Raw genomic sequence first — 57,671 nt, forward strand, 5'->3', positions numbered from 1 at the left:
CTCATTGGTGGGTTGTTTTATGCATATTCCTGTTCGGTTATACCCGGGCTTACACGCCTTTCTGATCTTCCTTTTCTACAGGCTATGCAATCCATTAATAGAGCGATTTTAAATCCTTTATTTTTTGTTTCTTTTATGGGTACATTGATCTTATTGCCCGTCAGCGTTTGGTTTTTTAAAGAACAGGGTACCATTTTTTATATACTTCTGGCTACTGCATTACTTTATTTCGGAGGCGTTTTTCTGGTAACGGTAATTGGAAATGTACCGTTAAATGATTTGCTTGATGGTGCAGATTTAACTAAATTGGATGATGAAGGATTAACCGCATTACGCCATAAATTTGAACCAGATTGGAACCTGTTTCATCGTATCAGGACTATTGCTTCGTTTATTTGTATTTTGCTGGTGGCCTACGCAGCAATATTGAGTAGAAATACTTAAGAGATTCGTCGCCCAGACTCGTTGTATCTACTTAATTGCGGAGTAATAACTGATGGAAACGGAGCTGAACTACTGTCCAGACTCCGAATCTATTAACGCTCTCGATCACTAATATATAGCGTTTTTTATGCTCCTGGTTATTCTTTACTGTTCATTTTTATCTCTTGCAAGGTGTTCATTCTTATAAAATTGCCAACATTTTTTTCGACCGGTTAAAAGAGATCGGCCATGTATCTGCGCTATTGCCTGAAGCTATTTCATAATATGTTTTTGCCTTTTTTTGATCACCATTAATCAGTTTAACATACGCATTCAATTCGAAAATAAAATTCTTCAATTTATGATCTATATCTTTTTCTGCAGTTAAATAATCAAAAATTTCTCCAGCGCCATTTATCCGTTTATCATTGATGTTTTCTATTTTGAATCCACCAGGCAATACAAACCAATATTGCCAAATCCCGCCATTGGCATGTTGATTATAACTGTCTTTAACCAGTTGAATGCCCACTTCCAATAGTATACCATTAAGGGTGCTGTCTTTTTTAACGGTATTTTTACCTAGCTCGAAATAGCGGTTTAATGTAGGTTGTAATCCTTTGGTGCCAATTTCATCTAAAATCATTTCTTTACGATACATGGCTTTGTCGCTTATCAAAAACTGTTCGTAGGCAAAACTGGTAGGGAACCTATCGCTTAACTTCTCTAACCTGTAACCCTTGGCCAGTTCTTCTTTTAAATCGATTACCCATGGATGTTCGAAATCGTGAAAATTGTAAACGGTAATGAGTTTACGCTTAAGATCGTAAATGTTGGAATAAATGGTTGATAATTTTCCTTCCTGGCGGGTACGACTTAAAATATCGCGGAAAAAAGGAACATTTAAGACTTCAGCTTTTTTTAAGGCCTCATCCGAAATATCGTATCGTCTGCACGAATAGTTTTTGGTTGCTAGTTTGCTGATATCGAAATTGGTGTTGATCTGATATGCACCCGATTTAGTTAATTTTGTTCCGGCATTGATGATGACCGAATTTCCGAGTGCATCGGCGATTAATACCTGGGCGCTTATCGCATAGTCATATTTCTCCAGAAAAACCATTGCTTCTTTTACCGTTTTACATTTCCCTAATATTTCAAAAAAAAAGTCTCCCTGGTAAATGTTTTTCGGGTGGAACTGAGCAGGGTCTATATTTTGCGCTGTAAAATCATAAAATAGTCCATATTCATTCATGGCCGCTTGTGCTTGCAGGTCTGGCAGTCCGAAACATACCGATCCATAGCGGTCAGCCGTTTTTGGGTTGAACCATACCCTTGCAAAACCCATATAATCATCCTCATTGGCTGCTGAATATACCTCGCCTTTTAGCGCATACGAAATGACGGTACAGGCATAAATATTTTGAGATAGCAGGGAACAAACCATCAGTGCAAATAATAGTAACTTCTTCATTTTTGTGTTTTACAGCTCCAATGGCGAACACTGTGCCAAGAGATAATACGGTCGTTTGGATGGTCTGTGCGTGATTTTTTAGCAATAAGTATTTAAATATGTTCGTAAGTGAACGCTTTTCGTTCGGTAATGAACATATAGGCTCAGGGTTAAAAATTCTTTTAAATCTACGGTCTTTTCTGTGTGATCAGCGGGCAAAAATGCGATAGGTTTTCCCGCAGATTTAAAAAGATAAACGCAGCTGTTTTGGGTTGATAACAATTTTTTCGAGAAAGATCTCCCCGTTACGGTCGAGATGACAGCCGCGTAGGTGATCTGTGTATCCGTGGCTAACCATTAAACTGAAAAAAGTTCTTCATTACGTTCGCTGAAAAGCTTCTTAAAAATGACGACATTTTTTATAAACGCTGATTTATAGGTCATTAAAGCACATGCCTTTAAAACTATACCATTTGTCAATGGTGACGCAGTGAAGAATCTCTGGAATGAAACACAATCCTAAAGAATTACTTAATAAACATGTAATTTCTATAGTAAAAGATTCTTCACTGCGTTCAGAATGACAATAATCATAAAATAAGGTTACGTTATTTCTTCAACAGCGTATCAATCTCGGTATTAAATTCCTTTACAAATTCATCGTAAAACTTTGCGGTTGCGGGGCCATTAAAACCGGTGTGGATCTGTGCTACATTACCTTGTTTATCAATGATAATCGTGGTTGGGAAAGATAAAAACGAATCTAATGCTGGTAATGATTCAGATACTACTTGTTTATCGGCTGTGCCTGCCAATACCTGATCGTATTCAATGCCAAAACGCTCACGAAAACGGTTCATTACTTTTTTTGCATATTCAGGCTCAGTTGAGCGTTCATAATGTAAAGCAATAATTTCTACACCACGTTTTTTGTTTGCTTTGTACCAGGGTGCAATAAAAGTGGCTTCATCTACACAGTTTGGGCACCAGCTTCCGGTAATGGTTAAAATCACAACCTTATTTTTGTACTTCTCATCTTTCAACGAAATCTTTTTACCATTTACATCAGGGAAACTGAAATCGAGAGTTTTGTAGCCTGTTTTCAGGTAAGTAAGTTTGTAAGGATCGGGAAGGGCTGCATTTTTATTTTTGGTTCCGGTAAAAGGCTGACTTCCCCTTGCACCTAAAATTTCGCCTGTTAAAGTGCCATCAGACTGAAAGGTGCCTTTGTAATAAGCAGGAGAGGAGCCGATGAAACTCGAAAGCTGAAATTCATTTCCCTCTACTACACCTTCAAGGTAACGCGAATCGCCGGTTACACGTAAAAAAGTACCGGTAAGTTTGTTACCCGTTTGTTTAAATAAACCCACGGTTTTTTCGTCCTTACCATTTGGCGATTTGAAAACTACATCGTAACTGCCGGAGTAATCTGCTGCGGCCGGTTTGTTTGTTGTTTCGAAACGGTAATTTTTCCGCTCAGCCACAATAGTTAATGGTCTGCCTGCTTTATCCTGTTTTCTTAAAGTGCCGGTTAAATGATCACCCTCAATGGCAAAAGCCAATTCGTTATCAAACTGATCCAATTTTACAAAAAGTGAATCTGCTGTCTGTTTGACCAGGCCGCCTTCAAATCTTTCTTCCGCATTACGGAAATATAATTTCTGTTGTCCGCTTTTTTCGTTGATTTCGAAGTTAAAAGGGATCTCCAAACCTTCTTTTACTTTGGCAATGCCACGCCAGGTACCCAGCGCAACAAATGCCCTCGGCTTTATTTTATGAAGTTTTACCACTTGATTTGCTAAAGTAGTATTTTGTTGTGCAAAGGTTAAGGAGGTTGATATGGCCAGTGCGGCTGTTAATAAGGATTTTATGTTCATCGGGGTGTGTTTTAATCGACTAAATTGGTCGACAAATATAGCGACGAAATAACCAAAGAAAAAATATTTCAATAAAAATCTATAAAAACTATAGGATAAATGGAATAAGTTATACCTTTGCCCCAGTTATTTTAAAATACTTATCAAGAAAGGCGGAGGGAATGGCCCTGTGAAGCCTTAGCAACCATCTAATATTTAGAAATGGTGCTAATTCCATCCCGGATGAATCCGGGGTAGTTAAGTCAGTTGTTTGCATAATCCTTATCAAAAATATATGGAGCACTTCTGATTTAAGGGGTGCTTTTTTTTTGTCCCGATGCAATCCTGATAAGTAAATATGTTTTATAGAAAATCATTCAAATGAAAAAAACAGACGAGCTAAAATCCAATGATGCAAACCTTAGGGCATATTTCCGAATGCGCATGCCCTGTTAAGGTAACCTTACTTTAACAGGCTTTCTGATCTAACCATTCCTTTTATTTTTTGAATAAACACGGTTTTAACCGTGCAGGAATCGTTTTGCCCAAATTATTTATCCCTTATCTAATCATTAATTACACACATGTTTAAAAATTTTAAATCAATAGCGTTTATCCTGCTGCTTTTTATTACGCAGCAACTATCCGCTCAAAATGCCACGGTTACCGGAACGGTGAAAGCGGCAGATGGTGAAACACTACCCGGTGTTTCCATTTTCATTAAAGAAACCAAACAAACTACCATTTCTGATGCTAAGGGTAGCTTTTCTATCAATGCGCCTGATCAAAGCACCTTGGTATTTTCTTATATTGGTTTCAAAACCCAGGAAATAAAGGTCAGCAAAAATGGCCCGATCTCAGTTGTGCTGCAATCCAGCGATAATGCCCTTGATGAAGTGGTAGTTACTGCTTTGGGTATTACCAGACAGAAAAAATCGCTTGGTTATGCCGTTCAGGAGTTAAAAGGGCAGGATTTGGCCGAAGCAAAAGAATCAAACCTGGTAAATGCACTGGCCGGAAAAATTGCCGGTGTAAGGGTAACCAATAGCCAGGGGAGTATGGGTTCATCACGTGTGGTGATCAGGGGCGAAACCTCGATTGCAGGAAACAACCAGCCATTATTTGTGGTTGATGGAATTCCGGTTGATAATTCGCAGCTAAATTCTGCAGGTGCCAGGGATTATGCCAATACGATTTCGGATATCAATCCGGAGGATATCGAATCAATGAGTGTATTAAAAGGACCAAACGCAGCTGCATTATATGGCTCGAGGGCAGCAGCGGGTGTAATCCTGATTAAAACCAAAACAGGTAAATCGAAAAAAGGATTGGGCATTGCCATTAATTCGAACGCGGTTTTAGAAACTTTACTTACCCTGCCAGTTTATCAAAATGCTTTTGGGCAAGGCTCGGAAGGACAGTTTAGTTATGTAGATGGCGCAGGTAAAGGGATAAATGATGGGGTAGATGAAAGCTGGGGACCAAAACTGGATGGCAGACTGATCCCTCAATTTTATTCGAAAGGTGTAGCCGTTCCATTTGTTGCGCATCCTGATAACGTACGTGATTTCTTTCAAACAGGCTATTCTTTAAATAATGGGGTATCTGTTGCTGATGCCGGTGAAAAATACGATTACCGCATCTCATACAATAACCTGAAACAAGTGGGAATTGTACCTAACTCTGGTCAGGGGAAAAACTCATTTGTATTAAATACCACCTTAAAAATTACACCGAAATTAAGTTTAATTGCAAACGCAAATTACAGCAAACTTAATTCTGATAACTTGCCTGGCACAGGTGGCTCACGCTCAACCAGTACCATGTTACAGTTTACCTGGTTTGGCCGTCAGGTGGATATTAACCAGTTAAAAAACTATTTAGATGAAAATGGAAAAACGTTTAACTGGAACAACAGCTATTATAGCAATCCATATTGGGTAGCATACGAAAACACCGTTTCGCAAAACCGTAGCCGCATTATCGGTAGTTTAGCCCTTAATTATAAAATTATCGACGGACTTGATTTTAATTTCAGGTCAGGAACAGATTATTATAACGACAGGCGTAAGGTGAGGATTGCCTATGGCACCAGTGGAACGCCTTTTGGTTCTTATACCGAAAGTGCCTTTACCGTAAGCGAAAACAATACCGACGCCACCTTAAACTTTAACAAACAGTTAAATAATGATTTTAGCTTAGAATTATTAGGTGGTGGTAATATCCGCAGGTCGTCTATCGAGCAAAACGACCAAAGCGCACCAAAACTGGCCATTGCCGGACTTTATACACTTAAAAACTCCCGCGATCCGCTTATCTCATCAAACAATTTATCGAGATTGAAATCTTACAGTGTTTATGCGTCTGGTCAGATCGGATTTAGAAACTATCTTTTTGCCAACATCACGGCACGTAACGATTGGTCATCAACTTTGCCTGCACAAAACAGATCTTATTTTTATCCTTCATTTAACGGAAGTTTTGTAGCTACTGAAGCCTTAGACATTAAAAGCGAGGTGCTAGATTATTTAAAAATCCGTGGAGGTTGGTCTAAAGTGGGTAAAGATGCCGATCCTTACCGTTTAATTAATACTTATTCTTTTAGCGCACCATTTAAAGGTAATCCTCAGCTTACTACAGGCTCTATTGATCTTAAACCGGACCTTAAACCCGAAACAACCACTTCAACAGAATTAGGTGTTGAGGCTGTTTTCTTTAGCAAAAGGCTACGGTTTGATTTAAGTGCATATAATACCAATAGTTATAACCAGATTTTAGCAGCAGATGTAAGTCAGAGTACCGGCTTTAGTTCGAAATTGCTTAATGCCGGCAAAATAAACAATAAAGGTATAGAGGCACAATTGGGTATTACACCTATTAAAAAAGCTTTTACCTGGGATGTTGATTTCAATTTCGCAGCAAACAGGAGCAGGGTAATTGAGCTGGATGCCGAGAAATTTTTAACCAATTATGTTGTGGCTTCTAACTCAGCACAGGTGATTGCAACAGTAGGCCAACCTTATGGTTCGTTATTCGGAACTGCTTTCTTAAGAGATGGGAATGGGAATATCATTGTAAATTCTACAGGAGCACCTGCAACCAATCCAACCAAACAGGTATTGGGTAAATATACACCCGATTGGATTGGTGGGGTATACAATACATTTAGTTATAAAGGAATCAGTTTAGGGGTATTGGTTGATGCCAGCATTGGTGGTTCTATTTATAATGGTACTTATGCTACCGGAACATATACAGGCGTTTTAGCCTCTACACTTCCCGGAAGAGCAGCAGAATATGGTGGTATTTCTTATTATTATCCAGGAAATGATAAAAAGAATGGAACAGTTAGGGTTAGCGGAACTGCTCCGGCAGGTGTAACGGTTTATGATGATGGGATGATATTTGATGGCGTAACTGCCGATGGCAAACGCAATGAAAAAATATTGCCTGCACAACAGTATTACAAATCTTTCAGAACCATTGATGAAGCCAATATATTCGATGCTTCTTATGTTAAACTCCGTGAGGTGAAGTTAAGCTATAACTTCCCCGCGAAATGGCTTCGTCCTTTAAATCTTCAAGGCGTTTCAGTATCGCTTGTTGGCCGTAACTTATGGATTATTCACCGCAATACCGTAGATATTGATCCTGAAGTGGCTTTTAATACCGGTAACGGACAAGGTTTAGAGAGTCTTTCTAATCCGAGTACCCGCAGTTACGGCATTAACCTGAATGTTAAATTTTAAATATTTCCATCATGAAAAATAATAAACTATATATACTGGCCATTTTAGCCATTGCATTTTCATCCTGCAATAAAGAACTGGATGAAGTAAACATTAATCCTAATGCACCAGAAATTCCGGTACCCGATTATTTACTTACCGGAACAACAAAAGCGACTGTAGACAGCTATTGGGGCGTAACCAACAACATGAATTCGAGCCTGCTTTTTGCGCAGCAATGGGCTAAAGTACAATACACCGAAGAAGACCGTTTTATTTATTCGAACAGCAGTTTTACCTCCTTGTGGTCAACTGCTTATGCGCAAAGTATACCTGGCTACAATAAAATTATTGAACTCGGCGATGCGCAGGGCAATTCAGTTTATAAAGGTGTTGCCTTGGTATTAAGATCGTGGACATTTTTGTTACTAACAGATGCTTATGGCGATATTCCTTATACACAGGCCGGAAAAATTAAACAATTTATTACACCTGTTTATGATAAACAGAAAGATGTTTACTATGGTATTTTAGAAGATTTAAAATCGGCATTAACGGCGTTAAACTTAAAGTCGGGCAATGGAATTGCAGGTGATGTTATCTATAATGGAAATACCGAAAGTTGGAAAAAATTCGCCAATTCGCTACGTCTTCGTATTGCTTTACGTATAGCAGATAAAGATCCGGTCAAAGCCAAACAGGTAATTGACGAGATAAAGGCTGAAGGCGGGCTATACATCAGTTCTAATTCGGAAAATGCAAAACTTGATTACGATGTTTCTCCTCAGCAAAATCCGGTAGCAGCTTCATTCGAAACCCGAAACGATTACCGGATCAGTAAAACCATTATTGATAGGCTTAAAGCGCTAAATGATGAAAGATTACCCATTTATGCAAGTAAAACAGAAAATAAACCAAATGACTATGTAGGTATTCCAAATGGTTCCACAAACTCTGAAGCGAGTGCAATCGGTTTGGTAAATTCTTCAAAACCTGGTGCTTATTTTCTTGATCCAAAGGCACCTGCTGTAATGTTAAGTTATGCAGAAGTACTTTTTGATAGGGCAGAAGCGGCAGCACGCGGCTTTACCACCGAAAATGCAGAAAATTTATACAAACAGGCTATTACAGCGTCTTATGCGCAATATGGCTTGACTGATCTTAACAGTAATATCAGTGTTTATCTGAATAGCGCTGCAGTACAATATGATGCTGCGAATTATAAAAAATCAATTGGGGAGCAAAAATGGATCGCCTTGTTCGGTCAGGGATTAGAAGCCTGGACAGAGCAGCGCAGGTTGGATTACCCACAGTTAACTGCATCTGTAAATACCGTGCTTAACGGTAAAATTCCGGTACGCTTTATTTATCCGGGTACCGAGCAATCGTTAAACGGACAGAATTATAAAAATGCAGTAAGCAGTCAGGGGGCAGATTTATTAACCACTAAACTTTGGTTTGATGCTTTTTAGTCCAGTGGTGTTAGATGTTACCACCTGACACTAACTGGGGCATTACATGTTACCATCTGACATTTAAACAAAAAACGTCCCGATTTTACATCGGGACGTTTTTTTACTAATCAGAGAAACAGATATTTCGCCTCTTCAGGCTCCTTATTTCTACAAGGTATTCATCTCGCTAAATCTTCAGCGGCATTGCTTGCCCTGGTTTTCAGGTCTTCTGCATAACCTTTGGCTTTATCTGCCCATTGCGGAGCACGATCCAATAAATCGTCTACAATAGATTGTCCGGTAACCGGATCTTTCTTGGTGATATATTTTACGCCTGCATATACTGCTGCGCCAATAATTGCTGTTTTTAAAATTCCCATGTTCTTGTCTTTTTTAGTTAAACATTTTAAGATCGTTAAAAGTTTTAGATGATTTACTATTGCAAATGTTACAAATGTTCGCGTTGGGAGTTTTTTGCAATACCAGATGCATGGAAAAATACCGCTAAGAATCCTTCGACTACACTACCATTAACAAATTTTAAAATCGGTCGTCATTCTCGCGCATGCGTGAATCTTAATGCAATCTGTAAACCCTACCAAGGCATTCTGAGCACTACATGGTTCTCAGTCAGGTTAGGAATGAGGGTGCCGCAATCTACCCCTCGCATTTCAGTTGATGAGACAGCAACGCATAAAATCTGTGATTATCTGTGCGCATCTGTGGTAAAATTATAATGCATTAGGGTGTTTGTGCAGACACAGACTACGGAATAAGAACGCTTGAACTTATAGGCCTTAAAATTTCTTATATGCAAAATAAATCTGAGGCAGATGGTAACACGTCTCCACTATGGAACCTGAGTCTCCATGGCCACTATTATATGAGGGACACCGACCGATAGCATCTGTGCACAGCTATGGTTAATTAGAAGCACACATAGATTTCAGTCAGGGTTACACCAACGATAGACATATAAAGTCGAAATAACGATCATTCTTAAATTTTTACCAATAATCTCTATTAAATTTATATATTTCGGGCAAATTAACCTCTAGTAAATCGATTAAACCAAATATTGTTGCATGAATAAGGAAAAGCTGTTCAATGAAATCAAAGATTTGAGCATCATAAATTCTTTCTCGAAACACGAACAGCTTGTACAAGGAATCATCAATGGTTTAAATCACAAACTGATTGCCAAGGGCGATATGCTGCCTTCGGTAAATGAAATGATGCGGGAAACCGGTTTTGCCAAAGAAACCATTGGTAAAGCCTATAAAGAGCTAATTAACAGGGGTATTCTGGAGTCGAAAAACAGGATGGGCTATTTTGTAGCTACCGATGATACCGAACAACACCTTAAAGTATGCCTGCTTATTTATGCTTTCGATACCTTTCAGGAAACTTTTTACCAGAACTTCCGCGATCATTTGGGCGAGAATATTCAGGTTGACGTATATTTTCACCACAACAATTTCAGTGTTTTCGAATCCATCATCAACAGCAATAAAGGCCAGTATGGTTTATATGTAATTGCACCGATAGAAAGTGATGCGGCTAAAGCAGTATTAGAACAATTACCAAAAGAGAAATTATTGATTGTAGATCGTTATGTAAAGCTAAAAGGCGATTATTCTTACATTGTGCAGGAGTTTGAAAAAGCCTCATATAATGCGTTTTTAGCCCTTGCACCAAGAATAAAAGAATTTTCGGAGTTTGTTTTCTTCTTTAAACCATCTTCTGCTGAGCCGAATGAAGTGTTGATTTCTTTTAAGCGTTTTGTAAAAGAATTTAATATCAACGGGGTAATTAAAAACAGTTATGAGGCCGGCAGCATCGCACCCGACAAAGTATATTTTACCATACACAACCTCGAACTCTGGGAAATGCTGAAAGATACCAAGGTAAAAGGATTAAAAGTGGGAAAAGATTTAGGCATTCTCTCACATAACGATGATAACGTTAAAGAAATTATCTTTGATGGAATTACTACCTTTTCGATAGATTTTGCGCACATGGGCCGTTTAGCCGCCGAGTTTGTATTGAGCCTGAAACCCATTAAACAGGTAATGGAAAATAAACTGATCAGAAGAAATTCACTTTAACACCATCGCGTGGGAACAACGGCCATTATTAGTTTTATTCTTTTCACGGTTCTGGCCGCGGTTATTTCTTATTTCAAAACCAGGAAAACACAGCGGTCTACCATCAGTGGTTTTTTCTTTGCCAACCGCACCAATGGTTTTATCATTATTGGTGCCTCGCTGTTTTTTAGCAACATTAGTGCTAACCAGTTTATAGGCGAAAACGAATCGGTTTACATCAATAACATGTCGGTAATCGGGTGGGGCATATCTTCTATTCTTGCCATGATTATTGTCTCCGAGTTTTTTATCCCCATTTATTTTAAAACCGGAATCCGCACCATTCCCGATTTTTTGGAGAAACGATACGACAAACAAACGAAAACCCTGGTTTCAGTGGTATTTCTTTTCAGTTATATCATTAACCTGCTTCCATCGGTATTATATGGCGGCGCAGTGGCTTTTAGTAACCTGATTGATCTTTCGGGTTTCCATCTTTCTTACTGGGAAAGCATTTGGGTTTTTGTATGGATTATGGGGTTGATTGGTTCAGTTTATACCATTTTGGGTGGTTTTAAGGCCATTACCATCTCCGATACCGTGTTAAGTGCAGGCATGTTGATTTTAATTATTGGCCTTCCTTATTATGGTTTGCGTTATTTGGGGCATGGCGATTTCTTTGGCGGACTGGCGACTGTACTTTCTACCAAAAAAGAACACCTCAACTCCATCGGCAGTAGTCACGATGCTGTTCCTTTTTCAACGCTTTTTACGGGTATGTTAATTGTAAACCTCTATTACTGGGGAATGGAGCAATACATTATTCAGCAGGTATTGGCGGCCAAAAGTTTAGAAGAAGGTCAAAAAGGCATTGCGTTAACCTGTTTTGCCAAATTACTTTGCCCCTTGCTGATCAATATCCCCGGCTTAATCGCTGTGCACCTGTACCCGGTTTTAACCAATACCAACCAGGTTTTTCCTTTGCTGATTAAAGATGTATTGCCGCCACTTTTAATGGGATTATCGGCCTGCGTGCTCTTTGGAGCGGCCATCACCACCTTTAATGCCGGACTAAACAGTTCGAGCACTTTGTTTCTCCTCAATTTATACAAACCTTTTATGGAGAAAAAAGGGAAAGTATTATCCGATAAAAGTTTATTGCGGACGGGGCGCTTGTTTCAGATTTCGGTATCGCTGTTTGCCATGGTTTTTGCTCCCTTCATCATTTTTTCGAAACATGGCTTTTACGAATACCTGCAAAAAATAAGCGCTATTTTTAGTCTTCCTATTTTTACCATCATCTTTATTGGCTTTATTACCAAAAAAATGCCATCTATAGCCGCTAAAATCGGAATGCTTTTCTTTATTTCCTGTTATGTATTGAGTGAATGGGTACTTTCTATCCACCTGCATTATCTGCATACGCTGGCCATCATCTTTATCATTACTGTTGTACTGATGTTGATCATTTCAAAATTATATCCTAAACAAACCCCTTATTATCTCGTGCTGGATAATAAAATTGAAATTATTCCCTGGAAGAATAGACACTACTATCACGTTGTATTGATTTCACTAATGGCGCTTGTCTTTTTTATTTTCTCCTCTTATATACTTGCTTAGTCCTGTATTTCAGTTGTTTATATATTTTTATCCGGCGCTTGGAATATTAAATATTTTGTTTATAATTGTACCTGAAAATAGTAGGATAGGATAGGATAGGATATAATTTTGATTTACTTTTCGTTCCAGCGTTTATTTGCTTTAAAAAGGGCATAAATGGTAAATAAAATGCTAAAAATCATTTTCCAAACCTAAACTCATGTTTTCATTAACCAAATAACCTTAAAATATGAGAAATTTTACAACTTATTGTGCAGCAATGCAAATCCCTCCTTCGATTGCTAAAGGATGGCCGGCAGACTTACAAAATCTTAAAAAAGATTAATTCCTGTCGATCTACATCTATCTACAATTTTTTAATTCATCATTTAAAAGCTTATTAGCAAATGAAGCAATTATTTTTGTTTTGTGGACACCTGTCGGTGTCTGGCAGGCTAAAAAATGCAATGGTATTGACAGGTTCAATGCTTGTATTTTTCCTGATTTTTATGCCTGTGAAAGGTTTTTCCCAAGCGGGGAAGAAAACCGTTACGGGTAAGGTTACCGATACATTAGGGGTAGGACTGCCCGGCGTAACCGTAGCTGTTGTAAACAAGATTAACGTAGGCACACAGACCGATAACAACGGAAAATTTGTGCTTGATGTGGCGCCCGGCGAAATACTAAGGTTTTCTTATGTAGGTTATCACGAACAAAGGGCCACGGTTGGTGCAGGTAATGTAATCAACATAAAGCTTACCGAAGAAAATATGCTTTCGGAAGAGGTAGTGATTACTGCTTTGGGGCAAAAGCAACGTAAAGAGGCTTTGGTAGGCTCGGTTACCACCGTAAAAGTGGGCAACCTTAAAATACCTTCAAGCAATTTAACCAATGCGCTTTCTGGCCAGATTGCCGGTGTAATCGGTTACCAGCGCAGCGGACAACCCGGGCAGGATAACTCTCAATTTTTTATCCGTGGGGTTACAACTTTCGGTTATAAAAGAGATCCATTGATTTTAATTGATAACGTAGAGCTAACGAGTTCAGATTTAGCCCGCCTTCAGGTAGATGATATAGAAAGCTTTTCCATTCTGAAAGATGCCAGTGCAACAGCGCTTTATGGTGCAAGGGGTGCGAATGGGGTAATCTTGGTAGCGACCAAATCTGGTAAAGAAGGCAATGCTAAGATTAGTTTTCGCTTGGAGAATTCTTCTTCTCAATCTACCCAGAATTTAGAACTCGCCGATCCGATAACTTATATGAAGCTGTTTAACGAGGCGGCGATTGGACGGGGAATGGATCCTAAATTTACCCCAAACCAAATTATCAATACGCAGGCAACAGTAAATAAGAGCCCGGGTTATAACGAATATGTGTATCCGGCAGTTGATTGGTTAGGCCTATTGTTTAAAAAGCGAACCAGTACACAGCGGGCAAATTTGGGCATTAGTGGTGGTGGTGGTGTAGCACGCTATTATATTGCCGGCTCTTACAATCTGGATAATGGCGTGTTGAATCAGGATGACCGGAACAACAATGATAACAATGTAAAATTCCGCAACTATCAATTGCGCTCCAATATTAATATAGACCTCGGTAAGACTACAGAGCTGGTGATCCGTTTAGCAGGGAATTTTAGCGAATATAATGGTCCGTTGGCTACCGATGGTGGCTTTTCAACTGATTTGTATAATATAGCGATGCACACTAGTCCGGTTGCTTTTCCAGCATATTACCCCGCTGATGCAGCAAACCAGAACGCACAACATATCCTTTTTGGAAATACAGGTGGATCTGGTGTAAACAGCATTTTAGATAACAACCCTTATGCGGCTTTGTTGCGTGGGCATAAAAACTCATCAGAATCGCGCATGTCGGCACAGTTAGAACTGAACCAAAAACTGGATTTCTTTACTCAGGGACTTTCCTTCAAATCGATTTTTAGTACCAACCGTTATTCTTATTTCGATTCGTCAATGGCTTATTCGCCATTTTATTACAATATCAGTTCGTATGATAAGCAAAGCAATACCTATGTATTAAACTGGTTAAATTCTTCGGTAACAGGTGGTCCGCCTAATATCGCGCAAGAGTATTTAACTTACTATCCTGGCGACCCCAATATTAGCACTTTCCTGTATGGACAGGCATCGGTAAATTATGACAGGACCTTTGGAGAAAAGCATAGCATTAGTGGAACGTTAATTGGTACGGCACAGCAGAACCTGTATAGCAATGTTAAAGATCCGGTTACTAAGGAGCGCACACTTCAGTATTCACTTCCGTACCGAAATTTAGGGCTGGCGGGACGCTTAACTTATTCGTATAAAAGCCGTTACTTCTTAGAAACCAATTTTGGATACAATGGATCAGAAAGGTTTTCAGAAAACCACAGGTTTGGTTTTTTTCCAACCATTGGCGCTGGATGGGTGGTTTCGAACGAAAAATTCTGGACTGGAGGAATTGCCAATGTGGTTAACCGTTTGAAATTGAGGGGAAGTTACGGTATCGTGGGTAATGACGCTATTGGTTCACAACGGTTTTTTTATATTTCAGATGTAAACTTAAACGGTGGTGGGAATTATGCCGCCTTTGGCTTTAACAGCTTTTCTAGCCGTAATGGGGTATTCATTAAAAACTACGAAAACAAGGATGTTACCTGGGAAACTTCAAGGCAGACCAATTTAGCACTGGAAGCTACGCTATTTAAAAATATGAATCTCATTGCGGAAGTATATAACAATTACCGGTATAATATTTATATGGACAGAGCCAACCTGCCTACTACACTCGGGCTTGAATCTGGTGTAGGTGCTAATGTTGGTGAGGCAAAATCAAGGGGAATTGATTTATCGCTCGATTATAAATTTAATATAAATGCTTTTTCTTTTGCGGTACGATCTAATCTAACTTTTGCGAAAAACAAGTACATTAATTACGAAGAACCACAGTGGGCAGAAGCATACCGTTACACCACAGGGCAAGCCATTAACCGCAACTTTGGTTATATCGCCGAACGTTTATTTGTTGATGACAAAGAAGTACAGAACTCACCCACACAGATTTTCTCTGCAAACGGAAAAGCACCAAGAGCCGGTGATATTAAATACCGCGATTTAAATAATGATGGTAGAATTGATGATGCGGATAAAGCATTTATCGGCTATCCACAATCGCCGGAGGTGGTGTATGGTTTTGGTTTCAGCTCATCCTATAAAGGGTTTGATCTTTCGGCTTTTTTTACCGGCCAGGACAGAATGACCTTCTTTATCGATCCAACTAAAGTGAGTCCTTTTGTGCCAAGTAACCAGGATTATATATATGGTAACACCCAATTATTGAAAGATTTTGCTGACAACCACTGGTCTCCTGAAAACCAGAACCTGTATGCGCTTTATCCAAGATTGGCGGTGAATTCGGTGGATTTAGAAAATAATGCACAAACCAGTACCTGGTGGATGAGAAACGGCCGTTTATTAAGGCTTAAATCGCTTGAGCTTGGCTACACTCTTCCCCAGCGCGTTTCTAACAAGATTAAATTAAACTCTTGCCGGATTTACTTTAATGGATTGAACCTGCTTACCTGGAGTCCTTTTAAATTATGGGATCCGGAACAGGGCGGAAACGGTTTTGCTTATCCAATACAAAAGGTGTTCAATGTTGGTCTTAACGTAACATTATAATGAAAACAATAAAAACATATTTCACATACAGTTGCATTTTTTTAGTGCTTTGCGGTTTTGCGTCCTGTAAAAAATATCTTGATGTAACACCCGATGACATTGGTACATTAGATTACGCGTTTAGAAACAGAAACGAGGCCGAGAACTATTTATATTCTTGCTATGCTTATTTGCAACGCATGAACGATATGGCCACAAACCCAGGTTTTACCACTTCTTCCGAACTAATTTATTCAAATACCCTGGATAACTTTCAAGGTTTTAACCCCACTGGCTTTAATCTTTTAAGGGGAACACAAACCGCTGCCAAACCAGGTTTAAATACCTGGGATGGACAGGAGGGAAGTTACAGTCTTTGGCGTTCCATCAGAATCTGTAACATCATGCTCGAGAACATCGATAAACCGATTGATCTGGGTGCAGCAGAAAAGAAGCGCTGGATAGCGGAAACCAAATTTCTAAAAGCTTATTATCATTATGTGCTTTTCAAAATGTATGGACCGATTCCATTGGTAAAAACAAACCTGGCCATTAACAGTACTACTGACGAAGTGCGTGTTAAAAGAGCACCTGTGGATGAAACAATAGATTATATCGTTTCCCTTTTAGATGAAGCCGCTGCCGATCTTCCGCCGGAAATTACCAGCCAGGCAACAGAGCTGGGTAGAGTAACCAGTGTTATTGCATTATCAGTTAAGGCAGATGTTTTGGCAACAGCTGCGAGTCCGCTTTTTAACGGTAATCCTGATTATGTAAGCTTTAGAGATAAAGATGGACTGAGCCTGTTCCCGGCTGCCTATGATGCGCAAAAATGGAAGAAAGCGGCTGATGCCGCAAAAATCGCAATAACAGCTGCTGAAGCACAAGGCATTAAGCTTTATACCTTCAATTCACCCTCAACCGTGGGCAGGTTATCCGATTCGATTAAAAGAGAATTGGATGTACAGAACGCAGTGGCGGAAAAGTGGGAACTTAATCCGGAAATTATCTGGGCTTCAAATCCTGAATTTAACTATCAGGGTTTTTCGACACCCAGACTAACCGCGAATTCCGCAGTAAACAACTTCTCTAACCCTTCTACTTTTTCTGCACCTATAAGTACGCAGGAACTTTTTTATACCGTTAACGGTATACCTATTAATGAGGATAAAACCTGGGATTACGCAGGTAGGAATACAATAAAAGCTGGTGATAATGCCAGTCGCTATTATATTCAACAAGGCTACGAAACCATTAAGGGGCATTTTGCCCGGGAAAGCCGTTTTTATGCCGATATCGCTTTTGATGGCGGGATCTGGTTTGGTAATGGAAGGAATAATCAGGATGATCCTGCCAAACCACTATATTATGTTTCGGCAAGAGGAAGTGGATTTGCAGCACCGAGTGACAATATCAGGCTTAATATTACTGGTTATTGGCCAAAAAAACTGGTAAGTTACGCTTCTGTTTATGATGATGGTTTCCAAACATCTCCATTCCGCTTACCTTTAATCAGACTGGCCGGTTTATATCTATTGTATGCGGAAGCCTTAAATGAGGTAAATGGCCCAACTGCTGAAGTATTTACTTATTTAGATAAAGTTAGGCAAAGGGCGGGTTTACAGGGGGTACAGGTCTCATGGACCAATTTTTCTAAAAATCCGAATAAATTTAATACCAAGGATGGTTTAAGACAGATTATTCATCAGGAAAGAAGGATTGAATTGTGTTTTGAGGGCCAGAGTGGCTGGGATTTAAGAAGATGGAAAGAACTTCAGGCGGTTTTAAGCAATCCGATACAAGGCTGGAGCATTAATAACGCAGAGGCAGTGAACTACTACCGACCAACTACTCAGTTTATCCCGGTGTTTGGCTTAAAAGATTATTTATGGCCCATTAGAAGTTCTGATCTGGTGGTCAATCCAAACTTAGTTCAAAACCCTTATTGGTAGTTTAAAATATTTAAAGACATGAAAAATATTAAAAATAGTATTTACCTGCTTTTTATAGTTTTTGTTTTAGCGAGCATTGCTGCCTGCGAAAAAATGGATAGCTATAATGATCCTGCTTCTTCAGATACGACTAAGCCAGGAGTAGTAAGCAATATTAAAGTAGATAATTTTAACGGCGGCGCTTATATCACTTATACTTTGCCAAACTCAAAAAATCTTTTGTATGTACTGGCGCAGTATAAAATAAACGGTGTAACCACCAGGGAAACTAAATCGAGCTATTATTCTGATTCGATTATGGTTGATGGTTTTGCGAAGAAACAAGGTTATGATGTTACTTTATATGCGGTGAGCAGAGCAGAGGTTAAGTCAGACCCTGTGGTGGTAAAAGTTAATCCTGGTACCCCGCCATACCTGCTGGCAAAGCCAACCATAAACGCAGATGCAGATTTTGGCGGGATAAAAATTACCGGTACAAATCCTTCAAAAAATAATCTTGGGGTTATTCTTCTAAGTGTAAGTGATAACAATGCATCTGATGTAATAGATCAGCATTATGGCAAAACAGAAGTCATTAATTATTCGGTAAGGGGCTTTGCGCCCGTGGCAAAAAAAATCGGTTATTATGTAACTGATAATTTTGGAAATATCTCCGATACCACTTACAAAACCATCACGCCATTTTTCGAAACTTTATTGGATAGAGGCAAATTTTTCCAGTACAGGCTTCCATCTGATGGTGTAATAGCCTACGGATGGGACCTTCCTTATTTATGGGATGGAAAAACAGACGGAAGCTCTAATGGATGGCATACTGCCCCTGGTGGTGCAATGCCAGCCATTGCTACATTTGGTTTAGGCGTGAGTGCAAAATTAAGCCGTTTTGTTTTATGGGAAAGGCCGGATGGAAGTGACAAATTTGCTTATGGGCACGGCAACCCAAAAGTATTTTCGGTTTGGGGTTCTGATGTTGCTGCTCCACGCGATGCACAACTTCCAATGTCTGCTCCAGAAGGTACTGTTATAGGTGACTGGATCAATATGGGGAATTATAACTATCCAAATCCACCATCAGGTGCAACTCCGGTAGGGCATACCACTGCCGATAACGATTTTGTAAAGGCAGGTGTAAGTTTCAACTTCCCGTTAACCAATCCAAAAGTGCGTTATGTACGCCTTTCGGTGAGCACAACATGGTCTAACGGTACCTTTGCACATGCGATGGAAATGGCCTTTTACGGTGATCCACGATAGTTAATGATAATATAAAAAGATAAATTTTCAGATATGAAAAGTATATATAAAATTAGCGGTCTGCTGTTGCTTCTGGTAACGGTAATCATCAGTTGTACCAAAGATGACCTTGCCTTTAAAGAGTTTTTAAAAGACGGCGAGAAGGTTTATCCGGGCCGCATAGCAAACATTATAACCAAACCGGGTAATTTAAGAACCGGACTATGGTGGAACACCAGTCCCGACCCAAGCGTAACCAAATACGTGGTGTATTGGAACAACAATGCCGATTCGGTAGTGGTTAATGCCACTACGCATAATCCGCTCGATACCATGAAGGTAACCATTCCTAATTTAAAGGAATACACCTATACTTTTACGGTTTATTCTTACGATGCACAGGGGCATAAATCTATCCCTATTGAAGCCAGAAATGTTAGGGTTTTTGGTCCGTTATATCAGTCGGGTTTATTAAACAGGCCTTACAATGCCACAAATCCGTATGTGGTAAATAACAATGGTTCGGTACAGTTAAATTTTAATACGCCCGATACGATCAATGTAAATACCATTATAAGATATACCAATATAACAGGTGCAACGGTTGATAAAACTCTTTTGCCGGCCGATACTGCCATTGCGCTTTCTGATTATAAATTAGGAACCAGTATCCTATATAAATCCTCATATATCCCTGGTAAAGGTTCATTGGATGTATTTTCTGTATCTGATTTTTCTACCTTCCCCCAAATTTTCACTTACGTACTCTGCAATCGTTCGCTCTTTAGCGAATTACATTTGCCGGGTGATGCACAAACCTATGAATCGGGTACCAGCATCAGCAAATTATGGGATGGAAGCGTTGGTCCGCAGGGTTACCCCAATATTTTCCATAGTGCCGGTAACAGTGGTATGCCACATGTAATTACCTTCGATTTAGGGAAGGTTTACACTAATTTATCACGTATTGAAGAAACCGGGAGGGATTGCTGTAATAATCCGGATCGTTTTGAAGTTTGGGGAACAGCCGATTTAACCAATGCCACCACCAGTTTATCAGCTAGTGATAATGGATGGCCGGCTGAAGCCACGAGCAAAGGGTGGACGCTTTTAAAAGATGTAAGCCGATCGGATGATGGAAAAAATGCAATAACCGCCGAACTGGATAATGGAGGAAAACCGATTCGTTATATTCGCATCAGGATTAAACATGTAACCAACGGAGATGGCAATTATAGTAATATGAGCGAAATTAGGTTCTGGAACAAAGAGTAATTTTTTAAAAGGACCCTCATTTCCATCCGCTCGAAATGACGACCCGGGGCCATTAACCACAGGTGAAAAGGATGTACACAGATCTTGAATCCGTGTTTATCTGTATGCATCTGTGGTTAATACCTTTTTAATGCTCATACAAAAAACACACAAATGAAACTACATGATTTTTAGATTTTTATACAAACATCAGGCATTTTTAATCTTACTGTTCCTGTTCTTTATCGGCAAATCAGCTTCGGCAATCATCATCAATTATGGTAAAAGCGGAAAAATAGACTATAACCTTAAAACAGGAACCTTTAACGTTTCGGATGGAATGGCTCAACTGTTGTTAAATGGTTTTTCGCAGGCAGAATACCAGAAAAAGCTGTTCAGCTCTAAAGATTATAAACAAATCACTTATAGTAAAACAGCTGTCAAAGATGGTTTTGGTAATGGTTTTAAACATGTTTTTCTCTTAAAACAATCTGGTTTGCCCAATATGCAACAGGTATTTTATACCTACAACGTTAAAGATTATTTTATGATCGGCATTACCTTACAGGGGGCTAATTTATCCATTAACCATATGGTTCCCCTAAGTGGAAACCTGATTGATCAGGAACATTCGGATACACCGACCAGTTTATTCGTACCCTTTGATAACGACACCTTTATTTCTTACAACACTGTATCCTTAAATGTCAATGTTAGTAGCCCAAGTGCTGAGGTTGGTGCTTTATACCACGATCAAACGCGGAAAGGATTTGTAATCGGTTCTATTGAGCATGGCAACTGGAAAACCGGGATCATCACTGCAATGGATGGTGATAAAAAGATTGGCATTCAGGCCATTTGTGGATATACCGAAGAAAGTATTACCCGCGATAAAATTCCACACGGATATTTAAACGGCAGTTCAATTAGTTCGGCAAAAGTATTTTTCGGTGCTTTTGATGACTGGCGTTTAGGTATGGAAACTTATGCTAAACTGAACAGGATTGCAGAACCCCCCATCGTTTTTAAATGGAATAAGGCAACACCTGTAGGATGGAATAGCTGGGGGGCGATGCAGGAGAAGATTACACTAGAAAAAGCCAATCAGGTAAGCGATTTTTTTGCAGATAGTTTAAAAAGTTTCAGAAGTGGTGGTGTAGCTTATATCGATCTTGATTCGTATTGGGATAACCTGCTGAAAGGTGGCTTAACCGGCGATTACTCCAAACTGAAGGCCTTTGCTGATCATGCCAAATCAAAAGGATTAAAACCGGGCATCTACTGGGCACCTTTTGTTGATTGGGGTTTTGCTGCCGGAGGAAACCGCAAAGCAGAAGGAACCGATTATACTTTTGGCGAGATGTGGACAAAAGTTGGTTCGGGTTACCATGATATTGATGGCGCTAGAGCATTAGATCCTACACATCCGGGTACGCAGCAACGCATTGCAACAGTAATCAATAAGTTTAAAGAATGTGGTTTCGAAATGATTAAAATCGACTTTTTAGGTCATGCGGCAATAGAATCCAATCATTTTTACGACCCCAGGATTACCACGGGCATGCAGGCCTATAAAACCGGAATGGAGTTTTTGTTAAAACAACTCGATGGCAAAATGTTAATTTACGCAGCCATTTCACCAAGTATGGCTTCTGGCCGCTATGTACATGTGCGCCGGATTGCCTGCGATGCCTTTAAATCGATAAAAGATACCGAATATACCTTAAACAGCGTAAGCAATGGCTGGTGGCAAACTTACCTTTACGATTATATTGATGCCGACCATGTGGTGTTTTCCGATCAATCAGACGGCGAAAACAACGCCAGGTTTTTATCGGCCATCGTAACGGGTACCTGTATCACAGGCGATGATTTTTCGCGTCAGGGTAAATGGACAGAAACGGCCAAACGTTTGTTGAACAATACCGAAATCCTGAAAATTTTGCAAGATGGTAAAACATTTGTTCCGGTACAAGGGAACAGGGGCAAATCGGCTTCGCAGCTTTTTGTTAAGCAGTTGGGTAATGTTAAATACCTGGCTGTATTTAATTATAGCGATGAAGCAAAACCTATTACTATCGACTTTGCACAAATCGGTTTGGAAGAGGTTAGAATATTCAGCTGTGAAAATCTTATTACCCAAAAAACAGAGGGCCTTAAAAACAACCAGATCCTTAATTTAGGGGCAAAAGAGGCGCTTATCTTTAAAATTACACTTAAACCTTCCTATTAATACCACCTATCTATAAAAACATAATTGATTACTATTGAAAGCACAAATGAACAAATCAGATCAAATTACAGGTTACATCAAGCACGGAACATTGGCCATTGCCATTTCACTTTTCACCTTTTCGAATAGCAAAGCACAAACCATTATTCCAATTGAAACCGCGCATAATGCACTGGTTTTGCAAGCCGACGCGAAAAAAGATGTAAACACTATATTTTTTGGAAAGAAACTTACCGATAAACAGGAGTATGCGCAGGTTAGCAGCCAGTATAAACAAACAGAAGATTATACCGGACAGTTAAATTCAGCTTACACGCCTTCGGGATCAAGAAACCTGGTTGAACCGGCCATTAGCGTTACTCATGCCGATGGCAATAACTCACTCGATCTCAAATATGTTGATCATACCATTACCGCCATCGACGATAATGTAAGTTTGTTAAAGATCAGGTTAAAAGATCCGGTGTACAATTTCGAAGTAACGTTGTTTTATAAATCTTTTTACAAACAGGATGTAATAGAGCAGTGGACGGAAATTAAACACAGCGAAAAAGGTACTGTTACCTTGCACAAATATGCTTCGGCCAACCTGCATTTAAAATCGCCACATTTTTGGCTCAACCAATACCATGGCGATTGGGCAAAGGAAATGCAGCCTGAGCAGAGCGAAATTACCCACGGCATTAAAACTTTAGATAGCAAACTAGGCACAAGGGCCAACCTTTTCCAGCCATCCGTTTTCATGATTTCGATGGATAAACCTGCGCAAGAAAATGAAGGCAGTGTTTTATATGGCGCATTGGAGTGGAGCGGTAATTTTAAGATCGACCTGGAACTGGATTATCAGAACAACCTGCGCATCATTGCCGGGATGAACAATTATGCTTCGCCTTATAGCTTAAAACCGGGCGAAGTTTTTGCCACTCCTGCTTTTCTATATACCTTTTCTGATCAGGGAAAAGGCGACGCAAGCAGAAAATTGCAGAATTGGGCACGTAACTATAAAATATTGGATGGTAAAGGCAGCCGTTTAACCCTTTTGAACAATTGGGAAGCCACTTATTTCGACTTTAACGAACGGAAACTGGCCGATTTATTAAAAGATACCAAAAAACTGGGTGTCGATTTCTTTTTGCTTGATGATGGTTGGTTTGGGAACAAATATCCGCGTAACGACGACCATGCAGCACTGGGCGACTGGCAGGAAAACAAACAGAAATTACCTAACGGCATTGCCTCATTGGTTAAAGAGGCCGATAAAGTGGGAACGAAATTTGGGATCTGGATCGAACCTGAAATGGTGAGCCCGAAAAGTGAATTGTACGAAAAACATCCTGATTGGGTAGTGAAACAGCCCAATCGTCCGGAATATTATTTCAGGAACCAGCTGGAGCTTGATCTTTCGAACCCTAAGGTTCAGGATTTTGTTTTCGGTGTGGTAGACGAGCTTTTTACCAAAAACCCTAAACTCGCCTACATTAAATGGGACTGTAATGCGGTAATTTATAATGCTTATTCGTCTCATTTAAAAAATCAGTCGCACTTTTATATCGATTATGTAAAGGGCTTGTATAGTGTTTTACAACGCATCCGTGCCAAATATCCAACTGTACCGATGATGTTATGCTCAGGCGGGGGTGGCAGGGTAGATTATGCTGCCTTACAATATTTCACCGAGTTTTGGCCCAGCGATAATACCGATCCATTGGAGAGGATCTTTATGCAGTGGGAATACTCTTATTTTTATCCGGCCATCAGCAGTTCCAACCACGTAACCGATTGGGGCAAACAACCAATTAAGTTCCGTACCGATGTAGCCATGATGGGGAAACTGGGTTTCGATATTGTGGTGAGTAAATTACCTGAAAAAGAACTTCAGTTTTGCCAGGATGCAATCAAAAATTATAATGAAGTGAAAAGCATTATCTGGCAGGGCGAACAATACCGTTTGGCCGATCCGTGTACCGGGAGTGTAGCCTCAATGTTGTATGTAAATGAGCAGAAAACAGAAGGAGTGATTTTTAACTACCTGGTAAATTACCGCTACGGAGAAGGCAGTAAGTTTCCGGTAAAACTGAATGGATTGGATGCCACAAAGAAATACCAAATTAAAGAGATTAATTTGTTTCCGGGTACTAAATCGCCAATTGATGGCAGCAAAATTTACACAGGAGATTTTTTAATGAAGGTGGGTTTTAACCCGGTTTTAAATACGGATAGAACAAGTGTAGTGCTGAAATTTGAAGAGGTAAAGTAATATAGTCCGTTATTAAGTATAAATCCGTCATTGCGAGGAGGCTTTTTCAGCCGGCGAAGCAATCTTTCAACTATCATTAGTAGCGAGCGCTTTAAGATTGCTTCCTCGTTCCTCCTCGCAATGACGATATTCCGCAGGGTGAATTACCAAGAGGACGAAACGCGTTGGATACTCCGTGTTTTCTGCGCATCCGTGGCTATCTTTTTAACCGCAAAGTACACAGAGAGAGGTTTATAGAGAGTTGGGGCGTTAAATAATGGCGGCCGTCATCCGATAGCTGTCGGGGTCCCAGTCGGGAATTTTAAAGCAACCTACAAGTCCAAGTCAGGCATTACGATTATTTATGAGTTTCCCTTTTTTCAAAGGCATTCATGAGCACTTCGTGGTTCCCAATCAAGTTGGGAATGACAATTTTCGTACGGTAACAGTCCGCGAGTAATTAACTCCGGACTTAAGACTTTGGACTTTGAACTCCGAACTCCCAACTCAAAACTCCAAACTCTACTCCCCGTTCATAATCTCCCTCGGGCTCTTTCCAAACTGTTTCTTAAATTCCCGGCTAAAGTATTTCGGATCGTTAAAACCAACCTGATAGGCCACTTCGTAAATGGTAAATCTGTTCAGTTTAAACAATTCCATTGCTTTTTTAAGGCGGATTGATTTTACGAAATCATTAACCGAAAGATTGGTGAGCTGCCTGATTTTTTTATACAGCACCGGTTTGCTCATGCCAATCATCGAGGCCAGTTCCGATACCCCAAAATCTTCATCAGCAATATGTTCGTCGATGTATTTCAACAGTTTAAGCATAAAAGCTTCGTCGATCGCATTGATGGTAAGTTCTTTAGGTTGCAGGTGGATATGTTTCAAAAATTTCTGTCGCATAACCTGTCGCGACATTAGTAAATTGCGCACATTCAGTAAAAGCAATTCCAGACTAAAAGGTTTAGTGATATAGGCATCGGCACCAGTTTCCAATCCGCTTACCTGATGGATATGAGAAGAACGGGCCGTAAGAATAATTATCGGGATATGGCTGGTGCGTTCATCCTGTTTAAGCCGGCGGCAAAGTTCAATGCCATCCATTACGGGCATCATAATATCGCAAATAATCAGATCAGGCAGTATTTCTACAGCCGTTTCCCAGCCCAATAAACCGTTTTCACTTTCAGCAATCTGGTAATGGCTGCCTATCAATGAAGTAATCAACGACCTGATTTCGCTATTGTCTTCCACTACCAAAATGGTTTCGGCGGCGGGATTTGTTTCCTTTTCCGGTTTTAAAACCGTAATGCTTTCTTCAGCTTGCTGTGTATAAAGATCGGGGTGGGCGGGGTAATTTTTAATACCATCAAAAAGCGCAGTTTTGAAATGCGATTTCCCTTTTTTTAACCTCACAGTAAATTTCGTAAAACCATTCAAACCATTTTCTGCCAAACTACTTTCGACCGAAATATGCCCCTGATGTTCCTCTACAATAGCTTTAGAGAGCGCAAGACCGATACCTGACCCAATGTGGCTCTGCTGTTCATCCACCTGAAAATAATCGCTGAACAAACCTTTTAGGCTTTCGGCAGGAATGCCTACTCCGTTATCCGAAATGCTGATGGCGACTTCTTCTTCCGATTGGAGGACAGAAACAGAAATCTGCCCACCTTTATCGCAAAATTTAAAAGCATTGGATAAGAGGTTGAACAATACCTTTTCGAGCTGCCTTTTATCGAAAAACAGATTAATGTTTTCCTGGCCATGTGCAAATTCATATTGAATGCCATTCGCCTGTGCCAAATGAGAAAAGGAAATAAAAATCTCGTTGATAAATTCGATGATATTATCTTCCGTAACATGCAGCGTAAGGTGTCCGGTTTCGGCTTTTCTAAAATCCATCAATTCCGTAATCAAACGCATCAGCCTGTTGGCGTTGTTTTTTATGGGGATGATCTGTCGGTTCAGCTCAGGATTGGTTTGGTGCTGACTGGAAAGGTTTTCTAATGGACCAAGGATCAAGGTAAGCGGCGTCCTGATTTCGTGGGCCACATAAGTAAAGAAATTCAGTTTCATTTTCTGAATATCTTCAGTTCGTTTTAATAAAGCACGTACAAAAAGGTAACGAACAATTAAAAACAGCAATCCAGAAAAGAAGGCCAGGTAAATCAGGTACGCCCACCAGGTTGCCCAAAAGGGTGGGCGTACGGTAATCTTTAATAACGCCGCTTTACCACTGGGGTTTCCATCGTTATTATTACCAGTAACCATAAAAGTATAATTACCCGAAGGCAGGTCGGCGTAATTTACACTCGGTATATTGGTTTTAGTCCACACTTTACTATGGCCTTTAAGCATATAACTATAGCTGTTTTTCTCTGGTTTAATATAGTTTAGTAGCGCAAAATCGATACTGAAATTGTTTTCGTTGTGTTTAAAGGTAATTTGCTGTGTGTATTGAATAGCTTCCTTTAATATGGCGTCTGTACCGTGTACTTCTACGGGCTGATTGAACAGTTTAAGTCCGGTAAAAGTGATGGGGGCAACATTTTTGTTAATGTCGATCTGTTTAGGATAAAAAGCAGTTAATCCATCGTAGCCACCAAAAAATAATTCACCATGGCTATCTTTTAAAAAGGATCTGATGTTAAAATCGTTTCCTGCAAGCCCATCGCTTTTGGTGTAGTTAATAAATTTCCCGGTTGCGGTAACCCGTTTGGATAAACCCTTATCGGTGCTGATCCATAAATTCTTTTCCTCATCTTCTATTATTCCGAATACATTGCTGTTTGGCAGACCATCTTTTTCGTTATAATTCTTGAAATTTCTGCTTTTATTGTCGAAGATGCTCAAGCCACCCAAAGCTGTTCCGATACAGATATTTTCATTTTGCAACTGCATGATACAATTAATATAGTCTGACTTTAAACCTTTGGCTTTATTCTGATAATAAGCTGTAATTCTTTTTGATGCAGGGTTGTAAGCATATAATCCTGCCCTTGTGCCGATCCAGATGTTTTTAGCTTTATCTTCAAAAATCACCTGAATGTATTTGTTACGTAAGCTTTTCTCTAAAATGCTTTTAACAGTTGTGGAGGCATACACGCCATTGCTTTTGCTCAGGGTAGATAAACCATCTATTGAACCTACCCAAACCGTTCCGTTGCTATCTTCCATTATCGCAATAACTTCGGCACCACCCGGCGTATTTTTGAAATTTTTTACATTGGTTATTTTTCTGAAATTCTGCGCAGATGGATTAAAAACATACAGTCCACCACGGTGTGTGCCTACCAGTAACTGTCCGCTTTTATCCAGACATAATGTTTTAATCAGGTTGGAGTTCAGTCCATTGCTGTTGTTTGGTTCCGATTTGTAATAAGTAAAAGTATGATTGCTGCGGTTTACATAATTTAAGCCACCACCTTCGGTACCAATCCAGAGATTATGCGATTGATCTTCGGCCATGGCACTTACAATATTACTGCTTAAACCCTGCTGTTTTTTAAAATTCCGGTACACGGTAAATGGGGTAGCAGAAGAATAAAGTACATTAACGCCTTTATAAAAGGTGCCCACATACATAGAACCACTTAAATCCTGAAAAATGCTGTGAATGGAGTTTTGGCTCAATCCGTTGTTTTGCTCCGGATCGTAACGGTAATTTCTGAATTTAAGCATGTTAGGATCGAAGATGCTTAATCCTTCCTGCGTACCGATCCAGATGTTGCCTGCTTTATCGCAGGTAAGTTTCCTGATATCATTGTTGATGATCGAGTTGGGATTTGTAGCACTGGTTTGATACCTTATAAAATTTTTATGTGCGTAATCGAATAGGTTTAAACCATCGTAGGTGCCTAACCAAAGTCTTTTTTGTTTATCGATCACGATGCTTTTTACAGCATTGGAGCTGATACTGCTTACATCATTGGCTTTGTGCCTGAAGATTTCGAAATGGTATTTGCCCTTTATCTGATAAATGCGCACCAAACCGTTAAAGGTGCCTACCCAAAGGTTCTGTTTATCGTCTTTAAATATTGAGAAAACATTATTAAGCCTCGATTTATAGTTGGGTTTATCGAAAAGAATTTTTTTAAAGATCTGCTTTTCGGCATCAATTACCAGGTTTAATCCATTATAGGTGCCGATCCAGACATTTTTTTGCGGATCTTCGTACACACATTCTACCGAATCGCAACTGAAGGAGTTAACGGAGCTTTGTTTGTTGATCCGGGTAAAGCGATCCCTTTTTTCATCATAGAGGTTCAATCCATTTTCGGTACCCACCCATAAGCGTCCTTTGCTATCGCTTAACAGGCTGGTAATTACATTATCCGAAATGCTGTGATGATTATCGGAGCTGTTGGTGTAAATTTTAAAACGGTAGCCATCGTAACGGTTCAGTCCATGCTGGGTGCCCATCCAGATAAATTGATTTTTATCCTGCGCAATGGCCATCACCGAATTCTGCGACAGACCATTTTCCATGGTAAGGTGATTAAATACGATCGGTTTTTGTGCTTTCAGGGATGTGCCTGTCAAAAGCAGCATACAGCACCATATCGCGTTTAAACGCAGTTTCATCATTGGGGTTAGATTTGTTTAGGGATTGTTGTATTTCACTTTAAATATAAGGTGAAATGATCAAAAATATGGAAGAATTGCCTTTTTTCTACCCTTTCATTTACAATTTTCGACCTTTTTGAGGGGATAATACCTCAGTTTTGATTTAACCAAATGGAGCTAACTATTCCACAATAACCGGTAGCACAAGAAACCAATTAGTTAATAAACTGACCAAACCCGAGGATATGAAGAAAAACCAACCACATAAACCCATTACAGTCTATTCGCGACTTTAAACTGACTAAATCAAATCAACTAACCAACAAAATAACCAAACAATGAAATTTAACCCTAACCAAAGGAGTATTATGCCGGTTTGCATATACCCGCTGTTCCGTTTACGATTTGCAGGAACCGAATCGAAACTGCTGATACCTACGCTTAACGCATAGATACAATCCATTACACTAATAACTTAAATGTGAGCAACTGCTTACATCATAATGAGGCATGCAGAATAATGCTGGCTAATAGGTGCCGGATGAATGAAACCTACGCTCAGTATAGAGGGTATTGCTTTCTGCATCACTAAAATTATAAACAAAATAAATTATTTTAAATGAACGGAACTTATACTTCGATTATAAAACGGATAATGCTGTTTGGAGTGCTGCTATTATTGGCAAACAGTGCTGATGTTTTGGCATTTCCAAACCTTACCAATGATTTAAATAGCAATAAATTTCAGGTACCGCCATCTGCTGAAAAAAATAGTAAACAAATTCCCAACGATTCATTATCGAAATTGAGAGATTCTTTGAGAACCAAACTCAGGAATTCTGTAACAGTAACCCTGCCCGGTAATGAGGTTCCGGTTTTATTTGGAACGCAGAAAAATGCAAAAAGAATTCAGTCTTCAGCCACTGTAAGCGGAGAAGAGCTGAAGAGTTTCCCTACCCCACAAGTTGGCTTAATGCTGTACGGAAAACTGCCCGGTTTGTATGTGGTTCAAAATAATTTCCAGTTGGGTTCTGATGAACCTGCCATATCATTAAGAGGAAGAACGCCATTGGTTGTAATTGATGGTGTACCACGCTCGTACCTCAGTATCGATCCGGAACAAATAGAAAGCATTTCAGTAATAAAAGATGCACTGGGAACGGCACTATATGGCATGAAAGCCGCCGATGGTATGTTACTCATCACCACCAAACGCGGTGCAAATATGCCTAAGCAAATTACCTTTACCAGTCAGTATGGTATTCAACAGCAAATTGAACGGCCTAAATTTTTAGATGCCTTTAATTATGCTACCTTATTTAACGAGGCCCTGGCAAACGACGGACGGCAGCCCATTTACAAGGCAGCCGATTTGGATAAGTATAAAAATGGCACGAACCCGTTTACGCATCCCAACGTAAACTGGACTGATGAAATTTTAAAGGCTACGGCGCCTGTAAGCAGGCAAAACCTCAACTTAAGGGGTGGAAGCAATAAGGCCAGGTATTTTGTAGACCTCGACTACCTGAGCCAGGGTGGCTTTTTAGTTACCGATCCTTCCATCAATACTTATGAAACGAACAATAGTTTTAAGCGCTTTTCTTTCAGAAGTAACATCGATGTTGATTTAACAAAAAGTACAACCCTTAGTTTAAACTTGTTTGGCAGGATAAGAAACAGCAACCAGCCCGGCTCTACAGTGGCGAGTATTTACAGTGCATTGTTAACTACCCCCAATAATGCCTATCCGAAATTTAACGAAAATGGCTCGCTGGGTGGCAACACAGAGTTTCAGAATAACCTGTATGGCATGTCTATCAAATCGGGATACAGGCCATCGGTAAATAGAAATTTAGGAGCAGATGTATCGTTAATGCAAAAACTCGATACCTTTTTGCCGGGTTTATATGCCAGTGGTGCTATATCTTTTAACTCCTACTACAACGAAAACATCAACAGAAGTAAATCCTTTGCCGTATATTCTCCTGTAGTAGACCCTGTTACCAACCAAACCAGTTATAAAACAATAGGCGGCGATGGTACGCAATCGAATAGTTCTTCTCCAACAGATTTAAACCAGCAAATATTTTCGCGTTTCGATGTGGGTTATGATAAAACCATAGATAAAAATACTTTTAAAGCCCAGTTATTATATATCAGAGACAGTTACGTTTTGGGTGGCGCTTTATCGCAGGTTAATCAATCGCTGGGAGGGAGGTTTAATTACGATTACGATAACAAATATTTATTGGAACTGGCCACTTCGTACATGGGTTATGACCACTATAAAACCGGAAACCAGTGGGGTTTCTTTCCATCCGTTGGTTTAGGCTGGAACATTGCCAACGAAAGTTTTTTTGCCAATTTAAAAAATACGGTTAATTCGTTTAAACTGAGGGCTTCTTATGGTTTAACCGCTACAAATGCCGCTGCAGGTTATTTCCAGTACCTGCAAAACTTCGATAATGGCGATACCTTTTACAGCAGAAATCCGCTAACCACTTCAAATACAAAAGATGAAGGACTGCTGGCAAACCCAAACATTACCTGGGAGAAAGCAAGGAAATTTAATATTGGCTTCGATGCTTCGATATTAAAGGATAAAATATGGTTTACCGCCGATTATTATAAGAACAGTTATTATGATCTGTTGCAAACCAGAAGAACAAATGCAAGTGCTGTAATTGGGGCTGTTCTACCACCTGAGAACATTGGAAAAAACCAATACTCGGGTGTTGAGCTCGCGCTTGGATATCAAAATCAGATCAACAGCTTCAGGTATTTTATTTCTGCAAACGGCTCGTGGAGCGCAAGCAAAGTGATTTTTAACGACGAACCTTTTAGGAAAAATGCTTACGAATATAGAACCGGCCAGCCTGTAGGGCAAACTTTTGGTTACGTGGCTGATGGTTTTTATAACAACACTGCCGAAATTAACAACGGACCAAAGGTTGATGGCTATCTCCCGGTTCCCGGCGATTTAAAATATAAAGATTTAAATTACGACGGGATCATCAATACTTATGATATGACCGCCATTGGCAGCACCAGGCCTGTTTTCTTTTACGGTGTAACCGGAGGGATCAATTATAAAGGATTAGACTTTTCATTCACCTTAAATGGTACGGCAAACAGAAATGTGTATTTCAACTTTATCAATTTTGCATCAACCGGTGCAGCCGGCGGATATGGGCAAGCCTTAGAAAGCAGTTTGTTAAGGTGGACACCCGCTACCGCTTCGCAGGCAGAATACCCACGTTTAAGTGTTGGCAATAACCCAAATAATAGTCAGGTTTCTTCTTTCTGGGTTAAAAACGGCAACTATTTAAGGTTAAGAAATGTAGAAATAGGCTATAGTTTACCCGCTAGCCTGATCAAATTAGTTGGTTTTACCAATATCAGGGTATTTGCCAATGGTCTTAACCTGTTAACTGCTACAAGCTTAAATGGAATAGATCCGGAAGTATTGAGTGGAAATGTACCCAATCAGCGGATATTCAATTTTGGCCTTAACCTTCAGTTTTAAATTTTGATTATGAATAATTATAAAAAATACTTCGCTATAATCTGCCTGTTATTTGCATTTGGCTGTTCGAAAAAATTTGAGGCAGAACCTTTAGACCGCATCACAGGCGACTTAATTTTCGATCCGCTGGATAAGAATGCCGATTATGCCAAACAATTTTTAAACGGAACCTACTTATTGTTGCCAGATTGGTATAACAGGATAGATGGCAGCTTTTTAGATGCCGGAACGGACGATGCAGTACCGTCAAGAATAGGAACCCAGGCAGAATTTTACCGTACCGGAAGAATATCATCTACAAACCTTCCTGATGATGTTTGGAGCAGGAATTACCTGGGCATCAGAAGAGCCAATCTTTTTTTGAGCAAAGTAGATGTAGTACCCACAACAGCAGTTTTAAAAACCCAGTTTAAAGCTGAAGCAAGGTTTTTGAGGGCTTACTTTTACTTCGAACTGGTTAAACGCTGGGGAGGTGTGCCATTAATTGGCGATCAGGTATTTGCCCTCAATGATGATATCAATATTCCCAGAAACACGCTCGACGAATGTTATGCTTATATCGTAACGGAGTTGGATGCCATTAAAAGTTCATTGTTACCTTATGCCATTAGCGATGGAGATTGGGGAAGGGCGAATATCGGAGCCGCAATGGCCCTAAAATCGAGGGTGTTGTTATATGCCGCCAGCCCCTTAAGCAACCCGACCAATAATATCCAGAAATGGACGCTTGCCGCACAGGCTGCAGCTGATGTTAAAGCACTGGGCTATACCCTGGTAACCGATTGGGTTGCCAATTTTAATGCCACCAAAAATACCGAGTTTATTTTTATTAAACAGAATGCTTTAAATACAAATATCGAAATCAATAACGGTCCGATTGGATATTTACAGGGTGTTGGTTTAACCAGCCCCTCGCAGAACCTGGTCGATGCATTTTTAATGCTGGATGGAAAAGCAATTTCCGACGCTGGATCGACTTATGATGCGAATAACCCATACTTAAACAGAGACCCAAGGCTAACCGCTACCATTATGCACAATGGCAAAAACTGGTTGGGAAGACCTGTTGAAACCTTTGAAGGCGGCCAGGATAAACCAGGGGGGAACAGAACACAGACCAGAACAGGATATTATCTTCGAAAATTTATGGGCAAATTTGAAACCTCTACTACTTACAGTAATCAGGCCCATCATGTTATCTTATTAAGGTATGCCGAAATTTTATTAAACCACGCCGAAGCACTAAACGAATCGGGTGGGGCAGTCGCCGATATCGTTAACAATTTGGTTTTAATCAGGAAAAGGGCAGGAATTCTTCCTGGCTCCAATAATCTTTACGGCTTATCACTTACGCTTAACAAAGATGAATTGCGCAAAATAATTCAGAATGAACGCCGTATAGAACTGGCTTTTGAAGAACACAGAACCTGGGATTTAAGGAGATGGAAACTGGCCGAAACTGAGTTAAACAAACCGGTTAGGGGTGTGCAGGTTGTTAAAAACGGAGCAGCCTTCTCTTATACCTATTTCAATGCCGCAAATGCTGTTTTCGATGCCAAAATGTATTGGTACCCAATACCACAGGCCGAAATATTAGCCAATAATAAAATGGTTCAAAATCCGGGATGGTCTAACTAGTAACGGGCATAAATATAAAACAATGAATCATACCGGTTTTCAGATCACAAGCGTGAAATGAAAATCAGGATGGTTTCATGCCGATAAAAAAGAAACTATATACAGATGAAAAAAATACTGAATATAATATTGCTTGTGCTGATTACTAATTTAGTTTACGCCCAAACCAAAGTTGTACGGGGTGTTGTGGCAGATGATAAAGGCACAACCCTGATTGCGACAACAGTTACCGAACAAGAAAACCCAAAAAATATTGTGATCACCAATACCAGCGGCGCTTTTAGTATAAAAGTTGGCGCAAACAGTACCAAACTGATCATAAGCTCTGTAGGTTATACCACAAAAGTGATAACCATTACCAGCCAGCCTTTAAATATTGTTTTAAAAGAAGATAATTCAAATTTAAATGAAGTGGTTGTTGTGGGTTTTACCCCGCAAAAGAAGATCACCAATGCCGGGGCAACCAGTACCGTATCGGGTAAAGAATTAAGACAGAGCCCTGCCGCAAGTTTTCAAAATGCACTGGCAGGAAGGCTACCCGGCTTGTTCCAGCAACAAACCAGCGGTCAGCCGGGTGCCGATGCCGCTAATATTTACATTCGTGGGGTGAGTACCTATACAGGTGCATCTAACAGGCCATTGGTAATTGTAGATGACGTAGAGTACCCTTACGAACAGTTAAGTCAGTTAAATTCTAATGAAATCGAAACGGTTTCCATTTTAAAAGATGCGTCTTCTACAGCAATATATGGTATAAAAGGCGCAAATGGTGTAATTGCGATTACCACCCGAAGAGGCACAATTTCTGCTCCTAAAATTACCTTCAGAAGCGATTTTGGCTTTCAAATGCCAACTGTAAAAAGAAAACCACTTGATTCTTATAATGCCTTAATCTTATTAAAGGAGATGGAGGTAAATGAAGGCAGAGATCCAAATTTAACCTTTCCCGGGCTGGTTACCGAGGAAGCATTAAACCATTTTAAATCTGGAGACGATCCGTACCGGTATCCGAGTGTACAATGGTATGATGAGGTAATGCGTAAAAGTGCATTGCAACAAAGCAATAATATCGACATTATTGGTGGTACCCAAAATTTAAAGTATTTCGTGGCACTTGGCAACGTTAATCAGGACGGTATTTTAAAAAACATACAAAAAGATGAAAATTTTAACAGCAATTATTATTTAAAAAGATACAACATCAGATCAAATGTTGATTTGAATGTAACCAAAACATTAACATTAAAGCTGGATCTTTCGGCGAGGTTTAACGAAATCAACCAGCCAAACCTACCCGATGTATTGGCCGGTGGCGCCATTTCTATTTGGCGAAGGTTAAGCAGCGGACTTTTAAATCCATGGAATTACCCGGTAAAAAACGAAGACGGAAGTTACGGCGGCAGAAAATCAGCAACATTAAATCCCGTTGGTATTTTGCAATATGCAGGTTACAACAGAAATTACAGTAATAACCTTAACTTAAACCTAAAGGCTAACCAAAATTTAGATTTTTTAACTAAGGGGCTTGCTGCAAGGGTAATTTTAGCCTATACCAATAACGTAGAGTTTAACCGGTCGTTAACCAGGGGGCGTTTCCCTACTTATGCCTACCTGCCCGGATCGGATATTTTGGACCCTGTTTTTCCGGAGTTAAGCAGGTTGGAGCCACTTACGGCAACAACTACATTTGATGCCAATACATCGAATTACCCTCTTCGTAAAATCAATGTACAGGGTATTTTAGATTACAACCGCCAGCTTGGAAACCACAATTTGTACGGTCTTATTGTGTACAACCAGTTAGCAGATATTTCTGGTGCCAATATTCCTGCAAATTTCAGAGGCTATTCTGCAAGGGTAGGATACAATTACAAATCGAGGTACATATTCGAACTTAACGGGGCTTATAATGGTACCGACAGGTTTAAAGCCAGTAAACGAAATGGTTTATTTCCGGCGGTAAGTGCGGGATGGAACATTAGTGAAGAACCTTTCTTTAAAAAAGCGCTTCCTTTCATCAACTATATGAAATTAAGGGGCTCATTGGGTACTGTTGGCTCTGATGATTTTCCGAATACTTACCGTTATATCTACGAAGAAATTTATAATGCACCTGCAACGGCGGCCAACTCTTACTGGTTTGGTGATAATAACAGCTTACAGTATGGTATTACTCCCGGCGCCCTCGCAAATGAAGATGTAAGATGGGAACAGGAGCGTAAGTTGGATATTGGTACAGACATTAAATTGCTGAATAGTAAACTGGGCATAACCTTTGATTATTTTGACCATAAAAGGTATGATATTTTAACAGTTAGAGAAACTGTTCCTAATTTCTCGGGCATTACGTTGCCTCCTGTAAATTTGGGTATTGTAAACAATAAAGGTTTTGAACTCGACCTGTCATATCAGAATAAACTGTCAGAAAACTTATCCTATTTCGTTAAAGGAAACATTTCCATCTATAAAAATAAAATAATTTACCGCGATGAGCCTTATAATCAGGGTAATCCCTTGCTGATGCGCACAGGTCGTCCTATTGGTCAGATTTATGGCTATACCAGCATAGGTTTCTACAATGATGCGGCAGATATCGCCAATAGTCCAACATCTGTTGGCCGGGCAGTTAAACCTGGCGATTTGAAGTATGCCGATATCAACAATGATGGAAAAATCGATCAGGGCGATATTGGGCCAATCGGTAATCCCAATATTCCACAGATAAACTACGGCTTTTCATTAGGTACAAGTTACAAAGGCTTTGATGTTTCGGTGCTTTTTCAGGGCGCTGCAAAAGGAAGTTTAAGTGCCTCTACCATGTTCCAGATCGGAACTGTTAATGGTACACCTTCTGAAATACACTTAAAAAGGTGGACGCCAGAAACCAAGGAAACTGCAGAATTACCACGCTTAGGTGGTGCCAACTTTGATCAGTCTACCTTTTGGTTACGTCCAACAGATTATATCCGGCTAAAAAATGTAGAACTCGGCTATAACTTCAATAACAAAATGGTCAGTAAAATCGGATTATCAAATGCCCGTATTTATGCAAATGCAGCAAACCTGATTACCTGGTTTAACCTCAAAATTTACGATGTGGATCCCGAATCTCTAAATTCTACAGGAACGGTAGAGGCCTACTCGTCCTATCCTCAACAAAAAATTGTAAACCTTGGCTTACAGGTAACATTTTAATATATAAAAAGATGAAAAATATAAATTATTTAAAAACTTTAACCTTAGTTGGCTTATTAGCGATAGGTGCTGCTGCCTGCAAAAAAACTGATAGCAGTAGTTTTTTGGATAAAACAGATGTGGGGCAACTCAATGAAGCAACCGTATTTGCAGATAGTTTATTAACATTTCGGTTTTTAACGGGTATTTACACCGGTTTGGCCGGAACCTACTATCTTGACAATGGCTTAACGGGCGGTGGTTTGTGGTCGTACAGTGATGCGTCAGACGATTCGGACATTGTATGGAGCGGCGCTACCGCACAAATAGCACCTGCCTTTAATTCGGCAACGTTTCAAAATCAGGCCGATTTTAGCCGGTTTAAAAACCACTGGAACAATTGTTACACTAATATCCGGCGGGTAAATGTTTTTTTGGCAAACGTAGACAGGTCTCCGATTTCGGCGGGCAGAAGAACAACTTTAAAATTGGAAGCCAGGTTTTTAAGGGCCTATTATTACTGGCATTTGCTGCGTAATTATAGCGGTGTACCCGTTATTGGTGATAAAGTATATGCCATAACCGACGATTTTGGTTTAGCCAGATCCACGTTTGGCGAAACGGTAAATTATATTGTCAGCGAGTTGGATGCCTGTGCAGCCTTACCTGTAACCACAAAAATTGAAGATTTCGGACGACCCACAAAAGGTGCTGCATTGGGCCTAAAATCAAAAGTTTTACTGCTCGCTGCCAGTCCTCTCTTTAACGGGCAAAACCCTGGTACAGGTGCCAATAAAAACCTGGCAGGTTACGATAATTTAGATAACAACAGGTGGAAACTGGCCGCTGATGCAGCAAAGGCGGTAATGGATATGGGCATATACAGTTTGGTTAAGGATAATACAACTGCCCCTGGTTATGGATATTATCAGATGATGATTACCAGAAATACCTCCGAACATATTTTTCAGGTCATGAAATCCACAAACAGGTGGTATGAAGGTTTTCTGCTTCCGGTTTCACGCGGCGGACAGGCTTACTCTTATCCAACCCAGGAACTGGTAGACACCTACCCGATGAAAAATGGAAAGAATATTAAAGAAGCGGGCTCTGGTTACGTGGAGGCGGATATGTACAAAGACCGGGACCCCCGTTTTTACTATTCTATACTATATGATGGCAGTTTATGGTTAAACAATACTACAAATACCAAAACGGTAGTTAATTTATACGCCAATGCCCCAGGCGATGGTTTAGGTACCTCTGGTTCTACTAAAACGGGGTATTTATACCGCAAATTTTGTCACGAAGGTTCAGGGGGCAATTTCGGCATATCCAATAATATTGGTTTGGTGGCCATCAGATATGCCGAAATATTACTGAATTACGCAGAAGCACTTAACGAATTTAGCGGGCCCGGCACAGAAGTATATCAGGCTGTAGAACAAATTAGGGAAAGAGCTGGTTTAGTGCCATTTCAACTGCCATTGCAGCTAAGCAAAGAGCAAATGAGAGATGTAATCCGCAATGAGAGAAGGGTAGAGTTAACCTACGAGGAAGCGATTAGATTTTTCGATATCAAAAGATGGAAACTGGCAGAAACTTTAATAAATGGTCCGGCCAATGGAATGCGTTGGACACGTAGCGGATCAACCGTTACCGGAGCTCGTTTTTCTTTTGAAACCAGGAGATTTACCAATCCTCAAATGTACTATTTTCCTATTCCACAATCAGAAATTAACAAGAGTGCAGTGCTGATTCAAAACCCGGGGTGGTAATTAAGTTTGGAGTGATAAGTTTGGAGTAGATTCCTTCTCCGTTATATCACCCTGGATGGAGTTGAAGGGTTTACCAGTTAAGAGTTTAGATTAATTAGCTGTTTAACCAATCACAGATAATAAACTGCCAATGAACCAATTATGAATGAATCAATGATAAATGCAACAACAAAAATCAGAACGCTTGAACCCATTATATTTTATTCGGGAAAGGATGATGAATTACAGATTTTTTTAAATGAAACAGAGTTTGGCGAGCTGATTATCGTATCACTTGCTGATGATCAGTTAAAAGTGAAAGAAGTATTACTCGAAGAAACGGATGAAAAACTCGAATGGAAACAAGACCATAAAGGACTGCGAATTTCGGTACCGGAGGGGTTACAGATAAGCGGCGCGAGTATGGGGCGTGTGTTAAAGGTTCTGTTTTAGCCTCGGGTATTACGTCTTCGACTGGAACGCAGTGTAATGGAGAGATTTATCTAAATAGATTTCTTGGCTCCGTTGTATTCCGCTCGAAATGGCGAATATGTATAACCAATTAACCATAAAGTAATTAAATAGACCGTTAAGAAAATTAAGATTTAAACCATCGCTATAGGCAATTTGGCTATTAACCATGAGCCATCAAACTATTAACCAATGAACCAATATTAATGACCATTAAGAAGTTAAGAAAATTAAGATTTAAACCATCGCTATAGGCAATTTGGCTATTAACCATGAGCCATAAAACTATTAACCAATATTAATGACCATTAAGAAGTTAAGAAAATTAAGATTTAAACCATCGCTATAGGCAATTTGGCTATTAACCATGAGCCATAAAACTATTAACCCAATATTAATGACCATTAAGAAGTTAAGAAAATTAAGATTTAAACCATCGCTATAGGCAATTTGGCTATTAACCATGAGCCATCTAACTATTAACCAATAACCCAATATTAATGACCATTAAGAAGTTAAGAAAATTAAGATTTAAACCATCGCTATAGGCTATTTGGCTATTAACTATGAGCCTAAAACTATTAACCAATAACCCAATATTAATGACCATTAAGAAGTTAAGAAAATTAAGATTTAAACCATCGCTATAGGCAATTTGGCTATTAACCATGAGCCTAAAACTATTAACCAATAACCCAATATTAATGACCATTAAGAAGTTAAGGAAATTAAGATTTAAACCATCGCTATAGGCAATTTGGCTATTAACCATGAGCCTAAAACTATTAACCAATAATCAAATATTAATGACCATTAAGAAGTTAAGAAAATTAAGATTTAAACCATCGCTATAGGCAATTTGGCTATTAACCATGAGCCTAAAACTATTAACCAATAACCCAATATTAATGACCATTAAGAAGTTAAGAAAATTAAGGTTTAAACCATTGCTATAGGCAATTTGGCTATTAACCATGAGCCATCTAACTATTAACCAATGAACCAATGACCAGTGAACAAATAAACTAATCAACCATAAACCTTTAAACAATGAAAAACAAAAAACAACTTTGCTTTGCCTTGCTTTTAACCATTTCGAGTGGCATTTTAATGAGCAGCTGTAAAAAAGCGCAGGTTTCAGAATCAGAAACTACGCTCGCGAAAACAAAAGCTTTGGCACTGGGTACCGGAACCACACCGCCCAGTTTTGTAACCAATACCAAAAACCTGAACATTGTAATGTTTGTGCCAACCGATAATCCGGCGCTTGCTGACTACAAAACAAGGTTAACTATGCTTTTTGCTCATTTTCAGGGCTGGTTTCATACCGAAATGTTAAGGTATGGCTACGATAAGTATATGGGTTTGCCGAAAGTAGACTCAACTGGTTTGGTACATTTTATCGAAATACCTGCACAATTTGCACAAGCGGCTTATCCTTACGACGCCAGTATTTCTGCAACTAAAATTCTGAATGAAGTTGCAGCCTACAAAGCCACACACGCTTCAGAATTTTCGAATTCAAGCCATACCCTTATTTTATTGCCACAACGTACTGATGGCAGCTTCGATCAGCCTTTTTATGGTTATGGTAAAAACTGTTTCGCAACTGACAACACCAATATGGCCGTTGATAAAATCCCGAATGCAAGTTCAAACTTATTGGGCGGGATGTTGCACGAACTTGGTCATGGTTTAAATTTACCGCACGATCATGCCAAATATGTTTCAGAACAACCTACTTTGGGCACTTCATTAATGGGCTCCGGTAACGTTACTTTTAGTAAAGGTCAGCCTACCTTTCTAACTGAGGTTGATGCAGCTATCCTTAACCGTAACGAGGTTTTTCAAAACCCTTTGCCAACCGAAATTCCGTATGAGGCTGCTACCACTTCTATTAATGCGCTGTTTGCATACAATTCTACCACACAGGCTTTCAACGTTACCGGATCTTTTACGAGCAATAAAGAAGTGAGTGATATCCTGATTTATATGGATCCTGATTTGGGTAGCAGCGATGCCGATTATAATGCTGTGGCCTGGAGATCGACACCTGCAACCGGAAATACCATTGCTGCAACTATTCCTTTCAGCGAACTTTATTATAAAAATAACGAACCTTACAACATCAGGGTGAAATTGTTATTGAAAAATGGTGGTAATGTAAGCAAAACCTATTCTTTCTCCTTTTTAAACGGTGTGCCGCAGGTGGGCGTAAACGGTTCTGCTAAATTTTACCAGAACGCCAGTTATGGTGGTTATGGCATATCCCTGCCTGTTGGCCAATATACAACAGCCGATCTCATCAGTCGTGGCATTAGCAATAACGATGTCTCATCTGTTAATGTAGGTTTAGGGGTTAAAGTGATTATGTATGATGGAGATAACTTTACCGGAAGCAGTATTGAGTTAACCTCGTCGAGTACCTATGTTTCTACTTTTAACGATAAGGCTTCATCTATAAAAGTGATTGCCCTTTAATTATGATATGCTTAAACAGACTTATATTTAATGTTTCAACCTTAAAAACGATAGACACTTTTGATAAGTCTGTTGTTTGCACTGTTTGCCCGGCTATTGTTTGGCAAACAGTTTATTGCAATAAAATAATATTAATTTGAATATGAAAAATACATCAAGGTATGTATGGCTAACAGTGGCTACAATGGTTGTTGCAAATCATGCAGATGCACAGTGGACAGGACCGAAAAAACAAGCTGCCGAAAAAGTGGAGGTGAAATACGGCTCCTTAACGCCGCCTCACCGTACCGATGCCGATATGCAGGCTTTCCGCAGTTATGGTTTGGGCCAGTTTATCCATTGGGGCATTTACTCCATTGCCGGTAACGAGTGGAATGGCGTAAGTGCAAGGGGAGGCGCGGCAGCTTCTGAATGGATCCGGTCATGGAGCGGCCCAACTGCACCGAAAGACTGGACAAACACTTACGATAACCTGTATAAACAGTTTAATCCAAAAAACTTCGATGCTAAACGCTGGGCAAAACAGGCAAAGGATATGGGCGCGAAGTATGTTGTTTTTACTACCAAACACCATGATGGTTTTGCACTGTGGCCAACAAAATATGCTGATTACAATATTTCGGCATCGCCTTATAAAAAGGATATTGTAAAGCAGATCGTTGACGCTTATACTGCCGAAGGCATTGATGTATACCTCTATTTTTCTGTTTTAGAATGGAATAATCCAAATTACATGGGCAAAGCCCCAAAAACGGCCGAAGAAAAGGCAAAGTTTGATAAATTCCTTCAGTATACCCGCAGCCAGCTTTTAGAATTATCGGATAACTACCCTAAAATTAAAGGATTTTGGTTTGATGGCACCTGGGATGCCTCCTGGAAAAGTGCTTACGAATTTACCTACAACCTGGAGAAAGAACTCCGCGAAAAACACCCCGGACTAATTATCGGTTCGCGTTTCCGGAATGATGAACATGGATCGCGCCACTTTGATTCTAATGGGAATATCCTGGGCGATTACGAGCAGGGTTGGGAACGTAAGCTGCCTGCCGAATTCGAATGGTTAAACGGTAACGATTGGGATGCCGTAATGACCATTCCGCCAAATGGCTGGGGGTATATGAAAGATTGGTCTGGAATTTATACCAAAACCACCGATGACTTATTGGATATGTTAATGCATTCGGTGTCGATGAATGGCAATTTCGTGTTGAATTTCGGTCCCGATGGTAACGGAAATATGCACCCCGAAGAAGATAAATTGGCAAAAGAGGTTGGCGAATGGGTGAAACAGAATGCCGAAGCTGTTTATGGTGTCCGTCATGCCGCATTAACGCCTTCAAAACTGGGTTATTTTACCCAAAAGGGAGATAATTTGTATTTAACAGTATTCAACAGACCTGTAAATGGCATTGTGCGCATCGCAGTACCTAAGAATGCCACAGAGGTTCCGGGCAAAGCCGCGCTTTTAATAGGTGATAAGAATTTAGCATTAAAGCAATCGGATATCGGACTGGATCTCGATAAAAACACTTATTACGATGTTACATTACCAAAGGATTTTAAAGCCAACAGGGCCTTTGTAATCAAAATGAAACTGGTAGCGCCTAAGGCAAAATCAGCAAAGATGATGGATGCGAAGATGTAGTAAAAATTGTCCGTCATTGCGAGGCACGAAGCAATCCTACAACTAATGGTAGGAAAAAAATAGCGGAAGCACTAAGATTGCTTCGTGCTTTTCAAACGCGATTCCTTATATAAACAAATAATACAACTTGAGGAATACAAACCTCAATTATACAGTAGAATGAAGATAGATACCTCCAGATTTAGAAAATCACTTTTAATTGCCCTGTTCGCCTTTACAACCGGCTTTGCTTCGGCTCAACAGCAGGCGAGAATTACCTTGCCCTTTAACGCTGATTGGTCGTTTAAAAAAACAAAAGATAGTGCCTCCACGAAATGGGAGAAAGTTGCCCTGCCGCATACCTGGAATGCAGTTGATATGCAAACCACCAAAAATTTTTACGAGGGTGAGGGCATTTATAAAAAAGATTTTGTTTTTGGTAACGAGTATAAAGATAAACGCTTATTCCTGAAATTTGAAGGTGTAGGGCAAACGGCTGAGGTTTATGTCAATAATAAACTGGTTGGCAAACATAAAGGATCGTACAGTGCTTTTTGTCTGGATATTAGTTATGCTGTAAACTTAGGTAAAAGCAATACCATAATGGTTAAGGCCAATAATACAGCGAAAAGGGATATTATCCCTGTAAATCATTTTCTTTTCGGTATTTATGGTGGGATCTACCGCCCGGTTGAACTGATTGTAACCAACAAAATCAATATTACCACTACCGATTACGCTTCGCCGGGGATTTATATCTCCCAGAAAAATGTGTCGGAGAAATCAGCTGATATAGCCGTAGAAGTGAAAGTTGAAAACAAATTGGCAGCTGCTACCCAGGTATTAATCCAAACCACCATTTACGATAAAGCTGGTAAAGATGTAGCCCATCAAACTGAAAATTATAACGTAAACACCCAGGGCAGGCAAAATTATGTTCAGCATTTGACGGTTCAAAATCCAACACTTTGGGATGGTTTCAATAATCCGTACCTCTACAAAGTGGTTACGCAGATTATTAAAGATAACCAGGTGATCGACGAAGTTACACAACCCCTGGGGATTCGTAAATTTGAACTGCTAGCCGGAAAAGGCATGATGCTGAACGGAAAACGGTATAATATGTATGGCGTTTCGAGGCATCAGGACAGGTGGCAATATGGCAATGCCCTAAGCAATGCGCAACATAAAGAAGACCTGAATATCATTAAAGAAATGGGCGCAACCACCATCCGTTTGGCACATTATCAGCAAGCCGAATATCTCTATTCGCAATGCGACAGTATGGGTTTTGTTATTTCGGCTGAAATTCCATTTGTAAATACTTATACAGGCGAAGAAGGCGAAAATGCCAAACAACAACTAACGGAACTGATTAAACAGAATTACAACCACCCTTCGATTTATTTATGGGGCTTGCATAACGAAGTATATGGCAAAACACCTGCCGATTTCCCTGCAGCTCTTAGTCGCGATTTAAATGATCTGGCTAAACAGATTGATCCTGACCGTTATACCATTACCGTAAGTGGTTATGGTGAAATGGACCGGCCAACCAATCTAAATGCCGATGTACAGGGCATGAACCGTTATTACGGTTGGTATGAAGGAAAAATTGGTGGTTTAGAAAAATGGGCAACAGATCTCGAGGCTAAATACCCGAATAATAAAGTCATTTTATCTGAATATGGCGCGGATGGTAATATTTTACACCAGCAAGAGCAGGCCGATTTAAAAGATACTTACAATTATACCCTGCCTGATTACCCGGAAACCTACGAAACCAAAACCCACGAAATTCAGTGGCCCATTTTAGCCAAACACCCATATATACTGGCATCTTATGTATGGAATATGTTCGATTTTGCCACCCCGATGTGGAATCGTGGCAGTATGCCCGCCCGCAATATGAAAGGCCTGGTTTCTTTCGATCGTAAAATCAAAAAAGATGCCTTTTATTGGTACAAAGCCAATTGGAGCAAAGAACCTGTATTGTATTTAACTGAAAGAAGGGTGAAAATACGCAAACATCAGGTTACCGAAGTTACTGTTTACTCAAATATAGGTGCTCCAAAATTGTTGTTAAACGGAAAGAAAATTACCTCCGATCCTAAACTTGTGGATGGTAAGGTATTGTATAAATTCGAAAATATTAGCCTGAAAAAAGGTACAAATACCATTGAAACCACTGTGGTAAAAGATGGTAAAACCATCAAAGATATCATCAGCTGGGATTTCAATTAAAAGATTTAAATGTAAGCATGGTGTTCTGGTTTTATTAGGATGTCCAGAATTTAACATGTACCACTTAACAATCAGATTGGTTACCTGGGTTTTTGCGGTAATTACATTTATTTGGTTAGTTAATGATTGCGTAACGATGGATGTTGTTGCGCAATCTTAATTTTAAGATATTCTAATTTAACCGCAAAGTTCGCAATGTTTTAACATCAAGAGCGCAAAGCTGGGGTATAGATAATTCAGTGGTTGGTACCCCAAGCACCATTACGTTAAGTTGTTTTCAACCAAATATTAACTCAAAAACCCTTCAAGTCCGCTATCATAGAAAGAACTCAATAGAAACGTCGTCATCCCGATCAGATAGCTATCGGATGTGGCGCAGCGAAATGGAGAGATCTATTTACCAAGTTATTGAAATCAAATTTAAAAGATTTCTTCCCGAATCTTCGGGATAGAAATGAAGATACTTTGGAGCATTCAGCTGGCACGCTTGAGTTATCGTGGAGGTTTTGGAGTTCCACTACTCTGGACCTGCACCTATCGGTGGTGCCTCTTCATGCAATTTTGCTATAATCTCTTTCATTTTAGGCAAGCCGAAATAGTTGTGCTGCTCAATTATTTTAATTACCTCTGGATGCGAAACCGAAAGGTTATATAGTGAAGAACCTGGAAGATTCCATACATCTGACGATTCTGGAGATTTATATTTTTCTATAGCAGGGTTTTCGATATTGGCAATGTTGGCTACAATTTCGGCTTTTTCTACAGCAGTGAATTTTTTGGAGGGGTCTTCATCAAAGATTTTATAGCTAGGATCTTTTGCATCTCCATCATATAGTGTTTGCATGAAATATCCCAGAGCATAAATGAAATGGTTATCCGTAGCATTAGTATTCTCTTCAATATATTTTAATAAGCCTTTTCTAATCTGTAATTTATTAAAACTATCTTTTACAAAAAGCAAAGTTGCAATATATTGTCCTCGAACTGGATTTAATTGAGTATAATCTTTGTATATAGAATCTAAAACCAATTTGTTTATTTTTGGCTCTTTGTCATAGCCATATGTTTCCAATAACGTACTTAAAAAATCTTTATCATTATTTAAAAGCCAGGCCAAACTCGCTCTGTCATTATTGAATAGATATTTGTTTCTGTGGATATGATAGGGTTCAATAGTGATTTTATAGCTACTATCCTCATTTATTTTAATTATATATCTTAAGGATTGGAATTCAAAAAACAAATGTTCTTTCCTTAACAAATAATAATTTTGAGTATCAGCCCCACTACCAAATTCGTTCCTTATTAAAAAATTATAATCCTCTTTTTGTAGTCCGAAAAGAGTAATATAGTTATCTGTTACATGTATCTTATAATGAGGATTTTTTAAATTATCTATCCCAAATATCTCTTTAATTCTTTGATTAAATACCGCATCATTAATAGGTCTAAACCCATTATTTTTCAATCCTTCAAAGATTACTATTGAAGCCAGTTCTAAATCTCTTGAATTTCTTTTGTAAGGCTTTTCAATGATTTCGTCTTCATCATCACCATCTACTCTTTTTTGATATTCTAAGTGTTGTTTTACTTCCGCTATTAATTGTGTTGGAATCATTATTTCTTGTTTGTTTTTTGAACTGTTCTGTTTAATTTTATTTTTACAGCTGCTTATAATGAACAGGGTAAAAAGGAAAACTAATATTGCTTTTGTTGTCATTTTTATCAATGTATATTTAAAATTTAAGTTGTTTTATTTGATTTTGCTTTGTCTTTATCTTTTATCCTAAATTTTTTATTTACCTCTCCAGAACTAATATGTATATCGCTATCTTTTAATTTATCGACATCCTTAGGTTCATAATCAGTAGGGATATAAAAACCCTCAAATTTCTTGGTAACGCCGTCATAGGTGAAAGATTTTCCATAGCTACTAAAGCGGATAGAATCGCCCTGGTTACCCCCAAGTAGAATAAATCTGCCATCTTTGGTTTTACCGTATAAAAAACCGGTATGCCCTTTTCCTGAACCGTTTGTAGCTTTATAGACTACTAAGCATCCATAAATAGGCTCTGGTATATGTTTGTATTTTTCATTGTATGTAGGCTCTAATGAAGCAGCTGACTTAGCGTGTCGATAAGGATTTTTTGTCTTTGAATTTTTTGTTTTACCAATACACCAATTCATATATGCAGCACACCAAGGGCCTTCATCTCCATTAGTCGGTTCTGCCTTAATCTTACAATAAAGTAAGTAGGATTTAGCTTTGGTATACATAGGTTCATCTCCTTCATAGCAGCCTTTCATCGCTTTAGCTTCACTTAAAGCTATTTCCATCCAAGGTGCCCTAATGCCAATAATTTTTACCTCAGTCTCTTTCCAATCACATTCTTTTATTTTAAATATTTTTGAGGTATAATCATCAAATGCAGTTTGTTTTAGAGTGTGACTATTCCCAACTTCATGACCTACTCCTTTCGAAACTGGTTTGCTTTCCGGAAATCCGTTAGATAAGGCTATCAACCCATTCCATTTAAAAAAGGCCATTGAGGTTAATACAGCGATTTTAATATCCTTCGATACGATGTCAGAATTTTTAAGAATATCAGTTTTTTCATATTTTAAAGTATAGGCATTTGCTTTGGTATAATTTTCCCTTCCGGTGAGCTGGATCAAACCTTTGCCCCTAAAACTCCAGCCATCGCCTTCATGGGTATTTCCAACCCTATTATTTACACTTCGGTTTTTATCGGCATAGGCTAAATTGGCTATCATCTTTTGATTTGCCGCATGGTCTTTGGTCCGCCCATATTTGTAAGCATCTTCATGATGTTTGGTGAAATAAGAAAATGGGGGGCTGTCGCGCTCACCTGTTTTTTTATTCAGGTTGCCATTGATCAATGTATCAGCACTATAATCCATACTCTCACCACTTTTTAAATGTAATTTAGTGCTTGATTCGACCCTGATCTGGGCAAAGAAATGTGCTTTTACCCAGCAAGTATTCATGCCAAGTTCTGCCATATATTTATTGTATGTATTTGCAACCGTTGTGAGCGTTTCATTATCTGCATCTCCAAATATCTGCTTCAATTCTGCCTGGGTAATATCCTTATTGCATCTTGGGCAGCTGCTGCTATTGTATCCTTCCTGTCTACCAATCCCCACCAATACCTTACCACCATTTGCAGGTACGTCATTTTTAAAAGCCATCAAGGTGTTGCTGATGCCAAAAAACTCCATTTCTCCTATCGCGGCATAAAAACGGTGCAGTTTTTCGCTATAACTTTTTTCCCAGCTTTTGGCCAGGGTAAAATCAAATTCAACTATACCGTCAGGGTTTAAGGGATATTCTTTATGGTGTACAAGTGTATCTTTTCGGAGGTTATCCATTCCTAGCCGGCTTTCTTTACGGTATATTTTTACAGAAATGTTTTTTGCACTGAGGTTCCGGGTACGGATGCGGCATTGCATCTTACTGCCATATAAGGCCTGTATAACTGCTTTACCACCGGTTAAAAATTCAATGCTAACAATTTCTTCACCCGTAACCAGTTTTAGTTTTTGTAGCGGCTGGGGGATATTACCGCTTAAAATTTCATATTTTTTATCGGTAGCATGGACCTTGAAATAAAATTCTGTTCCTTCTTTTAAAAGTTTTGAATATTGGGCGGCATGTGGTACAAAAGCATATTTTCCGGTATCCAGTATCTGGTTTTGGGGCACCTTGAAACCATTAATGATATGTATGGCTCTGGCATTGCCATCACGATCGATATAACCATATTCCAGGTTAACGGTAATGCCCTCTGCCGCTTTAAATTTGAGGTAAGCGTGGTTTTTTTCTCCCCAGCCTGTTTTTGCCTTTTTGCCTCCTTCAGGGTATTCCCATTGTGCGAGTATAAGCTCGGGCTCGGCAACGGTTATTTTAACCGATACCTTTGCGCTTGGTTGTACCAGATAGGCCTGTACCGTGTATTCGCCTGGTTCTTCGAATTGATGGCTTACTGTTTCACCGGTTTTGGTTTTAAATGCTTCAACAGGCTTCCCTTCATTATCTTTACATATCCATTTTACCGCGACACTTTCTTCAGGAAGGGCAGGCAAAATCTTAAACTGGTCTTTTATGCTAAATGTGACTTGTTCTTTTATTCTTGTGCTTTCAACAGAAGCGATAACCGATGTAAGCCCGTTGTTGCTGGCCTGTATTTGCTCTGATTGTTTTGGAACACCATTAAAACAGGCCGATACCACATAGGAACATTCATCATTACAGATTACCTGTGTAATGTTCCCGGTAGGGGTTAACAGGGTAGGTGTGCCCAGACCACCTGTTTTGGTTACTTCCCAGCTAATGGTGCTGATATCACCAGGTACGGCCAGGGCTGGAAAAAGACTTTTAAGCCTGAATTCTATAGGCACCTGTATCCTCACTTTGGTTTTTCCATCTACCGTTGTTACCGTTTCGATCCCGTTTTCTTTAACCGTATAAGTTTTAGTTACTTTTTTATCGCCATTTGTTTTGCCATAGGCCTCTATGAGGTATGTTCCCGCTTTTTTGAAGGTAATGGTGATGGTTTCACCTGCATCACTCCTCAATTGCATGGGCGCACCGTTTGTATCATAAACTACCCAGTTTACACCCTGTTTTTCGGCATCACGCGGCTGTCCGTTAAATGCTGCCCTGAAAGTAACAGGGCTATTGAGCGGTTGCAGTTTACCATAGGTTAATGGGGCTATTGATTTTACAGTTGCACCGTCTTCGTCCTCGTTTTTTGCCACAGCACTCGTGTAAATTAACTCCTCTGTAAGCAAAGGGCCATCAGCCGCCCAGTTGCCTGCATTGGTATTTTCGAGTTCACGGGAAGTAATATTAACCTGTTGACCGTGCTGTAAAATTTTTATATTTCCACCTTTTGCTGTGCATATTGCCGTACTTTTATCTGTTAGCACATAAGCTCCATTTGGAAGTTCTACTTTTTCATAATAATCTTTCCATTGCGGTTTGGCCGTGCATGGCACGGGCTTGCTTGGATCTGGTACTTTACACTGACCAAAGTTTAGGTTGAGCAATTTATTTTCTAAAGTGGTTGCGATCAGTTTGGTTTGACCGTTATCATTAATGACGTATTTATTATGACTGAGTACTTTCAGTGGTTTGGGAGAAGGATCGAAAGCTTTATGCAGGTACATTTTGCACCATGGCATGCCAAAATCTCGGTAATTTCTGAGTTTGGTATGGAGCTGACCGAATCTTGTGTGGCAGGCTGTCCTGATACCTTTGGTATATCGGTAACTTCAATAGCTGTGGTATTACCTTTACCATTAGTTGGTTCAGGATCTGTGCTCCAATTCATTTTGGTTATATTTAATTGGTTGTTATTTGATCTTAAAGTTTAAATCAAGTATTAATTAAAAACATTAGGCAAAAGTTAAACCACAGATTTTGTATTGGCACTGATGGTTCGGTATATTATTTTTTATATAGCCCACAATGCAGCAAAGCCTTTAAGTTGAACCATTAACCTATATTATTGAATGTTAATTTTTAAAAGAATAACGATATTATTGGGAACAGCGAAAGTAAAGTGTAGGCATTTATCCTCATATAATTTTGATGGGAAATTATTTCCACAGTTTTTTGTTTTTAGAATCAATTAACAAGACTGATAACTTAACTTAATCTTAATATTGGAAAGCTAAATTTGCGCTCAATTGTTATGAGAAAAAAACTCCTTTACCTGCTTTTATTGTTTCCTTATTTTGCTCTGGCACAAGCACCATCAATAGTATTATTAGGTACAAAAACGCTTTACCAGCCAAAACAAACAAAATTTACGCCTGTACCCAACGGCTATAAAGCTGTGTACATCAACTTTGTGGGCAGGCACGGTGCCAGGCATTTAACCAAAGACATTAAACTTTCTCATGCCTACGCTACCATATTAAAAGCCGATAGTTTAAATGTATTAACTGCGGCAGGGAAAACTTTAAAACAGTTCATTTTAAACCTTGGCAAAGAAGAAGAAAACCATGTGGCTTCTATTTCCGAAAGCGGTGCAAACGAGTTAAAGGGGATTGCTGAAAGGATGTTCACGAACCAGAAAAATGTTTTCACTTCAGGTGAGAAGGTTTTGGTTTCGACCACTAAAAAAGGACGTACAAAAGAAAGCGCAGAAGCTTTTCTGGCCGGATTGAAAACCAAATCGGCTCCCATAACGCAGAACATTACTTTTAATTATGCAGATGATGACCACCTGCGTTTCTACGATTTTTCTAAAACCTATGATGAGTTTAAAGAAAACGGAAACTGGACAATCGCCTATCAAAAACTGGCCAAAGCAAAAAAACTAAATGATATTGCCAATCGGTTTGCTGTAAAATGCTTCAAACCTGCTTATGTGGCGAAGTTAAATCAAGCCGATAAAATTAACTTTTTAGAAGATGTTTATGGTTTCTATACCATCCTGAATGCTGTAACAACTGAAATTAAGGCAGTTGGTTTAACTTTAAATGATCTCAACTTTAAAACTTATTTTACTACTGCTGATTTAGCAACATTAAATACGTTGGGTAATGCCGAAGATTTTTTAAAGAAAGGCCCGGGTTTAAACAACAATGGTATCCAGGTGAGGGTTGCCGCACCATTACTGGCCGATTTCATCAATACTACGGATGCTTATCTGAAAAGTAAACCTTTTGTAGCAGATCTGCGTTTTGCACACGCCGAAACCATTGCTCCTTTCGCTGCATTAATGGGCATCCACGGTGCAGCTGAGGCCACCAATAATATGTTAACCTTTGAGCAGGTTTGGAAAGCCGAAAATGTAATTCCATTTAGTGCAAACATTCAGTGGATTGTTTACCAAAACCCAACTAACGGTAACCTTTTGGTGAAGTTTTTACTTAACGAAAAAGAAGCTGCCATTAATGGTTTAAATACCAAAAATTTTCCATACTATAACTGGACAGCGGTAAGAGATCACTACCTGAAAAAGCTAAAAACCTTAAATTTAGGTCTTCAAGATAACATGCACGAATATTTACTGAACTTAAAATAATCGTAACCAGTGTGCGGATTTCTTAATAAAACCGCCATAAATAATTAACATAAACTTAATCTGTTTAGGTGTTAGTGTTAAAGTTCGAAGAGTTCCTTTGCGGGTAAATAAAACCCCTGTATGAAGAAACTCTTACTTACACTTTTTAATGTAATTTTATGCCTCGTTGCACTGGCCCAGAACAATGGTACAGTACGGGGTATCGTAACCGATAAAGATTCAAAAGAAACCCTGATAGGCGCCACTGTAACGCTGAAAAACGAAAAGAAAACGTTTAAATTAGCAGTAAGCACAGGTCTTGATGGTAGTTACGTTTTCAAAAATGTTCCTGCCGGAAAATATGAAGTTGAAGCCAAATTTGTAGCCTATAAAGACGAAGATAAAGATTTCGAACTTAAAGCAGGAGAGCTGAAAGTAATCTCACTTCAGATTGAAAGCAAATCAAGCAGTCTGGATGAAGTTAAAATCTCCGGCAAATCTGATGAGGGGAGTGATTATAAATCGCGATCTATCGAACGTAAATCAGATCAGGTATTAAATGCGGTTTCGGCAAGGGCCATCGAAATTTCCCCTGATTTAACCATTGCCAACGTTACCCAAAGGGTTTCTGGTGTATCAATCGAAAGAAGCAACAATGGCGAAGGCCAGTATGCCATTATCCGCGGTATGGATAAACGTTACAACTATACTTTGGTTAATGGCGTAAAAATCCCAAGTCCGGATAATAAAAACCGTTATGTACCATTGGATATCTTCCCGGCCGATATTGTGGATAGGATGGAAGTTTATAAATCTTTAACGCCAAATTTAGAAGGCGATGCCATTGGTGGTGGGATTAACCTGGTTTTAAAAGATGCTCCTGACCGTTTAACCATTCGCGCCAATGCGGCAATAGGTTTAGCTGGTACTTTTGCCATCAAAAACAACTTTACGGCTTTCGATCATTCAGGCAGTGCAGGTTCATCTCCCCGTATTGCCAATGGCAATAATTATTCGGCAAATATCTCTGACTTTTCTAACGGTGGTTTTAATTACGAAACCAAACATACACCGGTATCAACGGTGTTGGGCTTTAGCATCGGTGGCCGTTCAAACAATAAAAAGTTCGGGGCATTGGCTGCAGTGAGTTATCAGAATACTTTTCGTGGAACGAGCACCATATTTTACGATACTGAAGTAGACCGGGATACAAATGAACCTGCATTAAAAAGCGTACAAAGCAGAAGGTACAGTATCCAGCAGGAACGTACCGGTTTACACACCAAGCTGGATTATAAATTTAATAAAGATCACAAAATTGATCTTTATGCTTCGTACATGAACCTCGGTCAGAATGAATTCCGTTTCCAAAGTGATACCACCCTGAATTTAGGTCGTGTTGGCGTAGGAACAGGTCGTGTAACCAATACCTACAGAAGTACCCGTACCGTACAGCAGATTTTTAGCGCCAATTTACATGGCGAACATAAACTGGCTGATCACCTGGAAATGAACTGGTCTGCAGTATATGCAAAAGCTACGGCAAATCAGCCCGATCAGGCTACATTAACCATCGTAACCGGACGTACAGCTATTTTGGATGCTGCAGGGAATAAAATTGGTTCAGCACAAAACCCGACTTTGTTTAATTCAACAGGTGCGGCAAGATCGCACATATGGGCAAAAAATGCCGACGAAGATAAAACCGGTTACCTGAATTTCATTTACAAACCAAAAATCGGCGATACAAAAGTAGAATTCAGTGTGGGTGGAATGTACCGCGATAAAAAAAGGACAAGTGATTACGACGATTATACATTATCCGTTTTAAATCCTACACAGCCTTATAATGGCGTCATCAATAACAACGATTTTAAGGTGGAAACAGTAGGAGGATCGCTAAACAATCCGTTAAACTATACTTTTAACGAGAAAGTGGCAGCAGGTTATGCTCAATTTAAATTCACCCTTGGCAAATTGCAAACTTTGGGTGGTGTGCGTTACGAAAATACACAGCAAGATTGGGTAACCTCGGCCAAAATAGATCAAACAGTTGGTGCAATCGGCTCAAATAAATATGCGGATTTATTACCGAGTTTAAACTTTAAATATGCACTGGGCGATAAACAGAATTTGCGTTTATCTTACTATTCAGCAATTAGCCGCCCTGGATTTTACGAATTAATTCCACATACGGGAGGAAACCCTGATGCAGATTATCAGGAATTGGGAAATCCTAAATTAAAAAGGATTACTTCTGATAACTACGACCTGAGGTACGAATTTTTTCCAAAACAGTTGGATCAGTTATTGGTAGGCGTGTTTTATAAAGACATTAAAAACCCGATTGAGTATGCGTTGACAAACCAGGCTACCAGTATATTTTATACCGCAGGGAACTTTGGTAATGCATCTAACTATGGTTTCGAAGTTGATTTTACCAAATACATCAGCAAATTTGGTTTCCGCGCCAATTATACTTTCACCGATTCTAAAATCACTACACCTAAAACGGTACTGTTCAGAGATCCGGTAAGCACAATGTACACCCAGCGTACCGAAGAGCAGACGCGCCCGCTACAGGGGCAATCTAAACACATTGGTAATTTATCATTATTGTTCAAAGATGCTGTTTCAGGCCTTGATGCTCAGTTGGCTGCGGTTTATACAGGAGCGAGGATTTATACCGTATCGCCATTTTTGGATAACGATGTTTGGCAAAAAGGAACGGTTACCCTTGATCTTTCGGCAGAACAGAAAATTTCGAAAAGTTTTTCAGTTTATGTTAAAGTAAATAACCTTTTAAATACGCCGTCTGAACTGGAAATCGGAAGACCATATAAAGTAACCACTTCAACAATCAATCAGGATGTAGTAAACCAAACTGTTGGTGAGAACGTGTTTATCCGTAAAGATGAATATCAACAATTCTATTTATTAGGCTTACGCTATAAATTATAAAACAATGATCGCTTCATCACAAACAGAAACAAAATTTAAACAGATGAAAAATATTTTAAAGTTATTGTTTATCCTCAGTCTGGCCATTTTATTTAATGCGTGCCATAAAGAAGAGGATTTAAGTCTTTCTATTCCAGTCGTTCAGGCTGGTTCATTAATCAGTTCTGAAAATCTTGCAGGTAATGTTAAAGGAACCATGCAGGCCGGAAAAACGTATTATTTTGATAAAGATATTACCGTAAATGATGGTGATACCTTATTAATGCAAAGTGGGGTTACCCTGATTGCAGTGGGCGATGGTACCAAAGATAAAGCACCCCAAATTACGGTTCATGGTACCTTTATCAGTTTAGGTACCAAAGAGAAACCAAATTATATTACGGTACAAAATGCAGCAACCTACCATACTGAAGCCAGTGCATCAAAATATGATAACATATTTAAAGGTTCGTGGGGTGGTATTTTAGCCAGTCCGGCACCAGTTACAGCCTTAAAACCCAACCCAAAAGGTGGCGATTTAATCATTAAATGGACGCACATCGAATTTGCAGGCGCAGCATCTTATGGCAATGATGCATCGATTTATAAAGATGGAGATGCCCGTTATGCTGTTTATTTTGCCAATATCGAAAAGGATTTCATTTTAGAAGACAGTTGGGTTTTTGGCAGTGCTGATGATGGAATCAGAACGGTTGGTGGTAAAATTTCCATCATGCGGAATACTTTCGAGCTTTGTGGCAGGGCCGGAGGAGAGTGTTTCAATATGAAAAGCGGAACAGTGGGCGATTTAGCCTATAATATGTTAATCGGCTCGGCAACTAATGCCCTTAAGGCATCAAACGCTGGCGGTACCACCATTCAGTGCAACGTAAATATGTACAACAACACCATAACCAATTGTGGTTTCCGTCAAACAAAAACCGGCCGGGGTGGATCAATCAATTACGAACAGGGGGCCAGGGGTTTAATTTATAATAACCTGATCTCGAATTGTCGTTTTGGGTTAAGAA

29 protein-coding genes and 1 riboswitch (1 of these 30 running past the window's edge) are annotated in these 57,671 nt (G+C 39.4%); of the genes, 22 read left to right on the plus strand and 7 right to left on the minus strand.

All coding sequences use genetic code 11. The features are described from left to right. The coding region (locus tag R2R28_RS22755) for a DUF1772 domain-containing protein (RefSeq protein WP_316827952.1) at positions 1-444 on the plus strand (444 nt) is incomplete at its 5' end. Between the two features lie 181 nt (positions 445-625). Here the strand turns inward: R2R28_RS22755 and R2R28_RS22760 are convergent. Both R2R28_RS22760 and R2R28_RS22765 read right to left on the minus strand, forming a co-directional pair. Continuing rightward, the gene (locus R2R28_RS22760; protein WP_316827953.1) at positions 626-1,897 is read right to left on the minus strand and encodes a hypothetical protein; all 1,272 of its coding nucleotides are present in this window, start codon (positions 1,895-1,897) and stop codon (positions 626-628) included. A gap of 587 nt (positions 1,898-2,484) precedes the next feature. Further along, positions 2,485-3,753, minus strand: coding sequence for a TlpA disulfide reductase family protein (locus R2R28_RS22765; RefSeq protein ID WP_316827954.1), 1,269 nt, complete (start codon positions 3,751-3,753; stop codon positions 2,485-2,487). Positions 3,754-3,890: 137 nt separating this feature from the next. After that, positions 3,891-3,997: riboswitch (SAM riboswitch) on the plus strand. A 319-nt stretch (positions 3,998-4,316) separates the two neighbouring features. Between R2R28_RS22765 and R2R28_RS22770 the strand changes: the two genes are divergently transcribed. Continuing rightward, entirely contained in the window at positions 4,317-7,481 is a 3,165-nt protein-coding gene (locus R2R28_RS22770; protein WP_316827955.1) for a SusC/RagA family TonB-linked outer membrane protein, read from the plus strand. Between the two features lie 11 nt (positions 7,482-7,492). After that, positions 7,493-8,932 (plus strand): SusD/RagB family nutrient-binding outer membrane lipoprotein, encoded by a 1,440-nt coding sequence (locus R2R28_RS22775; RefSeq protein WP_316827956.1) that lies wholly within the window; start codon positions 7,493-7,495, stop codon positions 8,930-8,932. A gap of 161 nt (positions 8,933-9,093) precedes the next feature. Here the strand turns inward: R2R28_RS22775 and R2R28_RS22780 are convergent, their stop codons facing one another. After that, entirely contained in the window at positions 9,094-9,294 is a 201-nt protein-coding gene (locus R2R28_RS22780) for a YtxH domain-containing protein (protein ID WP_316827957.1), read from the minus strand. A gap of 705 nt (positions 9,295-9,999) precedes the next feature. Between R2R28_RS22780 and R2R28_RS22785 the strand changes: the two genes are divergently transcribed. The 8 genes from R2R28_RS22785 (at position 10,000) to R2R28_RS22820 (ending at position 25,194) form a co-directional block, all read left to right on the plus strand. Further along, positions 10,000-11,022 (plus strand): GntR family transcriptional regulator, encoded by a 1,023-nt coding sequence (locus tag R2R28_RS22785; RefSeq protein ID WP_316827958.1) that lies wholly within the window; start codon positions 10,000-10,002, stop codon positions 11,020-11,022. 9 nt (positions 11,023-11,031) lie between these two features. Continuing rightward, positions 11,032-12,624, plus strand: a complete 1,593-nt coding sequence (locus R2R28_RS22790) for a solute:sodium symporter family transporter (RefSeq protein ID WP_316827959.1) — start codon at positions 11,032-11,034, stop codon at positions 12,622-12,624. Between the two features lie 386 nt (positions 12,625-13,010). Next, positions 13,011-16,286, plus strand: coding sequence for a TonB-dependent receptor (locus tag R2R28_RS22795; protein WP_316827960.1), 3,276 nt, complete (start codon positions 13,011-13,013; stop codon positions 16,284-16,286). After that, positions 16,286-18,217: a RagB/SusD family nutrient uptake outer membrane protein gene (locus R2R28_RS22800; protein ID WP_316827961.1), complete on the plus strand. Its 1,932-nt coding sequence runs from the start codon at positions 16,286-16,288 to the stop codon at positions 18,215-18,217. Before R2R28_RS22795 ends, R2R28_RS22800 begins: the two co-directional genes overlap by 1 nt. A gap of 18 nt (positions 18,218-18,235) precedes the next feature. Next, entirely contained in the window at positions 18,236-19,471 is a 1,236-nt protein-coding gene (locus tag R2R28_RS22805) for a DUF5000 domain-containing lipoprotein (RefSeq protein WP_316827962.1), read from the plus strand. 33 nt (positions 19,472-19,504) lie between these two features. After that, entirely contained in the window at positions 19,505-20,725 is a 1,221-nt protein-coding gene (locus tag R2R28_RS22810; RefSeq protein ID WP_316827963.1) for a DUF4998 domain-containing protein, read from the plus strand. A 163-nt stretch (positions 20,726-20,888) separates the two neighbouring features. Continuing rightward, entirely contained in the window at positions 20,889-22,937 is a 2,049-nt protein-coding gene (locus R2R28_RS22815) for an alpha-galactosidase (RefSeq protein ID WP_316827964.1), read from the plus strand. 46 nt (positions 22,938-22,983) lie between these two features. Continuing rightward, entirely contained in the window at positions 22,984-25,194 is a 2,211-nt protein-coding gene (locus tag R2R28_RS22820; protein WP_316827965.1) for an alpha-galactosidase, read from the plus strand. A 501-nt stretch (positions 25,195-25,695) separates the two neighbouring features. On the opposite strand, the gene R2R28_RS22825 is transcribed toward R2R28_RS22820, so the two are convergent. After that, positions 25,696-29,766 carry a two-component regulator propeller domain-containing protein gene (locus R2R28_RS22825; RefSeq protein WP_316827966.1) on the minus strand — a complete coding sequence of 1,357 codons (4,071 nt, stop codon included), beginning with the start codon at positions 29,764-29,766 and terminating at the stop codon, positions 25,696-25,698. A 598-nt stretch (positions 29,767-30,364) separates the two neighbouring features. Here R2R28_RS22825 and R2R28_RS22830 point away from each other — a divergent pair. The 8 genes from R2R28_RS22830 (at position 30,365) to R2R28_RS22865 (ending at position 46,660) form a co-directional block, all read left to right on the plus strand. Further along, on the plus strand, positions 30,365-33,271 hold the full coding sequence (locus R2R28_RS22830) for a SusC/RagA family TonB-linked outer membrane protein (protein WP_316827967.1): 2,907 nt from the start codon (positions 30,365-30,367) through the stop codon (positions 33,269-33,271). A gap of 9 nt (positions 33,272-33,280) precedes the next feature. Continuing rightward, positions 33,281-34,909, plus strand: coding sequence for a RagB/SusD family nutrient uptake outer membrane protein (locus R2R28_RS22835; RefSeq protein WP_316827968.1), 1,629 nt, complete (start codon positions 33,281-33,283; stop codon positions 34,907-34,909). Positions 34,910-35,014: 105 nt separating this feature from the next. Further along, complete coding sequence (locus tag R2R28_RS22840) at positions 35,015-38,104, plus strand: TonB-dependent receptor (RefSeq protein ID WP_316827969.1); 3,090 nt, start codon at positions 35,015-35,017, stop codon at positions 38,102-38,104. An 11-nt stretch (positions 38,105-38,115) separates the two neighbouring features. Beyond that, entirely contained in the window at positions 38,116-39,861 is a 1,746-nt protein-coding gene (locus R2R28_RS22845; protein WP_316827970.1) for a RagB/SusD family nutrient uptake outer membrane protein, read from the plus strand. Between the two features lie 141 nt (positions 39,862-40,002). Next, the gene (locus R2R28_RS22850) at positions 40,003-40,293 is read left to right on the plus strand and encodes a hypothetical protein (protein ID WP_316827971.1); all 291 of its coding nucleotides are present in this window, start codon (positions 40,003-40,005) and stop codon (positions 40,291-40,293) included. A 1,068-nt stretch (positions 40,294-41,361) separates the two neighbouring features. Continuing rightward, entirely contained in the window at positions 41,362-42,792 is a 1,431-nt protein-coding gene (locus tag R2R28_RS22855) for a hypothetical protein (RefSeq protein WP_316827972.1), read from the plus strand. A 142-nt stretch (positions 42,793-42,934) separates the two neighbouring features. Continuing rightward, on the plus strand, positions 42,935-44,437 hold the full coding sequence (locus tag R2R28_RS22860; protein WP_316827973.1) for an alpha-L-fucosidase: 1,503 nt from the start codon (positions 42,935-42,937) through the stop codon (positions 44,435-44,437). Between the two features lie 159 nt (positions 44,438-44,596). Then, a complete protein-coding gene (locus tag R2R28_RS22865) occupies positions 44,597-46,660 on the plus strand; it encodes a glycoside hydrolase family 2 protein (protein ID WP_316827974.1) in 2,064 nt (687 codons plus the stop codon). Between the two features lie 517 nt (positions 46,661-47,177). On the opposite strand, the gene R2R28_RS22870 is transcribed toward R2R28_RS22865, so the two are convergent. The 3 genes from R2R28_RS22870 to R2R28_RS22880 are packed head-to-tail and all read right to left on the minus strand — an operon-like array spanning position 47,178 to position 52,017. Beyond that, complete coding sequence (locus R2R28_RS22870) at positions 47,178-48,380, minus strand: hypothetical protein (protein ID WP_316827975.1); 1,203 nt, start codon at positions 48,378-48,380, stop codon at positions 47,178-47,180. A 23-nt stretch (positions 48,381-48,403) separates the two neighbouring features. Next, entirely contained in the window at positions 48,404-51,868 is a 3,465-nt protein-coding gene (locus tag R2R28_RS22875) for a TIGR02594 family protein (protein ID WP_316827976.1), read from the minus strand. Then, positions 51,811-52,017, minus strand: a complete 207-nt coding sequence (locus tag R2R28_RS22880) for a hypothetical protein (RefSeq protein WP_316827977.1) — start codon at positions 52,015-52,017, stop codon at positions 51,811-51,813. The genes R2R28_RS22875 and R2R28_RS22880 overlap by 58 nt, the downstream gene beginning before the upstream one ends. A gap of 363 nt (positions 52,018-52,380) precedes the next feature. On the opposite strand from R2R28_RS22880, the gene R2R28_RS22885 reads away from it, so the two are divergent. From R2R28_RS22885 to R2R28_RS22895, 3 genes are all read left to right on the plus strand, one after another. Beyond that, positions 52,381-53,721, plus strand: a complete 1,341-nt coding sequence (locus R2R28_RS22885; RefSeq protein WP_316827978.1) for a histidine phosphatase family protein — start codon at positions 52,381-52,383, stop codon at positions 53,719-53,721. 120 nt (positions 53,722-53,841) lie between these two features. Then, positions 53,842-56,661, plus strand: coding sequence for a TonB-dependent receptor (locus R2R28_RS22890; protein WP_316827979.1), 2,820 nt, complete (start codon positions 53,842-53,844; stop codon positions 56,659-56,661). A gap of 43 nt (positions 56,662-56,704) precedes the next feature. Beyond that, a protein-coding gene (locus tag R2R28_RS22895; RefSeq protein WP_316827980.1) for a hypothetical protein crosses the window boundary here: on the plus strand, positions 56,705-57,671 show its 5' portion. It continues 419 nt past the right edge of the window; only the first 967 of its 1,386 coding nucleotides appear in the window; it begins with the start codon at positions 56,705-56,707; its stop codon lies beyond the right edge, outside the window.

The organism is Pedobacter miscanthi (genome assembly GCF_032678605.1).
GTDB classification, from domain to species: Bacteria; Bacteroidota; Bacteroidia; order Sphingobacteriales; family Sphingobacteriaceae; genus Pedobacter; species Pedobacter miscanthi_A.

What these genes read in the sequence shown, in the direction of transcription:
- R2R28_RS22760 (WP_316827953.1), bottom strand. Translation starts at nt 1,897, where the DNA reads ATGAAGAAGTTACTATTATTTGCACTGATGGTTTGTTCCCTGCTATCT.
- R2R28_RS22765 (WP_316827954.1), bottom strand. Translation starts at nt 3,753, where the DNA reads ATGAACATAAAATCCTTATTAACAGCCGCACTGGCCATATCAACCTCC.
- R2R28_RS22770 (WP_316827955.1), top strand. Translation starts at nt 4,317, where the DNA reads ATGTTTAAAAATTTTAAATCAATAGCGTTTATCCTGCTGCTTTTTATT.
- R2R28_RS22775 (WP_316827956.1), top strand. Translation starts at nt 7,493, where the DNA reads ATGAAAAATAATAAACTATATATACTGGCCATTTTAGCCATTGCATTT.
- R2R28_RS22780 (WP_316827957.1), bottom strand. Translation starts at nt 9,294, where the DNA reads ATGGGAATTTTAAAAACAGCAATTATTGGCGCAGCAGTATATGCAGGC.
- R2R28_RS22785 (WP_316827958.1), top strand. Translation starts at nt 10,000, where the DNA reads ATGAATAAGGAAAAGCTGTTCAATGAAATCAAAGATTTGAGCATCATA.
- R2R28_RS22795 (WP_316827960.1), top strand. Translation starts at nt 13,011, where the DNA reads ATGAAGCAATTATTTTTGTTTTGTGGACACCTGTCGGTGTCTGGCAGG.
- R2R28_RS22800 (WP_316827961.1), top strand. Translation starts at nt 16,286, where the DNA reads ATGAAAACAATAAAAACATATTTCACATACAGTTGCATTTTTTTAGTG.
- R2R28_RS22805 (WP_316827962.1), top strand. Translation starts at nt 18,236, where the DNA reads ATGAAAAATATTAAAAATAGTATTTACCTGCTTTTTATAGTTTTTGTT.
- R2R28_RS22810 (WP_316827963.1), top strand. Translation starts at nt 19,505, where the DNA reads ATGAAAAGTATATATAAAATTAGCGGTCTGCTGTTGCTTCTGGTAACG.
- R2R28_RS22815 (WP_316827964.1), top strand. Translation starts at nt 20,889, where the DNA reads ATGATTTTTAGATTTTTATACAAACATCAGGCATTTTTAATCTTACTG.
- R2R28_RS22820 (WP_316827965.1), top strand. Translation starts at nt 22,984, where the DNA reads ATGAACAAATCAGATCAAATTACAGGTTACATCAAGCACGGAACATTG.
- R2R28_RS22825 (WP_316827966.1), bottom strand. Translation starts at nt 29,766, where the DNA reads ATGATGAAACTGCGTTTAAACGCGATATGGTGCTGTATGCTGCTTTTG.
- R2R28_RS22830 (WP_316827967.1), top strand. Translation starts at nt 30,365, where the DNA reads ATGAACGGAACTTATACTTCGATTATAAAACGGATAATGCTGTTTGGA.
- R2R28_RS22835 (WP_316827968.1), top strand. Translation starts at nt 33,281, where the DNA reads ATGAATAATTATAAAAAATACTTCGCTATAATCTGCCTGTTATTTGCA.
- R2R28_RS22840 (WP_316827969.1), top strand. Translation starts at nt 35,015, where the DNA reads ATGAAAAAAATACTGAATATAATATTGCTTGTGCTGATTACTAATTTA.
- R2R28_RS22845 (WP_316827970.1), top strand. Translation starts at nt 38,116, where the DNA reads ATGAAAAATATAAATTATTTAAAAACTTTAACCTTAGTTGGCTTATTA.
- R2R28_RS22850 (WP_316827971.1), top strand. Translation starts at nt 40,003, where the DNA reads ATGAATGAATCAATGATAAATGCAACAACAAAAATCAGAACGCTTGAA.
- R2R28_RS22855 (WP_316827972.1), top strand. Translation starts at nt 41,362, where the DNA reads ATGAAAAACAAAAAACAACTTTGCTTTGCCTTGCTTTTAACCATTTCG.
- R2R28_RS22860 (WP_316827973.1), top strand. Translation starts at nt 42,935, where the DNA reads ATGAAAAATACATCAAGGTATGTATGGCTAACAGTGGCTACAATGGTT.
- R2R28_RS22865 (WP_316827974.1), top strand. Translation starts at nt 44,597, where the DNA reads ATGAAGATAGATACCTCCAGATTTAGAAAATCACTTTTAATTGCCCTG.
- R2R28_RS22870 (WP_316827975.1), bottom strand. Translation starts at nt 48,380, where the DNA reads ATGACAACAAAAGCAATATTAGTTTTCCTTTTTACCCTGTTCATTATA.
- R2R28_RS22875 (WP_316827976.1), bottom strand. Translation starts at nt 51,868, where the DNA reads ATGCCATGGTGCAAAATGTACCTGCATAAAGCTTTCGATCCTTCTCCC.
- R2R28_RS22880 (WP_316827977.1), bottom strand. Translation starts at nt 52,017, where the DNA reads ATGAATTGGAGCACAGATCCTGAACCAACTAATGGTAAAGGTAATACC.
- R2R28_RS22885 (WP_316827978.1), top strand. Translation starts at nt 52,381, where the DNA reads ATGAGAAAAAAACTCCTTTACCTGCTTTTATTGTTTCCTTATTTTGCT.
- R2R28_RS22890 (WP_316827979.1), top strand. Translation starts at nt 53,842, where the DNA reads ATGAAGAAACTCTTACTTACACTTTTTAATGTAATTTTATGCCTCGTT.